This window comes from Gemmatimonadaceae bacterium, from assembly GCA_030647905.1.
In the GTDB taxonomy this organism is placed as follows: domain Bacteria; phylum Gemmatimonadota; class Gemmatimonadetes; order Gemmatimonadales; family Gemmatimonadaceae; genus UBA4720.
On record JAUSJA010000026.1, the window covers coordinates 454544 to 512214 of the forward strand.

Below are 57671 nucleotides of genomic sequence, written 5' to 3' on the forward strand. Positions count from 1 at the left end.
TCAATTTGACGTGTCCGCGCTGATGGGTTACACTGGCGCCGTGTTCCGCCATTTCTTCTCCTACGCGGGTGGCGAAGCGGTCATAGCCATTGCGCTCAGCGCCTGGGTTGCGGTTCCGCTGGGATGGGGGTTCGTGGCGTTCAATCGAAAAGACTTCTGACGACCCGACCGCCGGCATCCGGGTCACGACATCGCCGGCTTTTCACTCTTACTCCGAGGACTCCAATGCACCAGAAGCATATGCGCACTCTTTTGACATCCTTCACCTTCTGTTCGGCGTTGATGGTCGTCGGGTGCAAGGCCGAAAAACAGGAAGAGGGCGAAAAGGCGCCGACGCCTGGGGCGGCCTCCGGCGCACCAGCCGCAACCGGTGCAGCAGCGACCGGCGATACGATTCTCATCGAAACCTGGACGGACGCAACCGGCAACTACTTCAAGCCGAACAAGATCGAAGCGCACCGCGGTGATGTGCTGCGCTACATCAACAAGGTAGGGGTGCACAACGTGCACTTCCTTCCGGACTCGAACACGATCAAGACGGGCCTTCCGCCCGCCAGCGAGATGCTACAGCTGCCCGATCAGACGTATGACCTCGTAGTGTCGCTCGAGCCGGGCAAATACTACTTCCAGTGCGATCCGCACGCGGCGCTCGGAATGAAGGGACATCTCGACGTCGAAAAGGACGAGCACTGACACGATGGACTGGTTCGTCCGCCGGTTCGTGAAGTCGAGCATGGCGTGGCTCGGGGGTGGAGTCACCCTGGGCGTCGCGATGGCCGCGCATCCGGCGTGGATCATCTATCGGCCGGCGCACATGCACATGAGTCTCCTCGGCTTCGTGACGATGATGATCTTCGGGGTGGGATATCATGTCCTGCCCCGATTCGCGGGAAGTCCGCTTCACTGGCGCCAGCTTCCGGGGGTCCACTGGTGGACTGCCAACACGGGACTGGCGCTGATGGTGACTGGATTCATGCTCAGGCCCAGTCTGTCGCAACCCGGACAGATCGCACTGGTCGCGGGTGGTACGCTGAGCGCGATTGGCGCATTCTGCTTCATCGTCAATATCTGGCGAACGCTCGACGATGCGTCGGCGAGAGCCAAGGCAGCTGAGTCAATGAAAGACCGGGGCTTGCCTGTCGCGCGGGCCAACGCCTGAGCGCCTGAGCGCCACTGTCATGTTGCGCGGGAAAACCGTACGCCGATAGGGAGTCTCCCCTGACTGACGCGGCCGGTTGATTCTCCGATCGTTCGTGCGGAGATGATCATGCCCGCGATTCTGATCAGGCCACAAAGGAGCATCCGGTGACAGACAACTCATCCGTGCCGTCGCGCGTCGTCGTCGGGATCGATTTCAGTCCTTCATCCTACGCGGCCGCAAGCTGGGCAGCCAACTGGGTCGGGCCTGATTCCGAGCTCGTTTTCGTGCATGCGCTCGTGATCCCTGAAATAGGGGGATTCCTTGCCGACCGCTTTCCGCTTCCTCAGTCGCTGCTGAGAACCGCGCGTGCAGGAGCGGAAAGCAGACTCAAGGATCTGCGTGCGTCCTTTCCGGACACGCGCATTCGCGTCGAAGTAAGAGAGGGAAGACCCGCGGATGCGGTCGCGGAAACAGCCCGCGATCTTGGCGCGGAGCTCATCGTGGTGGGCAAGCATGGCGAGAACGGACACGTCCGCGGGTATACTGGTCGTACCGCGGACCGGCTCGTGAGATCGTCACATGTGCCGGTACTTCTCGCGAATCCCGCTCCGACTCCCGATCCGGTCAGGATCCTGGTGCCGCTGACATACTCGTCCGTCGTGCCCTTCATCGTGGGGTGGGCTGCCAGAATCGCCAGGCGATTCGACGCAGAAGTGATCGCGCTGCATGTTATCGGCTCGGCGGTTCTCAGTCACGTTCTCTCCATGTCCAGCGTGACTCAGGGGAAGTCCGACCTGACACAGGCGGAGATCGATAGCGTGTTCAGCGAAGAAACCAGTGAGTGGAAGAAGAAGCTCGTGGACGCCGGAGTGCCCGCTGAGAGAGTGAAGTCGCAGGTCGTTTTCGGTGAAGTCTCTCAGGAAGTTCTCGCGGCCGCGGACATGTATGGAGCAAGCATGATCGTGATGGGTAGCCATGCCGGTCCGGTACGGCGCGCACTCCTCGGGAGCGCAGCGGGCGCGGTCTTGCGGAAGGCGGAGATTCCGGTCCTCGTCGTCGTCGAGCCCGTTCCAGCCATCACTTGGCCGAAAACAACGAATCGGGAGACAGTCAATGCGGGGATTACCTGAGTAGTGTGAGCGCCGTTGATTCGGCGGCTCCGACGCAGGTCAGCGATCCGTACGCCGGATCGTCTCCGCCCCGACACATCATGACAAGGGACGTTCTCGCCCGATGGGCGACGCCCATTGGAGTCGTTTTCGTCATCGCGGCAGGGGCTCTCGCCACTCCTTTCGCCGGCGGGGCGGCCTGGCGCCACCGGATCTGGATGGCTGGCTTGGTCGTCACTGCGCTCCCGATCCTCTGGCAGACAGCGCGGGGAATGGTTCGCGGAAGATTCGCCGCGGACCTCGTCGCTTCGCTTGCCGTGATTGCCGCGCTCCTGCTCGTTCAGCCGATCGTCGGTCTCGTCATCGTGCTGATGCAGTCCGGAGGCGAAGCGCTCGAGAAACTCGCGGCAGGACGGGCGAGCGAGGCGCTGCGCGCGCTGGAAGAAGCGGCGCCGCGCACAGTGCATCGCATGAGCGGGGCAGTCGTCGAGGATGTGGACGTGGACGAAGTGCAACGCGGAGAAAGCGTGCTCGTCCGCCCCGGGGAATTGATCCCGTGCGATGGAGAAGTGGTATCGGGGCGTTCTCAGCTCGACACCTCCAGTCTCACAGGGGAGCCGATGCCGGTTCCCGCGACGCGCGGCACCATGGTGATGAGTGGCAGCGTCAATCAGGAAGGTCCTCTCGTCATCCGCGTGCTGGCGCTGGCGCGGGAGAGTCAGTATGCGAAGATCGTCGCGCTCGTGCGCGAGGCGCAGGCGAGCAAGACGCCGCTGCAGCGTATCGCCGATCGCTATGCCGTGATGTTCACGCCGTTGACGCTGGCGCTGTGCGCCGCGGCATACTGGGGCTCGGGAGACTGGGACAGAGTGCTCGCGGTTCTCGCAGTGGCGACACCGTGTCCATTGATCCTCGCCACTCCGGTCGCAGTACTCGGCGGGATGAATCGCTCAGCACGCCGCCAGATCCTCGTGAGGAATGGCGGCGCACTCGAAGCGCTGGGCAGCACCACCGCGGTGGTGTTCGACAAGACCGGCACTCTGACGATCGGCCGTCCACGCGTGGCACATGTGATCGCGCTCGACTCGACAGGCGAAACAGAGCTGCTTCGGCTCGCGGCCGGAGTGGAGCATCTCTCCGGACACCTTCTCGCGCGAACCGTGGTCGAGTATGCCGAAAGCCGAGGTGTGGCTCCGCCACTGGCCGAGAATGTAGTGGAGGATCCCGGGCGCGGTGTGGACGGAATCATCGAGGGAAGGCATGTCGCCGTCGGGTCGAGATCATACATCGTGGAGCGCTTGGCCGGCGCGGCCGAGATGATTCTGCGTCTCGACGCGGCCCGTGGCGACAGCGGATCGTTGCGCGCGTACGTGGCCATCGACGGGGGTCTCGCCGGTCTCATAGACTACGCCGACATGATCAGGCCGAACATGGCGTCGCTCATCACGCGCCTGTCGGATCTGGGTGTGCGGCGCATGGTGCTGCTCTCCGGCGATCGTGCCGAGAATGCGCGGGCGGTGGCGGCGTCGGTGGGAATTCGCGAAGCGCACGGCGACATGCTTCCCGAAGAGAAAGTGAATGTCGTGGAGGAGCTCATCGCCGCGGGAGAGCGCGTGATAATGCTCGGCGACGGTACGAACGACGCCCCCGCCCTGAGCGCGGCGCACGTCGGCGTCGCGCTTGCCGCGCATGGTCGGGGAATCGCGACGGAAGCGGCGGACGTCATTCTGCTGGCCGACGATCCGGCGAGGGTTGCCGATGCTATCGAGATCAGTCGGTGGACGATGCGCATCGCTCGTCAGTCCATCATCGCCGGGCTTGGGATCAGCGCGGTGGGCATGGCGGCTGCCGCTCTGGGAATGATTCCCCCGATCGCTGGAGCGATGCTTCAGGAAGCCGTGGATCTGGCCGTCATAGCCAATGCCCTGCGAGCAAGCTACTCGGGGAAAAGCACGGGAAACCCCGGGAACATGAACGGGCCAGCAGCGGACGGACGGCTGCCCGGATGATCAGGCAGGCCGGCTGCAGCTTGCTCGTCGTCCAGAGCTTTATCCGATAGCGAGCCGGTTGATCACCCCGCGGGATCCGGGCACCGAGTCCAGTGCCCGGATGACGTCCTGCGCATCGGCCGGGGACGCTAGTGTGCCTTCGGCGCGGACCCAGTCGTTGTCAATGACGAGAGTGATTCCTTTGGCCGAAGGTGTTTCGGACCGCAGTGCGGCAACCGCGGTGCGCGCGAGCTCGACTGGCGTTCGATGTGCCTTGGCGGGCCAAAGTGTGTCGAGCTGCTGAACGATCGCCGTGACTCCGCCGATTCCTCCAATGGCTTTCTCGAGCGATCGCTTCTGCGCCGCCGACTCCGCCAAGCCCGTGAGAATCACCACGCCATCGCTGGCGGTGATGTTGACGAGATGCGAATTGGCGCCAAGGATATCGGCCGCCACGGCGGCCACTCGCCGGTGAAGGAGCACATCGGCTTCAGGAGTCGTCGTGTCCACCATATGTTCCGCCGTCGGCTCCTGGATGCTGCCTCCCTCCGGCTCCGCACCGCGGCCCGACATCTTCGAGACGTTGATGCGAAAGGGCTGCGTGCGGAACGGAACTGGATCGCTCTCAGTGAGCGTTCCGGGCGACAGCCGGCGAAGGACACTCATGGCGTGATCGTACGTCGTGTCCAGCTCGTCCTCGCCGCGCTCAAGCAGATAAAAGGAGCCATGCACGACTACGCTCTGCCAGCTGAAGAGTCCGGAATACTCATCCACCTCGAACGCCACGGAGCGATTTCGCAACAGCGTCAGGAGTTTTTCGCCAGGCGACGTGCGGCCGTAGATCCATCCGTCGGAAAAGACAAAGTGCACCGGCACGATCTCCACTCGATCGTGCAGCGCGAATGCAAGCCTTCCGACAACGTGTCTTTTGAGCAGCTTCTCGCACTGCACGCTGTCGAGGGTGTGGAACTGGGGGATCGGCGGATTCTGGCGGGCCATTGGTCTCTTCGTCTCCGATTGAACTGCAGTCGCTGAAATATCTCATGGATCGTGCCTCCGGATAGTCCGGCTTTCCGCTACGCTCCACAGGGAAGCCGCGTACGCCGAAACGGGCAGGCGCCGACTGACTGCGTCGGCCTCATGCGCTACCTTCACAGGCGGCCATGTGTCCTCCATCCATTGAGGAACCTCAAATGTCATTCACCCATCTGCACCTTCTTCTCAACCACTTTCCGGTAATCGGAGCGATCATAGGTGTCGTCCTGCTGGGGATCGCTGTGCTTCGCCGAAGCAGCGAGCTCGGCAAGGTGTCTTTTGGACTGCTCGCTGCGCTGGGAGTGATCTCGATTATCGTGTATTTCACGGGCGAGCCCGCCCAGGATTCCATCGAAAAGCTGCCGGGCTTCTCCAAGTCCATCACCGAGGAGCACGAGGAATTCGCGCTTGTAGCGACGATCGGTCTCGCCGTGATAGGGGCGTTTACGCTTTCCGCGCTTGCTGTATTCCGTCGCAAGCCCTTCCCTCGCTGGCTGACGATCACCGGCCTGGTCCTCGCTATCGGAGCGAGCGGACTGATGGGTTATACGGCGCTGCTTGGCGGGCAGGTCAGGCACACGGAAATTCGCTCAGGCGTGACGCAGCCGTCTGCACCTGATGCTCGTGACAGCGACAACTAGCGACCAGCCTTGTTGCTGCGCCATAAGAAAGGCCGGAGCTCGTTGCTCCGGCCTCTTTGTGCGAGCGTTCCGCTGAAGGAACTACACCGCGTCCGAAAGACTGGCAGTTATCAGGCGATGCTTTCAGCAGGGTGGAGGCGTAGGTTACGGCATTGGGTCGGGTTCGCTAACCAGAGTGGCCATGGCGTTACAGTCAGTTACCGCGAAAATACATAGCTCATCCAGGGAAGAACTGCTGGAAGCAGCCGCGCGACTCCGCACCGAAGTGGCGAAGCGGATCGTCGGTCAGGAGACCGTGATCGAGGAGATTCTCATGGCCTGCCTCGCCGGCGGCCATGCGCTGCTCGTCGGAGTACCCGGTCTCGCGAAGACTCTGATGATCCGCAGCGTGAGCGAAGCGATGGATCTCGCTTTCCGCCGCATCCAGTTCACTCCGGATCTCGTGCCGAGCGACATCACCGGCACGGAGATCATGGAAGAGGACACGGCGACGGGTAGCCGCTCGTTCCGCTTCGTGAAGGGACCGATTTTCGCCAACATCGTTCTCGCCGACGAGATCAATCGCGCGCCGCCGCGGACGCAGGCCGCCCTGCTCGAAGCGATGCAGGAGCACCGCGTCACCGCCGCGGGCGAAACGATGCCGCTGCCCGAGCCGTTCTTCGTGCTCGCGACGCAGAATCCGATCGAGCAGGAGGGAACGTACCCGCTGCCAGAGGCGCAGCTTGACCGCTTTCTGTTCGACGTGCGCGTCGGATATCCGGACGAGGACGCGGAGGTCGGAATTCTTCGCTCGACGACAGGCGCCGACTTCGAGCCGCTACGTCCCGTCATAGACGGACAGGAGACGAGAGCGCTGCAGCGCCTGGTTCGCGACATTCCCGCCTCCGAGCTGGCGCTGAGGTTCGCGGCGCGACTCGCGCGGGCGACGCGTCCGGCGGAGAGCGACGCGTCGGAAATGGTGAAGAAGTACGTGAGATGGGGTGCAGGCCCGCGCGCGGGACAGGCGCTCATACTCGGCGCCAAGGCACATGCACTCCTCGCCGGCAGATTTGCCGTGTCACCCGCAGATATCGTGCGCGTGGCCAGGCCGGTGCTACGGCACAGAGTCCTGCTCAACTTCGCGGCGGAAGCGAAAGGGATCACCGTGGAGCAGCTCATTGACGGACTGCTCGAGGACGTGAAGCCGCCGAAGAGCGACATCAAGCTCTAGGGTACGATGGCTCGCCGGAGGGATGAGGGAGGCGACACCGCGACCGTGCGCAACGCACCGACGGATTTTGCAGCGCTACTCGATTCGGTGCGCGGCATTCACTGGCCGGCGAGATCGGCGGTGCGGGGAGGCATCCCCGGCGCGCACACGTCGCGCATGCGCGGCACATCCGTCGAATTCACCGAATATCGCCCCTACCGCCAGGGTGATGATCTCGGCAGGATCGACTGGAAACTCTTCGCGCGAAGCGACCGCGCATACATCAGACTGTCGAACGATCGCGCGATTCTTCCGACGACGATCGTTCTCGATGCCAGCGCATCAATGACGTTTCCGGTGGAGACTGCAGGCAAGTGGCGGCTTGCCGCGCAAATCGCCGTCGGCCTCGCCGCCGTGGCGCGCAGCTCGGCCGATCCGGTCGGCCTGGTAATCGCGCGCGAGGGCCGCGCAATTCAGCTCCGGCCGCGGACGCGACAGGGAGTGATCCACGAGATGATCCGCGCGATCACCGACATCGAGCCGGGCGGCCGCGAGCCAGTCTCGCCTGCTCTCACGTCAGCGGTGCGCGTGAGCGGGCGCGTGGTGCTCGTCACCGACTTTCTCGGAGATGCAGATGACCTGCTGAGCAATGCTGCACGCGCAATGGTCGGTTCGCGCGAGGTGCACGCGATTCATATCGTGGCGCCTGAAGAGATTGACCCGCCGCGCGAAACGTTGCTGGTCTCGGATCCGGAGGCACCTGAGGTCCGGCGGCCACTCACCGGAGACGCGCGCGATGCGTATCTCGCGGCGTACACGACGTGGCGGGACAGAATCGCGCACGGCTGGAGCGATGCAGGCATCGCGTACACGATGGCTGTCGTGGGCGCCGAGGCGCCCGATCACCTGGTGCGGCGGATAACGGCGCCGCGCGGAGTGGCGGCAGCAGTATGAGCTTTCTCGCGCCCGGATTCTTCCTCGCATCGCTCGTCGTCGTCGCCGCGGTCGTCGCGCTGCACTTCATCGTCACGCGACAGCCGCGCGCCGGAGTGCTCCCGACCGCGCGATTCGTGCCCGACCTTCCGGCGATGGCGACCGCGCGGGCGACGCGTCCGTCGGATATTCCATTGATGCTGCTTCGAGTGCTGCTTATCCTGGCGGCTGGTGCAGGGCTCGCGCGTCCCGTGATCAAGCCGTCGCGCGGCGCGGATGCACGCGTGATCCTGGTGGACATATCGCGCGCTGTGCGCGATGCGTCGGCGATGCGCGACAGCGCGCAGAGCGTGTATCGTGATCGCGATGTGGTGATCGTGTTCGACTCCTCCGCGCGCTCGATGAGTGGAAGCATTGCGGACTCACTCGCCTCGCTCACGTCGTCGCGTCGGAGGGGCAATCTCTCCGGCGCTCTGATAGCTGCCTTGCGTGCGGGCAGCTCGATGCGCGAGCGGGCCGACAGCCTGGAGCTGGTCATCGTCTCGCCGCTCGCTGCCGACGAAATGGATGCCGCTACGGACAGTATCAGGACGCTCTGGCCGGGCGGGGCACGCATTGTTCAGGTGGGCGCGCCTCGTGACAGCGGCTCGGTGTTGCCTCCTCCTGAAATTCGCGCGGTCGCCGGTGACCCGATGCAGGTGACGGTGTCGCTGGTGCGGTCCGTACCCGGGACATCGGCGCTCATCGTTCGCGGTCCCGCGACGGCGCAGAACTCACAGGCCATCGTGAGCGCCGGCCGCGCGTATGTCGAATGGGCCGCGACGACACGGCCGCGTGGTACAGCGCAACGCGCGGCTCGCGACACGGTCGGCGGTGTGCTCGCGGACACAGCGCTCATCGTGGCCGGATTCGAGCGCAGATGGACGTTTGCTACGGACTCCATCCGCGGCGGGCACGTCGTCGCGAGATGGATCGACGGCGAGCCCGCGGCGATGGAGTGGCCGGCGGGCGACGGTTGCATTCGCTCCGTCGCGATACCCGTAGCTTCGGCAGGCGATTTTGCGATCGGACACGACTTCGTGCGATTCGTTGCGGCGCTCTCGGGCCCATGCATCGGTCGGGTCGCGGCTCCGACAATACCCGCGTCAGTCATCATGTCGCTGGCGGGCAGTGGAGGTCTTGCTCCTCGTGAGGCATTTCGCGCATACGACGATGTACGCTCGCCGCTCGCGCCCTGGCTCCTCGGTCTGGCGCTCGCTGCCGCACTTGGCGAGCTGATCGTAAGGCGGAGAGACAACGTGACGACGGTAACTGCGCGATCCGCGGCGGCCCCCATCACATCGGCATCATGACTGCCGCGCAACGAGTCCGGCGAACGCAGCAAATACTCAGCGCCGGCGCGGTCATGTACGCGTTGGCGTGGGGGATCGCCGCCGCTCTTGGAATTCTCGCCGCGATCTCATTCGCGATGCTCGTCGTGCCGGATTTTGGACGCAGAACGGAATGGCATGCCGGGACAGCACTGATTGCCGGCATTGCCGTGACCGCGGTGTTGCTGTGGCGGGTTCGGCAACTCGTTTCTTTCGGTCGCGTCGCTCTCTGGATCGAGGAGCGCGTACCCGCGCTCCAGTACTCTCTGGTCACCGCGATCGAGGGAGATTATCCGGGTTTCTCCGGAAGTCTCGAATCAACTGTCGAGAAACAGGACATCGGTCAGGTCACTTTCGCCGCGCTCCGGCGAACTCTTCTTCCCGCGCTCACCGCGGTCGGGATCGGCGCCCTGCTACTACATGTATCCCCGTCAGCCGTCTTCGGAGGCGGTGGCCTCTTCCACGGACTTGGCGACACCCGGGCCGGAGCTGTGGCTCTCGCCGGGAGCCGGCTCGACAAGCTCGGCGTTCGGGTAACACCTCCCGCCTATACCGGTGAACGGCCGAAGGATCTCGACGATCCATCGTCGGTCACCGCGCTCCCCGGCAGCAGGATTCTGGTGAACGGTGACGGAGCATCGACGGGGATCACTGGATCCATCGGTAACTCGCCGATCACAGTCGCGGGCAGTGAAGCAGGATGGTCGGCGTCGCTGGTCATGCCGGCCATGCCGGCTGCGCTGACGTTCCGAGACAGGAGCTACGACCGAATCATCGTGCTCGACCCGCGTACGGACAATCCGCCGAAGATCGTGCTCACCTCGCCGGTACGAGACACGACACTTCGCGTGGCGCAGCTTGTGGTTCATCTCAACGCCACGGCTACCGACGACATCGGCTTGGGCGCCGGATACTTTGAGTATCTGATCACGACCGGCTCAGGCGAGGTCTTCAACGCGCGCACACTAAGCACTCCAATAGTGCGCTTCGGCGGCTCACGCAGCGGCTCGATGACCGCGACTCTCAATCTCGCGTCGCTGAAGCTTGGTGAGGGTGATGTCGTGTCAATTCGCGCGATCGCAGAGGATGGAAACACACTCAGCGGAGCTGGGCTCGCCACTTCGGACACCCGGACGATCAGGATTGCGCGGGCCAGCGAGTATGATTCCCTGGCGGTCGACGCCGCTGCCCCGCTTCCGATCGACAGCTCGGCGATGAGTCAGCGGATGCTCATCGCCATGACAGAAAAACTTGTCCGCGAGCAAACCGCGATCACGCGTCAAGAGCTCGTAAAGCGCTCCACGGAGATCGGTGACCTGGAAGACCGGATCCGTAAAAGAGTCCACGAGATTCTTTTTGAGACGGAGGACCGCTTTGGTAAGGAGCAACCTGGAGAGCCGCTTCCGAGCATCGAGGAGATGGAGCCTGCCGACGATGTGACCGAGGCCAAGAATCCCGATCTTTCCGACGCCTTCAGCGCCCTCTGGCAGGCAGTCCGCTCGCTGCAGATCGCCGAGCCGGGGCCGGCACTTCCGCCGATGCGCGTGGCGCTCAGGGCGCTCGATCGGGCGCGTCTCGCCAATCGCCTGTATCTGAGGGGAACGCCGCCGAAGGTGATCGTGGATCTCTCTCGCGTGCGGATGACGGGAAAGGAAAAAGGATCGGGCAGCACGAGAGCTCCGCGTCCGGCCACCGACTCGGCACAGCTCCAGCTCGAGCGCCGGTTGAGCGATGCGATCGAGCTCATTCCGCGCCAGCCGGCGAGCGCGATCCGCGCGTTCACGCTGCTGCAGGTAGATGCTCTGTCCGTGTCACCGTCGTTCGCCGCCGCGCTCAGCGAGACGATAGACGCGTTCAGGAAGGGACGCGATGCAACCCTGCCGCTGCTTCGCGCCCGGCGTGCATTGTCGGGAAATACGTCAGGTGTACCGGGGCTTCCATCGTGGTCGGGCGGATGGTGAGCGAGTTCGTCTTCTGCACCGGCAGATATGCATCGGGGGACTGGGACAGCGCACCGACGCTTCCGGCGAATCTCATAGACTCCGTCGCGCGATACACCGAGATCGCGACCGCGCCGACGGGCGTGATCGTGCCGCTGTCATCGGAGCGGATACTCAACTACCCGCTCGTGTACCTCACCGGCCATCTGCCTTTCCGGTTCACTGAAGCGGAGCGTCGCAACGCGCGCCGCCTGGTGGATCGCGGCGGGATGATCTTCGTGGACGACCACAACCACGACATTGGCGGAGTGTTCCACAAGACGGCCATCGAGGAGATCACACGCTCGTTCGGCGTGCCGATCGATCTGCCGAACACGCATCCGCTCTATTCCGCGTTCTTCAAGTTCGACGACGGTCCGCCGGCCACGAGTCACGAGCTCAACGGCTGGGGCGACAATCTCGTCCACAAGAACCTCAAGGCGGTGCTGCGCGGCGACCGCATCGCCGTGCTGTACAGCAACAAGGACTATAGCTCGGAGTGGAACTACCACCCCGACAACAAGCGGTTCTCGGCCGTGGACAACACGCGCTTCGGCGTGAACATCATCGTGTATGCGCTCACGCGCTGAGATCCGAGGAACGTTCGAAGGCATTCTTCGCGCCGCGAGCATCGTGCTGCTCGCATGGATGCTCTGGCTCTCACTTGACCGTGGTCGTTCCGAACGGTTCGTGACGGCGCATTCTGCGAGCCTGGGTGCCGCGCTGCGCGAGTGGTCGTCCGAGGGCAAGGCGCCGGATCGCATCAGGGCGCAGCTTGACAGCACTCCGTCGCCGCGGCAGCGCGACTGGCTTGCCGCGCTCGGCGCAGCGGGAAGCAGGACGACATGGAGCGGTGATCTTCCCGCCATCGGGATCAGCGTACAGCCCGTCGCTTCCCCGCGGGGAGGCGTTATCGTTCTGGCGGCGGCGCCGCGCGGCGCGGCAGTCCGCGTCGCGGATGACGTCGGGCCGATGGATACTATGGAAGCTAGCGGAGGCGGTGCGCGATTCGTCGTGCCGTCAGCGAACGGATCCATCAGTGCAAGAGTGGGGGGGGCGACGGCGCGCGCTTCGCTGCCTGACAACGTCGTGTTGCGAAGGGTGCTGGTGCTCGGGAGCGCTGGCTGGGAATCGAAGTTCGTCGTCGCCGCGCTGGAAGAGGACGGCTGGAAAGTGGACGCAGAGATGCCGGTAGCGCCTGGAGTGAGCGTCAGACAGGGCTCGATCGGACCGATTGACACTGCGCGTTACTCGGCCGTGATCGCGCTCGACGCCGCGGTCGCGCCGTATGCTATGGAGATCGCGCGATACGTGAGCTCCGGCGGCGGTCTGATTCTCTCCGCATCAGCGGCCTCGATGGAAGCGTTCGGTTCGATCCGTGCCGGCGTTCCCGGGAGGGTGGATGCCGGGGCGATCGTCGCTTCGGAGCCGGGTGCGACGACGCTGCGCTCACTCGCGCTGCTTCCCGTCGTCTCGCTCAAGGCCGACGCGATCGCGCTGGATCGCCGAGGCGGTCTGGTTTCCGCCGCGGCGCGAAGGCACGTCGCCGGCCGCGTGCTGCAACAAGGTTACGTAGATACTTGGCGATGGAGAATGGGCGGAGGCGATGCGTCGCTTGCCGAGCACCGCGCGTGGTGGACCAGGTCCGTCGCCAGTGTGGCCTACGCGCCACGGATGCGCGCAGCCGGTCGGGCGGAAGACGACGCTCCAGTAGCCCGGCTCGTCGCGGCGCTCGGTCCCCCGTCTCAGGGCGTGGCGCCCGGTCTGGTTTCGGCGGCGGGGTCGGTCTCATTATCGTTGTTGTTCGTGCTCCTGTCGTTCTGCCTGCTAACCGAGTGGGCGTCGCGCCGGCTGAGAGGATCACGATAGGCAGCGATAATCCCTGTTGTGGAGAGCGCTGATGGACATTTTGTACGGCTACCTGAGCAAGCGGATGCACCTCGCGCGTCCAACAGCAGAACCTTCAAACGAGCTCAACATGAACGTAACGCCAGTCGTCGCCATCGTGGCAGCCATCGCCTTGCTCGCGTGCAACGACGGACGCGATGCCACTCATTCGCGCGAACTCACCGGGTCGGCCGAACAAACCGCATCGGCGCCGCCCGTATCGATGGAGATGTCAAAGCAGGTCGCGGTGATGAATGCCGCCCAGTCAGCTGCCCAACCGGCGGAGGCGCACGCGCCATCGGATCGCGCGACAACTGCGGGTACCGTATCGGAGATCGCGCAGAGCATGCTGATTCGCACCGGCAACGCGTCGATCGAGGTGGGCGAGCTCGATCCCGCGATCATCAAGGTGCGCCAGCTGGCGACACAGCTCGGCGGATACATCGCGAATTCCTCGATCACTGGCGGACGCGATCAGGTGAGAAGCGCGACGCTCGAGCTCAAAATCCCGGCTGCGCGTTACGATCAGGCCGTGAGCGAGCTCGGCGGAATCGGAAAGGTCGAATCGGCGAACACGAATGTCGAGGACGTCGGCGAAGAGTACGTGGACGTGACCGCGCGAGTCACGAACGCGAAGCGTCTCGAGGAGAGACTCGTGAATCTTCTTGCGACGCGTACCGGCAAGCTCGAGGATGTACTGGCGGTGGAACGCGAGCTGGCTCGTGTGCGTGAGGAGATCGAGCGATACGAAGGGCGCCTGCGCTTCCTTCGCACACGTGCGGCGGTGAGCACGCTTTCGGTCACGGTGCACGAGCCCGTGCCGATTCTCGGGCAGAGTCCGGGGCAGAATCCCATTGCCGCTGCTCTCAGACAGGCGTGGAGAAACTTCGTCGGACTCGTCGCGTGGTTCATTGCCTCGCTGGGCGTGCTCGTCCCGCTTGGAGGGATTGGCGTTCTTGGGTGGTACTTCTATCGACGGTTCCGCCGGTGAGGCTCCGGCCGCTCGGGCGCGAGCGATTCACAGACGGCGCGGGGAAGTTCGTTTATTACTTGATAGCGCCCGGCGAGTATCAACTGAACGTCAGGATGCTCGGCTACCTTCCGGTAGATACGGCGGTGAAGGTCCAGGCCGGCGTGCCGGTGAATCTTGTCGTGACGATGGTGCGCATTCCCACTGCGCTCGAAGCGGTGCAAGTGACCGCGCCGCCGCGAAGATGCCTCTATCCCGACGAGATGGGGTATGTGGATGATCCCGAGCTGGCCACTGTCCTCAATGAGGCGCGCAAGAACGCGCAGCGGGAGCAGTTGCTGAGGCGGACGTATCCGTTCGAGTACCGGCTTGCTCAGTCTCACGATACATACGATGTCGCGGACAGCACCCACTCGATGCAGCACGACACCGTCACATACCGCAGCGACGACAACTGGCGGTACCGGAAAGGAAAGGTGGTGAGCCACGACCGGAACCGTTTCTTCGGCGACGTGAGACTGATGCGGCTGCCGACTCTCGGCGACCTTGCCGACCGCAATTTCCTCAGCGCTCACTGCTTCAAGTACGCGGGCGTCGTGGATCAGAACGGCAGCCGCACTCACCGGATCGATTTTTCACCGGACTCGAATCTCGTCGCCCCCGACGTGGAAGGATCCATCTACATGGACAGCGCGACGTATCTGATTCGCCGCGCACAGTTCCGGCTGACCCATGGTGGCACGATCAAGCCGGCGATAATCGGCATGGAGGTCACCACGACCTATCGCGAGATCCTGCCGAACGTCGCGCTTTTCGATGAGATCCATTCCGTTCAGCCCCTTACCGCGGTGCAGCCTGGGGGCCGGAAGGTGGAGTTCCGTGAGGAACAACGGCTGCTCAGCTATCGCTTTCTGTATAGTGGTCCGCCGGGAACACTCGGCCGCAAATGGATCCCGGTGGGCGCTGACTCCGTTGGCCTGTCGGCTCAGGACTCGGCCAGCGCCCGGAAAGCGGCGTCGGATCCCGTGCCGCCCGGCCCGCCTCCCGGCAATCCTCCACCCGACGGTCCTCCTCCCGCAGCGGAATCAAAACGTTTGATGTAAGCAAGTAGCCACTTGCACACATGGATGGCGGGCGATAGCTTCCCCGGCCATGGATACACGAACCACCATTCTCAATGCCGCCGTCGAGGTGTTCTCGCAGCACGGATTCCGCGGCTCGACCACGCGGCGCATCGCCGATGCTGCGTCGGTCAATGAAGTCACGATCTTCCGCTACTTCGGCTCGAAGGAAGCGCTCCTCGATGAAGCGATAAGGGGCTGCGAGGTGACCGCCTTCACCAGCCCTCTGCCGAGCGAGCCGGTCAATCCCGAAAAGGAGCTGTCAGTATGGTGCTCCGGCGTCGTCAAGCACCTGCGCTCGCGGAGCCCGATGATTCGGAAGTGCATGAGCGAGCTGGAAGAAAGGCCCGAGCTCACCGGCCACGCAGTGGAAGCTCCGACCAAGGCGACCAACGAGTTGTGCGGATACTTCCGTCGCTTGAAAGCCCGCGGATTCACGAATGAAGAGTTCGATGGACCCGCCGCGGCGACGATGCTCATCGGATCGCTTTTTCACGACGCGATAGGCCGTGATCTGATGCCGGACATCTTTCCCAAACCGGCCGGCAAAGCACCCGCCCGTTATGCCCAGCTCATCCTCCGAGCCATCGGAGTGCAGTCCGCTCCAGAAACGACGTCCACAACACCCCGGCATTCGTAACTCCGCGCCGTATCCGACCGTAAACGCCTATTATATGAAAGCCTCGACACAGATGTCCCGGGCGAACACCGCCGCGAATCTCCTTGCGGGAGCCATGCTCGCCCTGAGCCCGGCAGTCCTTCACGCGCAATCCGCGCCTCTGCCGACCTCTGCCGCGACTCCGCAAAATACCGCCGCCACGCTGTCGCTCGACGAGGCGATCCGAATGGCCGAAGGCCAGAGCGAAGCGGTGCGCATCGCGCGCGCCGGAGTCCAACGAGCCGAAGGGCAGCAGTTACAGGCACGGAGCCAGCTCCTTCCACAGATATACGGATCGGGCAGTTACACACGCACGCTCAAATCGCAGTACTCAGGGTTCGCCAGCTCCGCCGCATCGGATACCACCAAGCCGGCAGCTCCCGAGCCGCCATGCAACGACTATCTTCGCGACGCCAACGCGACAGTCGCCGAGCGACTCGCGGGTCTCGAGCAGTCTTCGCGCTGTGCGTCAGGCCTCAACCCGTTCGCATCGCTCAGTAGTCTCCCCTTCGGACAGGCCAACCAGTACAGCCTCGGTCTCTCCCTGTCGCAGACGCTCTTCAGCGGTGGACGCGTCGCCGCGCAGAACGAAGCCGCCGCAGCCGGACGGCGGTCGGCCAACATCGAGCTCACCGCACAGCGCGCGCAGATCATACTCGACGTCACGCAGGCGTATTACGATGCCGCGCTCGCCGACCGGCTGGTGGCGATCACCGAGGCGTCGTTCACGCAGACAGAGAACGTGCTGCGGCAGGTGGAGCTCAACAAGAACGTCGGGAACGTCTCCGAGTTCGAGCTGCTCCGCGCCCAGGTCACGCGCGACAACCAGCGTCCGCAGGTGATTCAGCGCCGGAGCGATCGCGAGGTCGCCTACCTCCGCCTCAAGCAGCTGCTCAACATTCCGCTGGAGCAGTCAGTGTCGCTCTCGACGTCCATCGAGGACGTGTCGGGCCTGCCCGAAGGCATCCGGATGGCCGGACTGAACGTCAGCTCGTACGACGCACCCGATACGACCGCGTCCAACCGTTCCGCGGTGCGCCAGGCAGGAGAAGCCGTGCGCGCTCAACAGGAACTCGTGCGCGTCGCTCGAGCACAGCGCATGCCATCGCTGTCGCTCACCTCGCAGTACGGAGCGGTCGCGTACCCGCGCAATAGTCTCCCCGGCTCGAACGATTTCCGCGCCAACTGGACTGTCGGCGTCGCGACGCAGGTTCCGCTCTTCACCGGCGGACGGATACGCGGCGACGAGCTCGTGGCGCAGGCCAACCTCGCCGAATCGCGAGCGCGGCTTCAGCAGGTACGCGAGTTCGCATCGCTCGACTCCCGGGTCGCGCTCAACGCTCTCAAGCAGGCGATGGCGGCGTGGGAAGCGAGCAAAGGCACGTCCGAACAGGCCTCGCGCGCGTACACGATCGCGGAAGTTCGCTATCGCGAGGGAATCTCGACTCAGCTCGAGCTCAACGACTCGCGAATCCTGCTCGAGCAGTCCAACGTCAACCGCGCACTCGCCGCGCGCAATCTCCAGATCGCGCGGATGAAGCTCGCTCTCCTGCCCAATCTTCCGCTGCAAAGCGGGACTTCAGCGCAGGGCGCGTCGCAGGCACAGACCCAACAGCAGTCAACTCAGCAGTCAACTCAGCAGTCCGCGGGCCAGAGTCAGTCAACGCAGCAGCAATCGCAGCAGACAACGATGACGTCACAGCAGATACCACCGGCACTCTAGATCAATGAAACACATAAAGCGTTCATTTCGGGCAAGGGCAATCACGGCGGTACAGCTCATATCGGTTGCCGCGTTGATCGCGGTCGCCGCGTGCAAGGGCGGCAGCGCCGAACAATCAGATTCGGCGATGGTCGAGACGGCGACGATCGGAACCGAGAACATCGCGGTCGTCACTCACGGCGTGCTTCAGAGCGGCCCGACGGTCTCGGGCGCACTCGCTCCGGAGGGCGAAGCATCGGTTCGCGCGCAGGTCGGCGGAAGCGTGCTGCAGACTTACGCGGATCAGGGCCAATCGGTGCGCGCAGGCCAGACACTGGCGCGCATCGAGGCGGGCGGCCTTCAGGACGTGTTTCTCTCGGCACGCGCCGGAGTGACGTCGGCCACCAACAACGCCGACATCGCGGGACGTGAGCTTGCCCGCGCGGAGAAGCTTCTCGCCGCCGGCGCAATCGCCGAGCGCGACATCGAGCAGGCACGGCGCAGCGCCATCGCGGCCAACGCGGCGTTGGCAGACGCGCGAGCGCGTCTCGCGACGGCGCAGAAGCAGGTCGGCAACACCGTGGTCACGTCACCAATATCCGGCATCGTCAGCGACCGTCCAATTTCCGCCGGCGACGTCGTTCAGCCGGGCGCGGCGATGTTCACGGTCGTGGATCCGTCCAGCATGCGGCTCGAAGGATCGGTGCCCGCCGAGGAGCTTGCACAAGTCAGAGTCGGCGCTCCGGTGACGTTCACTGTGAACGGCTATCCGGGACGCACCTTCACCGGACGGGTGACGCGCGTGAATCCCACCGCGGATCCCGCGACACGGCAGGTCCGGGTCTTCATCTCGATACCGAATGCCGAAGGCCGTCTGGTGGGCGGACTGTTCGCGAACGGAAGACTGGCGAGCGAAAGCCACACTGGACTCGTCGTTCCGATGACGGCGGTGGACTCGCGGAGCAACGTGCCCGCTGTATTCCGAATCAAGGGCGGCAAGGTGGAGCGTGTTCCCGTGCAGCTCGGGCTCAAGGATGAAGGCTCGGAGAAGATAGAGATCCGTTCAGGGGTGCAGGCGGGTGACACGCTTCTGCTCGGCGCGGCGCAGGGCATCACCCCGGGAACGATCGTGAAAGTGTCGGCGCCTTCCGACAAGGCGCAAGGCAAACCCCAGGAGTAACTGCAATGGTAATTTCGGATTTCGCAATCAAGCGCCCGATGATCACCATCGTCACGATGGTGGCGCTTGTCGTGTTTGGTCTTTTCGCGCTCTTCCGCCTCCAGACTGACGAGTTCCCCGACGTTCAGCAGCCGGTCGTGCTCGCCGGCATCCCGTATCCCGGTGCGTCGCCGGAAGGTGTGGAGCGCGAAGTTATGAAGCCCGTAGAGGATGCGATCAAGGGAATATCGGGCGTGGACAAGATCTTTGGAACGGCGTCCGACGGCTACGCACAGGTCGTCGTTGTCTTTCTGTTCGAGAAGGACATGTCGCAGGCGACGCAGGATATTCGCGACGCGATTTCCTCGATTCGCGCCGATCTCCCGGTCGAGATGAAGGAGCCGATCCTGCGACGGATGGATCCTTCCGACCGCCCGGTCGTTTCGCTCACGCTCGCGTCGGACACGTATTCGCCGGCACAGCTGACGCGAATGGCCGATCCCGCGATCACGAGCGCCATCAAGGGAATCCCCGGTGTCTCTCAGGTGAGCATCGTCGGCGAAGTGAAGCGCGAGATGACGATTCAACTGAGACCACAGGCGCTGCAGGCAGCGGGGATCAGCGTCGCGCAGGTAGTGCAGGCTCTCCAGGCGCAGAATCTCGCGGCTCCTGTCGGCCGCGTGAACGGCAGTCTCGACGAGCGCACGATCCGCTTGCAGGGGCGCCTCGATGGCCCCGCCGATTTCATGCAGCTCGTTGTGGCCGCGCGTAACGGGCAGATCGTGCGGCTTGGACAGATCGCAGACGCTCTCGACGGCACGCAGGAGCAGAGAACGCTCGCTCTCCACTGGAAGCGCGGAGATGATGCCAACGGACCGCTCAACGGCAGAGAAGCGGTCGGCATAGACATCACCAAGTCCAAGGGCTACAGCACGACCGCGGTGAGCGCGAAGATCCAGGAGACCGTTTCACGCCTGGAGAAAACGCTGCCCCCCGGCGTGAAGATGGATGTCGTCCGTGATTCCGGCGTACGCGTCGCCGCGTCGGTGAGAAACGTCGAGGAAGCGCTGCTCGAAGGCGCGCTCCTCACGGTTCTCGTGGTGTTCATCTTTCTGAACTCGTGGCGATCCACTGTCATCACTGGACTGGCGCTACCGGTCTCGGTTCTTGCGTCGTTCATTGCCGTGTGGGCGTTCGGATTCACTCTCAACACGATGTCCCTGCTCGGCCTATCGCTGGCGATCGGTATCCTGATTGACGACGCGATCGTAGTGCGCGAGAACATCGTGCGACACATCGAGATGGGTAAGGATCACATGACAGCCGCGCACGAGGGGACCGACGAGATCGGACTCGCCGTGGCCGCCACGACGTTCTCCATCGTCGCGGTGTTCGTGCCCGTCGGGTTCATGTATGGAGTCGCGGGCCAGTGGTTCAAGCCCTTTGCGCTGACGATCGCGAGCTCGGTGCTCGTATCGCTATTCGTGTCGTTTTCGCTCGACCCGATGCTCTCCGCCTACTGGGCGGACCCGCAGGTGGAAGCGCACGAGCGCAGGAACCCGATCGCCCGTGCACTCGACCGCTTCAACCAGTGGTTCAACCGGCAGGCCGAGCGCTACAAGAAGCTCATCGGATGGGCACTGGATCACCGGGTCGCGATGGTCGGACTCGCGCTTGCATCGTTCGCCGGCGCGCTGGCGTTGCCGGCGGTCGGTCTCGTCGGAACCGGATTGTTCGGATCCAACGACAGATCGGAGCTCAACATTGGAATCGAGACTCCTCCCGGCTCGAACCTGGATTACACGAGGATCAAGGCGGAAGAAGCGGCACGCATGGCACGCGCACATCCCGAGGTTCTCTACACGTACACGACTCTCGGTGGTGGGACCGGCGCCGTGGACAAGGGGAACATCTACATCCGCCTTGTTCACAAGAACGAGCGACACATTGGTGTCGAGGACTTCGGCCGCAGGCTGCGGACCGAAATCGGGCACATTGGCGGCGTGACGATGACAGTCTTCACCAGCGATTTCCAGGGCGCGCAGAAGCAGATTCAGCTTCAGCTGCGCGGTGGAACGCCGGAGGCGCTCAATCTCGCTGCCGAGCAGGTCAAGGAGCAGGTGAAGCAGGTGCCGGGGGCCGTGGATGTCGGTCTTTCAACCAAGGGACAGAAGCCCGAGCTCGAGGTCGAGCTCAATCGCGGCCTCGCGGGCACGATCGGTGTGACTGTCGGTCAGGTTGCTCAATCGCTGCGCCCCGCGTTCGCCGGGATCAAGGCAGGTGACTGGGTCGATCCGACCGGAGAAATGCGCGAAGTCAACGTACGGCTGGCGCCGGAAGCCCGGCAGCGCGCGAGCGACCTCGAGCGGCTTCCGCTCGTGATCCAGGGACCGTCGGGCTCCGAAACACTTCCGCTCGGCCAGATCGCCAGCGTCAGGCAGGGACTCGGCCCTGCGCAGATAACGCATCTCGATGCCGAGCTCGTCGTGACCGTCGAGGCGAACACCTCCGGACGGTCGCTGGGCGAAGTGATGAAGGATATCAACGCACGTATTGACAATCTCAATCTCCCACCTGGCGTCCACATGACGCAGGGCGGAGAAGTGGACAGCCAGAAGGAAGTGTTCGGACGCATCTTCGCGGCGCTCGGCATCGCGGTGCTGCTCATGTACTTCATTCTCGTGGTGCAGTTCGGATCGTTCCTCGAGCCGCTGGCCATTCTCATCTCGCTGCCGCTGTCGCTCATCGGCGTGATGCTGATGCTGATGATCACTGGCGACACGATCAACATCATGAGCCTCATCGGGGTGATTCTCCTGATGGGCATCGTGGCAAAAAACGCGATCCTGCTGATCGACTTCGCGAAGTGGGCGCGCGAGAGGGACGGTTTGTCGCGCCGCGAGGCGCTGATTCAGGCGGGCGCGATCCGTCTGCGTCCGATCCTGATGACCACGTTGGCGCTGATCGCCGGAATGATTCCGGTTGCGCTCGGCCGTGGCGAGGGCGCGGAGTTCCGCGCGCCGCTCGGACGGGCCGTGATCGGAGGGGTCATCACGTCCACGATGCTCACACTGGTAGTGATCCCGACTTTCTACGAGATCATGGACGAGTGGCGTGAGTGGGTGATGGGCAAGTTCGGCCTCAACCCGAAGGGAACGGGGGACCACCGCATTCCCCCCGGCGTCACGCCGGCTCCGGAAGGGGCGATGAGCTCCGCGCGGTCGTGATCAGCGCAACCGCGGCGATGATCCTACTCCGTGGCAGGTGGCTTACGGTATCGTTTCTTGTCAGAGTGCTTTTTCTTCCCGGTGAGTCGTGCTTCGTTCGCCGCGCGAGGACGCCTGGTCGGCTTGCGTTTCTTGCGCATTACGAGCGCACGGGCGACGGTTTCAGCCAGCCGGCGCTCGGCCGCTTCGCGATTGCGCAGCTGGCTGCGCGTGTCGCTGGCTACTACACGGATCGCACCGTCATCGCTGAGCCGCGATGCGAGACGCGCAACAAGCATCGCGCGCTGCTCGTCGGAGAGAGCGCGCGACGTTGCAATGTTCCATGAAATTTCGACGCGCGACGATGTCTTGTTGACATGCTGTCCTCCCGCGCCCGATGAGCGCGACATGCGCATGACGAGCTCCGAGTGTGGGATCGTCAGGGAGGGGGCGACCTCGAGGCCGCTCGGTGGCGGAGAACCGTCTTCGGACGTGCCGCGTGTCACGATTGCTCTATCTGCTTTGCGGCCTCGAGAATCATGTCAACCAGCGCGAGAGTGGTCGCGCGCGTTTCTCCGCGCCGCGTGAGGAGACTCATCCCCCAGGGGATGTGGAACCCTTCGATGGGAACCGCGATGAGCCCGGGAGGCGGAGATTTCCTGTGCGAGCCGAACGCCAGCGACCAGCCCTTTCCCTCTGAGGCGAGAGACCAGAGTGTCTGCAACCCTTCCTGCATCGGACCGAGAACAGGCCGATAACCGAGACGGCGGAAAGTCTCGAACACGAAATCGTGAAATGCAGGATGGAAGTCGCGCCGGAAGAACATGAACGGCATCGAGCCGAGGTCTTCGAACCGGATGGATGACCTCGAGGCGAGCGGATGGCTCGTCGGGAGCAGCGCCCCTTCGCGCAGCACCGTGCTCAGAACGTCGCGGATATGTGCCGATGGGACCGCAGCGATTGTGCACCTCCCGGTGGCCGCTCTCCGCGCGCGCTCAAGCTCGGCCGGCAACCGTGCGACCTCATGCAGGATACTGCGTGCGGCAAAGTAAAGCGCCTGGCCCGCCGGGGTCGGCACGATGCCACGTGTCTCCCTTTCCACGAGCGAGAATCCGAGATCCCGTTCGAGGTCGCGGATCTGCCTCGACAGACCCGGCTGCGTCAGATGGAGGCGCTGCGCGGCCCTTACGAAAGTCTTCTCTTCACTCACCGCCACGAGAGATCTCAGCTGCCTGAGCTCCACGGGCTACTCCGGAATTCTGATCAGGAGGGCAAAGGTAGGAAGGATATCCGGTTAACGAAAGACTTATTCACTTCAGGCATGGCATGGGTTGCAACCCGGTATTGGCGCGCAATCACGTGCCTCCGTATCATCCATGCTCGGTAACCGAACATGCTTCTGTGCCGGCCGCTGATCACACACGGCCCTTCTGACAACACGAATTGACAGCATTCGAGGCGCTGCTTCGCTGGAACCATCCGTCGAAGGGACTTCAGGCCCCAGCGGAGTTTCTGCAGACGCTGAAGGACAGCGGGCTCCCTGTCGCTCGTTCGCGATCGCGGCGTACGCATCGTCGTCGACGATTTCGGATCAGGTTACTCGTCGCTCGATTTCGTGGGGCGGCTTCCGATTGATGCGATCAAGATGGATGCGTCCTTCGCCGACAGGATCGCTCACTATGCGGATGACCGCCCGGTGATGCGCAACATCGTGGATCTGGCTCATGCGCTCGGCCTCGACGTTTACGCCGAGGGACTCGATCGGCCCGGCCAGCTCGACGATGCCGTCAGACTCGGCTGCGAAGGAATGCAGGGCTTGCTGATCTCCGGCCCGGTTGAGGCGAAATTCGCGGAGAGAATGCTCGAGGCCGAATGGACAGCCATGCTCGATGGTGTGCCCGAAGGCGCTGCCTTAACGCCAGCGAAATAGCTTCAGCGCAGCGACAAAACTGATCACGAGCCACCCCACGATCACCGCCATCTCGCTGCCGAGGGCGGTGATCGTCGTTCCTTCCAGCATGTTCGCGCGAAGCGCATCGTTCACCGCAGTGAGCGGGAGCAGCTTGATCAGCGGCTGAACGATGCCTGGGAAGTTACTCGATGAGAAGAACACTCCCGAGAAAATCCACATCGGGAGCATTACGAAGTTCATCAGCCCCGACACTCCCTCCACGGTCTTCGCGCGTGACGCGATCAACAGTCCGATCCCGCCGAAGGCAAGCGCCGACACGAGGCAGATGAGGGACAACTCGGCGATCGAGCCGCGCAGCGGCACGCCGAACGCGAGCGCACCGAATCCGAGGAGCGTCACGACCTCGAGAATGAGAAAGAACAATCTCGAGAAAAGGAACGACATCAGGTATTCGGAGCGCGACATTGGCGTCGCCATGAATCGCTTGAGCAGCCGCTTGCCGCGCGAGTCCACGATGGCGAATCCGATTCCCCAGATTCCGCTCCCCATGAGGTTCATGCCGAGGAGTCCGGGAATAACGAAGTCTATATAGCGCGACCCGCGCTCCGTGACCTTGCGCTCCGTGACCTTCACGGGGTCGGCGCGGCCGGCTCCGACCTGAATCGCACGATCGGCGATGAGGCGCGCATTCGCGGACTCGCTGCGCAGCGGGTCGTACACGTACCGCACACTCCCGTCCGCTTCGGGCACGACGAGCAGCGCGATCTTCGCCGTGCGAAGCGCACGCGCTCCTGCACTGTCGTCCATCTCCTGAACGATGAGAGCCGAATCATGCGTGAGCGATGCGACGATCGTCGCGGCGCCCTCGTGTGACGCGACGACTCCGATGCGCGGACGCTCGGGCGCCCTCGATCTGAATGCCAGGCCCAGGCCCACCGCGAGCAGGACCGGGAACACGAAAGTCCAGAACACGGCCTCCGGTTGCCGGATGAACTCGCGGAATCGAACGAGTGTGAGCTGAACGATCGACCGGTCAATGAAGCCACGCTTCGTCTCACTCATCGCGCAGCGTCCTCCCGGTGAGCGCCACGAACACGTCCTCGAGCGTTGCCGAGCTGGCGCGCGGAAGCGGAGGTGGGTGCGTCGCCGCGACGGATTCGATGAGCTCGTGCGGCGTTCCGAGGGCGATGATGTGACCGTGGTCCACGATCGCAACGCGGTCGCACAGTTTCTCCGCCTCATCCATGTAGTGCGTGGTGAGGAGGATCGTCCGGCCCGTCGCGCGAAACTCCTCGATCAGCGTCCACAGCTGGCGCCGCGACTGCGGATCGAGTCCCGTTGTCGGCTCGTCGAGAAATAGCAGCTCGGGATTACCGACGAGGGCGCACGCGATTGCGAGGCGCTGCTTTTGTCCGCCCGAGAGCGTGCCAACGCGCGCGTCACTCTTCTCGCCGAGCTGGACGACAGCGATCACGTCATCCACATCACGACCCGCTTTATAGAAGCTTCGGAACATCTTGAGCGTCTCGGTGACGGTGAGCTTCTCCGAGAGCTGGGTGTCCTGGAGCTGGATACCCAGCCGCTCGCGAAGGCGATCGGCGTCGTGCTCCCAGGTCATGCCCAGCAGTTCGAGGTCGCCCGAGTCGCGCTCGAGAAGACCCTCGCAGATCTCGATGGTCGTGGTTTTTCCCGCGCCATTGGGACCGAGCAACCCGAAGCATTCGCCGGACCGGACCTCGAGGTCGAGCCCGTCAACGGCGCGCACATCGCCGTAGGACTTTCGAAGGTCGCGTAGAACCAGAGCGTGAGAAGCTGTCACCATTGCTGGACAGATTGTGTCATATGGTTGGGTCAGTCGCCCCCGTGCGAGTCGGGCTGAAACTCGATTAAAGCTTTGCCGTATCGTGAGATAGGGGAGGCGAACCGTCCCGGCACGTCGAGTGCCTTCGGCTCGCGCAGTGACTGCTACGGAGAAGTTATGCGATTCGTACGTTCGGGGATACTCATGGCGCTCGTCGCGGTATCGCTTGTTTCTGCATCAGCCGGCGCTCAGCGGCGGGGTCCGCGTCGCTGGGAAAGAGAGCCGTCGAGATTCACGCTCATCGGCGACCTGCTGGTCGCACAGCCCAAGGGCGAGTTCGCGACGCAGATTGACACCAACGGCTTCGGCGCCAATATCGGGGCTCTCTTCCGACTCGACCGCGAGGGAATCTTCAGCGTTCGCGGCGACCTTGGTGGAATGCAGTATGGGAGCGAGACACTCCACGTTCCATATCTTCCGATCACAGGCCGCGTGTCGCTCGATGTCGAGACCACCAACAATGTCTTCTGGGGAAGCATCGGTCCGCAGATCACGGTGCCGGTTGGACCGGTGCAGCCGTACATGAACGCCGCTATCGGATTCATGGATTTCCAGACCAGCACGTCGGTGCGCGGATCCGACAGCGAGTACGAGTACGCGCGGAGCACCAACGCCGACGACGCGACGTCAGCGTGGATCTTCGGCGGCGGGGTGTACGTGCCGCTCGGAGATCAGAAATCGTGGAAGCTCCACGTCGGCGGACGGTATTTCTACGGCGGCGAAGTGAGATACCTGACGGAAGGCGATATCCGCGACAACCCGGACGGATCGGTCACGCTATTCCCGCGGTTCAGCGAGACGAATCAGGTGACGTGGCAGGTCGGAGTGTCGTACACATTTCCGCGGACGTTGAGACGGGTAACAGGTAACAGGTAACAGGTAACAGGTAACAGGTAACAGGTAACGGGTAATGGGTAAATGTTCGCACTACTAACCGCGCTGGTCTTCGCACAGACCACCGTCAACATAAGAATCGGCGACAAGCCGAAGCAGACCGACAGTGCCACGGCGGTGCGCGAGCGCAGGGCGGATTCGCTGCGATTGCGTCGCGAAGAGCGCATGGATTCCATCATGACCGCACGCGCTAACCGCGATTCGGCGAGCATCGAGCGGCGACGTGCGCGGCAGATCGCGCTCACGCCAGCGCTCGCGGCGAGCGCGTTTCGCGACAACCGCGCGAAAGTCCTGCTCGCCGACGCACGCGACGCGCGGCTCCAGCAGGATTCGACGCTCACCGGTTACGATGCGACGACGTACGAGCGGATGTCGGTGGGAATGGGCTTCAAGCGCATCGGGCGCGACCGTCTCTTCATGCGATCGGAGCGCGCGGCGCGCGTGCTCTGGTCAAAGGGTGGTCCGGCGTACGTCGAGATACTCGGAAAGCGCGAGGTAATGCCGATGCTCGAGGGTGCAGGCGACGCCGACATTGGCTCGGACGACGTGCCGATTCCGTACTACCCGGGGCGCGAGTCGCTGTGGGTGGGCTCGGGGCTCGCCAAGGCCGACATAGATGAGAGCGAGATCATCCACCCGCTCGCGCGCGGCGCGGAAGCCTACTACATGTACGCAACGGGTGATTCCGTTTCGTTCCGGCTCCCCGGCGGCAAGCGGATCGAGCTCGTCGAACTCGTAATCAGGCCGCGCGCGCCGAAGTGGAACGTCGCGCTTGGCTCGCTATGGTTCGACGTCGCGAGCGCACGACTCGTGCGCGCGGTGTATCGTCTCGCCGAACCGATGGACATCTGGGCGATCGCGGACGAGAACACCGACGATCCTGACGACCGGCCGCCGCGCTGGGTGAAGGGAATGATCTCGCCGCTCAGGGCACAGGTCAATGCCGTGACCGTCGAGTACGGTCTGCACGAAGGAAGATTCTGGATGCCGCGGCTCCAGGCGCTCGAAGGGAGTGCGCAGGCCGGATTCCTTCGTGTCCCGTTCAAGATCGAGCAGAGCTTCAAGTACGCGAGCGTGAACGGATTGCTGCCGATGGCGATTCCACAAATTGCCGTCGGCGACACCGCGCGCGATTCGGTGTCGCGCGCCGCGCGCATTGCGACCCGAAGCATGGAGTGCAAAGACGGCGGCGAGCGCACGCGAACCATCAGGCGAAATGAAGGCGGCTTGCCGGTGATCGTGCGGACGCCGTGCGACACCGCGGCACTCGCAAGATCGCCGGAGCTTCCGAAGTCCATATACGATGAAGGCGAAGAGTTGTTCGGCACGAGCGAGCGCGATGCCCTCATTTCCGAGGCGCTCACACTCAACGCGCAGCCGGGCTGGATCCCGCAGAAGCCCGTGATCACCTACGGGCTCGGGCTCACGCGATACAACAAGATCGAAGGGCTGTCCAGCGGAATCGCTATCAGGCAGAGCCTCGGACAGGGTTACACCGCGCGCGCGTCGGCACGTATGGGCATCGCCGACTGGCAACCGAACGCGGAGCTTGGCATGTCGCGCAGCAACGGGCGCAGCACGCTCGTGCTTGGCGCGTACCGGAGACTGCAGTCGGCGAACGACTGGACGGATCCGTTCAGCTTCGGCGCTTCACTGTCAGCGCTGCTCTTCGGCCGAGACGAGGGCTTTTACTATAGAACCATCGGTGTCGAGCTGGCGGGAACGCCGGACGATTCCGCCACTACATCGTGGCGTCTGTTCACCGAGCATCAGAGTGACGCGAGGAAGAAGACCAACTTCTCGCTTGCGAGATCCTTTGGTGCGGATGGGTTCAGCGACAACGTGGATGCCGACAACGGGAATCTGTTTGGCGTGTCGGCAGAGCGGCATGGGACGTACGGACTCGATCCGCATGGGCTTAGAATGTTCGGTGCTGTGCGCGCCGAGGCGGCAACCGGGTTCACGGATTATGCGCGCGGGATGATGGATCTCACCGTGTCGCACGGGTTGACCCGGCGACTCGACGGCGCGCTAACGGTTGGAGCTGGCACGTCGGGTGGAACCGTACCGGTGCAGCGGCTGTGGTACCTCGGCGGAAGCCAGACTGTGCGCGGGCAGCAGGCGGGGGCGGCGCTCGGCGATGCGTTCTGGATGGGGCGCGTCGAGCTCGGCTCGAGCTTCGTTGGTGCGCGGCCGGTCGTTTTCTATGACGTCGGCTGGGCGGGGAGCCGCCACGATTTCAGCGATCAAGGGCGGCCAATCAGCGGGGCCGGCGTGGGTGCGTCGTTCATGGACGGGCTCGTAAGGTTCGATCTTGCCAGGGGGATATACCCGGAGAAGAAGATCCGGGCGAACCTCTACGTCGAAGCGAGATTCTAAGTTCCGTAGTTCAGAGTATCGTCATGAACTGCTGATGTGTGCAGCGTCAGATTGATGCCGCTCTGGCCAATGCGCCGAGGCACCTTGGCCGATGGCCACTTGCGTCCGCGTTCGCCGAGGATTCAGACTATGGGTATGGCGCTGCCGGTTCAGCACTTTACGATCGACATGCTCGACGATTTCCCGGACGACGGAACGCGCTACGAGCTGCTCGAGGGAACGCTGCTCGTGACCCCGGTTCCCTCAACCGAGCACCAGGTCATCGCGGCGCGTGTCGTCCACCTGCTGATGAATGCGCTGGATGGTGACCGCGCGGTGCACGTCGTGGCGGTGGGCGCGATTCAGCGCGGAGAGAACACGCAGCTCCAGCCGGACATACTTGTCTTTCCGGCGTCCTATCCACAGACGACCCACTGGCGGAATATTCGTGACTGGTGGCTCGCCGTCGAGGTGATGAGTCCCTCGTCCAGGATCTACGACCGCGAGGTGAAGCGTGCCGCGTATCTCGCGCTTGGCGTGGAGGAATACTGGCTGGTGGACATCCGCAACCGGTCGGTCGAGATATGGAAGCGCGGCGAAACGGACAGCACGCTCGCAGTCGGGACATTGACGTGGCGGCCGACCGCACTCGGGTCGGATATCGTCCTGGATCTGCAGGAAGTGTTTGGCGACATCGATTCCGCTGGGGACTGACCAGGTGCCGCCCACAAAAAAACAACTACGGAACCTAGAACTACCCGGCGACCGGCTGATGGCTCGAGACTGCGCGGTGGGCTGTGGGCTCGGCTGTGAGCTCGGCTGTGCGCTTGGCTGTGCGCTCGGCCCAAAGCCCCAAGCGCCTCACAAGCCCACCACTGGCAGCCGGGTAGTTCTAAGTTCCGTAGTACTGCCGTTCTAGGCCCGAGCCGACCCCCGTCGCACCAGCCGGATAACGAACAGCAGCACCACCGCCCCAATGAAAGCGACGAGTATTGTCCCGGCCAGGCCGCCGAGCGGCACCGCGACTCCCATTGTTCGAAAAAGCCACCCGCCAATGAATGCCCCGGCGATCCCGATGACGATGTCGCCGATGATCCCGTAGCCCGTGCCTCCCATGACGAGTGAGGCGAGGACTCCGGCGACGAGTCCGACGATACACCAGGTGAGAAGATCCATGACGTCTCCAGAAGAGGATGAGACTGGCTGTTCGGACAGCCGGCACCTGCATCGCAACGCAGATTGAGTGCCGCTATCTTAACCCGCCTGTCGGCAATCATCCAGAATCCCACGGAGCGGCCCCTTGCCCGGAAGACCGTACGTTCTCGAAGAGACCACCTGGAAAGTCGTACGCGACTTCGGGTATTCGGTGGTGGTGCTGCCGTGGGGCGCGACCGAGGCGCACAACTACCATCTGCCGTACGGGACCGACAACTACGAGTCATCGTACGTGGCAATCGAGTCGGCGCGGCGCGCGTGGGAGTCGGGCGCGAAAGTGATAGTGCTGCCGACCGTACCGTTCGGCGTGAACACCGGCCAGCTCGACATCGAGCTCTGTCTGAATCTGAATCCGAGTACGCAGGCGCTGGTGTTGGGCGATATCGTGCGGTCACTGGAGGTGCAGGGCATCAGGAAGCTGGTGATCGTGAACAGTCACGGCGGCAACGATTTCAGGCAGATGATCCGCGAGCTTCAGCCGAAGTGCGAAGTGTTCATCTCGACCATCAACTGGTGGAACTGCGTCAATCCGAAGCCGTTGTTCGACGAGCCGGGCGATCACGCCGGCGAGCTGGAGACGAGCGTGATGATGGAGATTGCGCCCGATGTGGTGCTTCCGCTGAGCGAGGCCGGGGATGGGAAGGCGCGGCGGTTTCGCGTAACGGGTCTGCGCGATGGGCTTGCCTGGGCGCCGCGGCAGTGGACCATGGTGAGCGACGACACCGGGACCGGTAATCCGTCCCGGGGGACGAGAGAGAAGGGGGTCAGGTTCCTCGACGCCGTGACCGAGCGAATCTCTTCGTTTCTGGTGGAGCTGGATAGCGCCGACCTCGACGACATGTACGAGTAGCTCCGGGCGTTGGCAATCGCAGGGCTCATCGTCGCGTCCTGGGCTTGATTCGGCGTTTTCCAGGCGCAGGGATCAGTCGAAATCCGGCAATCTCGAAATGATGATCGAGTGAGAGTGCCTCGCTGATTTTTTCCGCGCGCATGATCTCGAAGCTCACGGCATCCGTGAGACTGAATCGCTGATCGCTGAATCGGCGCAGCCATCGATCTGTGGCGAGAGATTCCAGGTCCCGTGTAACGCTAATGACGCGGTAAAGGGGATCGACGTAGATCGCATCGAGCAGTGCGCATCCGGCTTCGGCTCCCCGCTCTCTCACCGTAAGCGCGTGCATCTCCGCCACAACGAGGCTGCTGGTAACGAGGGGCGTTCTGCGCGCGATCAGGTCGTCATAGGCAGTTGCAGCTTCCGAATGACTGCTGTCGCGCGGACTTGCGGCGGCGAGCCACCCAGATGTGTCCACGAAGACTGCACGGCTCACTTGTCGTGTTTGTCGAGGTAGGCCTTGGCGAGGTGCTCGTCGTGATTCTTCGCGATGTCGGCGGGCCACGACTTCCTTCGGAACGACCTGAGGAGCTCCTGCATCGGACCCCCTTCTACGGCACGATCGGCTGCAAATCGTCGAAGGCCCTGTCGCAGGATCTCGGCGCGGGAGAGGCCGGTTTGACTGGCGAGCTGATCGAGAAGCCGTCGCTCGTCTTGCGCCATGTAGACCTGGATCGGCTCACGAACAGGGGGAGGACGCTTTGTCATTAAACAAAGTTAATTAATTATCTCGCCAGCTTCAATGTATATCCTCCCTCTCGCGCGCCGCCAGGTGCGCAGGACCCAGATGATGATCGCCAGCGCAAAGACCGTCGCGGTGAGGCTATTGTAGATCCAAAACCATGTGATCGGCGTCCACATGATCGTCACGTAGGCACCAACCAGAACAGGGACGGCTTCCCATCTGCCGATCGCGACGAGCCTGTACGCAATCCCTCCGACGAGGCCGAGCAAGGCGAGAATCGTGAGGGCTCCGGGGATCGTGAAATCCTGGATGAGAGGCCGGAAGCCGGTGAAGATGTTGCTCGTCTCCCCGGCGATGAGATCCACGACGGTTCCGAACACTCCCGGCACGCGCTGCTGGATCCCGAGCAGCTCGCGCGGACCGGCGAATGTGAATTCGCCGAGTGTGGGGTTGAATGGGGCGTTCCAGTAATCGCCGAGCCACTGCGAGAATACGCTCATGTGTCCGAACGCTGCGGTTACGAGCTTAACGCGCACGACGTCGAGTAGCGCGACGTCGGTGGATGCGAGGCGCGCGAGCCCGACCGCGAAGAAGAAAACGGTCGCGATTCCGCCGAGCACGAATCCAACGGAAAGGTGCGCGCGCGTGAAGAGGCCGATCTTGCCGAGCCGGAGCCGCGTAGCGAGATAGCTCGCGAACCAGAGGCTAAATGAAAAGAGAACCGCGGCCTTGGTCGTCTGGAGGACAGTGACGGTGATTGCCGGAAGCATGGATGCGACGGCGATCATCTTCCAACGCCACTTCCGGTGGATGACGAAGAGCGCTCCACCGACCGCTGGCGCGAGGTAGACGAAAGGAAGGAGTGCCTGGCTAAACCGCGGCGGGGCCACGGCGACTGCGTCAGGTTCGGCGTATCTCGCAACGTAGAGCTGATTCGATACGACGACGAGTCGCTGAATGTCGAGGAAGTCGCGGAGACCGATGCCTGATCCGAGAGCGAATGCGACGCTCGAAGCGAGGCCGAGAAGGATCGCGACAACGACGATCAGGGAGAGCATCTGCTGCTCCATCTTCGTCGCGGGTGGCCGCCAAAGTCTGAGGCGCGTTTTGAATCCGATATTGCCGACGACTGCGCCCAGGCTGACAGCTATTGCAGCGGCGATGACCCATGCCATTGCGCCAGCGCTCACGGGATCGTACGGCGCGAAGATCAAGGGCAGAATGCCGGCGAAGCACCACCACATCGGGAAGAGGGCGGCGGGGTGCAGCCAGCTTCCGCAGACCGCGCGCATGAAGGCCGCCCACGCGACCAATACGATGGAGAGAACCAGCGCGGTGAAAGTGAGCCAGCCGATCAAATGAACTCTGTGGAGAGCTGTGAGCGAACGAAAACACCGTTTGCGTATCGCTGAAACTGTGCCACTGGGCGTGAAGAGCCAATGGGCCGTGTGCTCAGCGGCGCGCGTCCACCACTGGCGTACCGGGATGTGTTCTCAGCCCAGCAGCGCCTCGAGCTCCCGCTGCCTGAGATTAAATGTGTAACCCGTTCCGACAATGCCAACGCGAAGCGAGCTCAGCGTGAGCTGCCGTCCCTTCGTGACCTCATCAGCGTTGTCGAACTTCACCGTGCGCCCATCCACGAACGTCACACCGCCCTTTCCGGCGACCGTGCCGACCTCGCCGCGGACGATCATAGCGGTATCCTCATCAATGCCGAGTCCCATGATGTCGGGATAGTCGGCAATCGCGACGAACAAGCGATACAGCCGGCGGCGCTGTGAGAAATGCGTATCTATCAGAGTCTTGAACGAGAGAAGCCCGAGCCCCGGTCCGATGTACTGCTCGACGACGTTTCCCTCCTCGTCCATTTCATTTCCCGCGAGCGTCAGTTCCGTAAGCGCAGCCGCGCCCGCGCTCGTACCACATACGATGCCGCCGCTCACGTAATTATCCCAGATGGCGTCGCCAACGGCAGTCCCGCTCAACGTAGTGATCAGCTTGACCTGATCGCCGCCGCCAAAAAAAATGCCGCGGGCCTTCGCCACGATCTTCGCGATGTCGCGCTTCTGAGCGTCATCACGCGTCTCGATGATCGGAATCACCACATCGCCCGCGCCCGCCGCCGCGAGATCGGCCTCCCAGTGCTTCGCGCTGCCCGTGACATTGCGCGACGCCGAGGTAATCCCGACAATCGGACCACCTTCCGCGGCAGCGGCAAGCCTGATGAAGGCGCCGAGTGCTTCACCGTCGGGGGTGCATGCTCCGCCGATCAGCACGAGAGTCCCGGCGCGGATCACGGGAACAGCATTGATGGTGTCGCCGGAGTCGAACGCAGACCTGATGGGCGGCAGATCAGCGGCGGGATGCTTTCTGGAAATGGTCAGGCCTGCGATCGGATGGCTGCCGCAGCCGCGATCTGCGGCTGAAGCTCGTTGAGCGTGAACGCTGCGAGCGCACCCGCGACCTGCGATGAGACCGGAGCGTCGGCGCGGACAGGGCCATGGTCCGAGCGCTGGCCGCGCCACTCGATCACGATCCGGCCGTCATTCACCAGCGCAACCGCCCGCGCCACCTTCCTGTCACGGCGCGTGACGTCGTCGCCAGTCGCGAAGATCGCGACGCGACATCCCGTCTCGCGCACCTTGTCCTGCACCTCCCATTCCCTGGCCGGCACGATCACGATCCCCCCGCGATCCACCGCGTCGGCGACCGTCGCCATCAGTCGCCGCGCCCGCTCTTCCTCGCGATACCGCTCCGGAACGTCGGTGAGATTGGTATCCATCACGATCGCGATGTCGGATTTCGAATAGGGAAGCCCGGCCCGGAGCAGAAATACGGGAGACACATCCACGATGAGCTCCTGGCTGCCGAATCCCCGGCGCACGACCTCATCCCTTGTCGTCGCCCGGTCGGAGCCGCCGGTGATTCCGCAGAGCACGTGGTGCTTGAGCGGTGGCACGTCCGGGGTCTCGGCCAGAGCTCTCAACTGCGTCACCGCGTGATCCACTCCGTGCAGAGTTCCGGCGAAGGCCTGCTGCACTGTCTCGATCGCGAGCGCGGCGGCACGCAGGCCGACGCTTTCATGCAGGTGCTCGAACACGAGCGTGTACTCGCCTTCGTTGTCCCCGCCGCGGGTCCTGCCATAACCCACGTCGTGCCCGATCATTGTCTGCAGCTCGAGCGCGATATGCTCGACGATGTGCGGCGCGTAAGTGCCGTTGTGCAGACGTGTGATGAACCCGCCACGCTCACCGATGCTGCAACGGTGCTCCTCGAGACCCGGCATCGCCGACACGAGCGCCTCGGTGAAGCCAGGCACGTCGGCGGACGAGATGTCCTCGTACGCGCCGATGACGAGATCCATCCGCATCACCGGACGCGTGGACCAGAAGTTCGCTCCACGTGTCGCGTGCAGCGTGGTCATCCGGATCTCGACCGCCGGATCCGGTCTCGTTGCGCTTGCGGTCATGGGCTCAGTGCACCTGCCCGCTCGACAGCTGCCGCATCTGCTCGAGCACGGCAGGAACATCGTCGGCGAGCACGAACACGAGATCGTTGTCCTTCATCTCGTGCAGGGCCTTGGCAAGCGCCTCCTGCTCGTCGTACACGACTTCTATCTGCTCCTCGCGCATGCCGGCCTCGACGAGTCCCTCCTTTATCAGCCGCGCGGTGTCGCCGACTGCGCGGCCCCGGCGATAGTTGTTCTCGCGCACAATGACGCGATCGAGCCCGGCCGTAAGACGGCCGACAGTTCGCAGGTCCTCGTCACGCCGGTCGCCGGGCGCGGTGATGATTCCGATGCGGTGATTGGCATCGAGCCCATGAACGAATTCCATCAGGCCGGCGATTGCCGCCGGGTTGTGCGCGTAATCCACCAGCACGCGACCGTTGCCGAAGCGGAGAAGGTTGAGGCGGCCCGGCGTGAGCGATGGCGAGGGGAAGAACGACAGCAGCCCCGCGCGGATGTCGTCGTAGCGCATCCCCTGCACGTACGCGGCGAGTATCGCCGCGAGAACGTTCTCGCGCTGGAACTTCGCCGCGCCGCCCATCATCAGCGGCACATCGTGCACCGGCGCAATCGGAATCCGCAGCTTGCCTCGCCGGATGACGAACGTCTCCTTCTCGACCCGCGCGCCAATACCATTGCGCGACAGATGCCGCTCGAACTCCGCGCTCTCGCCCTCGGGCTTCGTCGAGAACAGGACCACGTCTCCCGGCGTGCGGTCGCGCATGGCGTACACGAGCGGATCGTCGGCGTTGAGAATGGCGTGGCCTTCGCGCTTCACCACCGCGGCGATTACGCTCTTCACGTCGGCGAGCTGCTCTACCGTATTGATGCCGCGCAGCCCGAGGTGGTCCGCGGTGACGTTGAGCACCACGCCGACATCCACTTCGTCGAACCCCAGTCCGGCGCGCAGAATGCCGCCGCGCGCGGTTTCCAGAACCGCAATGTCCACCGTGGGATTGGACAGGATGATGTTGGCGGAGAACGGGCCCGTCATGTCGCCCTCGATGACGAGACGGTTCCCGAGGTATGTGCCGTCAGTAGTCGTGAATCCGACGACGTTCTCGCTCACGCGGAAGAGATGCGCGATGAGTCGCGTCGTGGTCGTCTTTCCGTTGGTGCCGGTCACGGCGATCACCGGTATCGTCGGTTCGCTTCCCGGCGGATACAGCATGTCCAGTATAGGCGCGCCGACGTTCCTCGGCTCACCTTCCGCCGGATGCGTGTGCATGCGAATGCCGGGACCGGCGTTCACCTCGATGATGACGCTCCGATTCTCGCGGAATGGAACGGAGATATCAGGCGTGAGCACATCGATGCCGGCGATGTCGAGTCCGATCACGCCGGCCGCCATCTCGCATGCGGTGACATTGTCCGGGTGCATCTCGTCGGTACGGTCTATCGAAGTGCCGCCGGTCGAGAGGTTGGCGGTCGCGCGCAGTCCGACGAATTCACTTTTTGCCGGAATGGTATCCATCGTCCTGCCGCTCAGCGCGAGATGATCCTCAGTAGTCTTGTCGGCCGGCAACCGCGTGAGACTTTTCGTATGCCCGACTCCGCGGCACGGATCGCGATTTCCTTTCTCGATCAACTCGCGCACAGTCGTCCTTCCGTCACCGATCACGTGTGCCGGAACGCGCTCGGCCGCCGCAACGACTTTCCCGTTCACCACCAGCACCCTGTGATCGCGTCCCTCGGCGAATTGTTCGACGACGATCCTGCCGTACACGGAGGAACGATCCCACGCTGCGCGGAGCTGATCGGCGTCGTCAATGCGCCCGGAGATTCCGCGTCCGTGATTCGCTGCGAGCGGTTTGAGAATCACCGGATAGCCGATATCGTCGGCGATCTCGAGCGCGCCGCCAACGGTTCGCGCGACGTCTCCCTTGGGAACGGGAAGGCCTATGTTCTCCAGCACGCGTTTGGTGTCGTCCTTGTTCTGGGCAATCTCGACACCGATGGCGCTAGTCATGTCGGTGAGCGTCGCCTGGATGCGATGGAGATTCCGGCCGAGTCCCAGCTGCACGAGCGAATAGTTGTTGAGCCGCCGCACGGGAATGCCGCGCCGCCGCGCTTCCTCGACGATCGCGCCAGTAGAAGGCCCGAGCCGCGACGACTCGTACAACGAGAGCAGGTCGTCAATGATGGCGTCCATTTCGAACTGCTCGCCGGCGATGAGCGCGCGGATGATCCTGACCGCGTCCTTCATCGCGCGGAGGCCGACCTGCTCCTCCTGGTACTCGACGATGACCCACCACACGCCCTCGTCGCCCGACGGCACGACCCGCCCGAACGCGACCTCGTTACCGATGATGGACTGAAGCTCGAGTGCGAGGTGCTCGAGGATGTGGGGAATGTGAGTGCCTTCGATCAGCCGCTCGACGAACCCGCCCGGGTTTCCGCGTGTGCACTTGTGGAGCTGAAGACTGGGGATCAGCTCGACCAGCCGGTCGTTGAGTCCCGGGATCTCCGCGGACGTGATCTTTTCGAGTGCGCCGAGGCGCACGTCGCACGCAATGACCGGGGCGAGCCGCCAGTGGTTGGGGCCGCGCAGGGCGCGTATGCGCGTGACCTCCAACTCCGCCGGGTCGAGCCTCTTTTCTGAGTCTGTTAGTGGAGAAGCCAAGGTCGTCGCTGGTCTGGTCGCTGGTGTTTGTCTCGCTGGTGTTTGTCCCGAGCCGGAAAATCGCACTGCCGGAAACTTAAGGGGAGGGTGGGGGCCAACGGCGCGCGTTGGGCCTGACAGCTACGCTTCTGGTACCCGGTACCTATCGTTTGTCAGTTGATCGTCACCTCACCCCTTGCCGACGCGCTGCCCGCCTTGCTCATCGAAGAAATGTGCTTTCGCCAGATCGAATGCCAGGGTTACCGGCTCGCCGGGAAGCGGCAATGGTTGCGGCGACACGCGCGCCGTGATGCCGAACGGGCCGACGGTGGCGTAAACGAAAACCTCGTTCCCGAGAGCTTCGACGATATCGAGCCGAGCCGGCGCAAGCAGGGGCGGATCCACGATCGTCGATTCTCCCGCAAAAAGCGCGGGCCCCGAAGCGGGGGCTACCGAGACATCCTCCGGGCGTATGCCCATGGTCACGACCTGTCCCTTGAGGTCCTGAACGCGTTCGGCCAGGCTCGGCGGAATCTTTAGGGTGAAAGCTCCGTCCCCGGCCACGAACTCGAGAGGCGCAGCTGCGGTGATCGCTCCGGTGACAAAGTTCATCGCGGGACTGCCGATGAAGCCGGCCACGAACCTGTTCGCCGGATGATCATAGAGTCGCATCGGTGTGTCGATCTGCTGCACATGACCCTTGTTCATGACGACGATCCTGTCGCCGAGTGTCATCGCTTCGACCTGGTCGTGAGTCACGTAGATCATCGTGGCCCCGAGCTCCTGGTGGAGGCGGGCGATCTCGCGCCTCATCTGCACCCGTAGCTGCGCATCGAGGTTGGACAGCGGCTCGTCGAACAGAAAAACCTTCGGCTGTCTCACGATGGCGCGGCCGAGCGCCACGCGCTGGCGCTGCCCGCCGGAGAGCTGGCGCGGAGTACGATCGAGAAACCCCTCGATTCCCAATGTTGTCGCGGCCTGCTTCACGCGCTCCTCGATCTCTGCCTTCGGAGTGCCGCGAAGCTTCAGGGCGAAAGCCAGGTTCTCGCGAACCGTCATGTGGGGATACAGCGCGTAGCTCTGGAACACCATCGCGATGTCACGGTCCTTCGGCGGAACGTCGTTGACCTCGCGCTCATCGATGAAGATCTTCCCGGCGCTGATTGACTCGAGTCCGGCAATCATGCGGAGCGTCGTACTCTTGCCGCAGCCCGACGGACCGACAAGCACGACGAACTCGCCATCGCTGACGTCGAGATCCACCCCGTGGACGGCCACGGTACCGGTCTGGTCGGGGTAGATTTTCCGGATGCCCTCCAGTCTTACGCGCGCCATCGTTCCTCGGCTGCAGAATGAGTGATTCGTACGGATTTCCCGACGGTTTTCTCTGGGGTGCGGCCACGTCGGCCTACCAGATCGAGGGATCGCCGCTGGCAGATGGTGCGGGAGCGAGCACCTGGCACCGCTTCTCGCACACACCAGGGATGACGACGAACGGAGAGACGGGCGACGTCGCGTGCGACCACTATCGCCGGTACCGGTCGGACGTCGGCCTGATGACGGAGCTGGGGCTCAAAGCCTACAGATTCAGCATTTCCTGGAGTCGCGTGTTGCCCGAAGGCACCGGTCGCGTGAATGAGGCCGGACTCGATTTCTACTCGCGACTGGTGGACGCGCTGCTCGAGCATGGAATCACGCCGAATGCGACGCTTTATCACTGGGACCTTCCCGCCGCGCTCGAGGACCGCGGCGGCTGGCTCAATCGAGACATCGCGGAATGGTTTGCTGACTACGCGACGATCATGTTCGACAGGCTCGGCGATCGCGTACCGATGTGGGCGACGATCAACGAGCCGTGGGTGATAATGGATGGCGGCTACATGCACGGAAAACTCGCGCCTGGCCATCGCAACATGTACGAAGCGCCGATCGTTTCGCACAACGTGCTTCGCGCTCACGGGCAAGCGGTGCAGGCGTTTCGCGCCAGTCAGAGCTCGGGGAAGGGTCAGATAGGAATCGTGGTGAATCTTGAGCCCAAGTACGCCGGGTCGGATTCTGCGGAGGATCTTGCCGCCACGGCACGGGCCGACGCCTACATGAATCGCCAGTATCTCGATCCCCTCGTGCTCGGCAAGTATCCGGACGAGATGGCGGAGATATTCGGCGATGCCTGGCAGGAATGGTCGCCGGGCGACATGCGGCTGATCAGGGAGAAGATCGATTTTCTCGGAATCAACTACTACACCCGCAGCGTGACCCGCCACGATGAGCACTGGCTTCCCGTTCGCGCGAGCGGCATCGCTCAGCCGCGCCACGTTCACACAGAAACCGGATGGGAAGTGTACCCCGAGGCGCTCACGCGTGTCCTGCTCTGGGTCAAGGAGCGGTACGGCGACATGCCGCTCTACATAACGGAGAATGGGGCCGCCTTCTACGATGCTCCGGCGCCGATTGACGGCGTGGTCGACGATCCGTTGCGCGTCGCTTATTTGCGGGGACACCTGCGTGCAGCGCGAGAGGCGATGCGGCAGGGGGTGTCGCTGCACGGATACTACGCCTGGTCTCTCCTCGACAACTTCGAGTGGAGTCACGGAACTTCGAGGCGCTTCGGGATCGTCCACGTTGACTACGCGACGCAGCAGCGCACGATCAAGTCGAGCGGGGCTTACTACTCGAGCGTGATCCGGACGAACGGGGCGGCGCTGGACGAATAATCGAGCGGTGCTCTTCACTCGCTCAGTACCGGAACGTGATGACAGCGGGAAGGCTGCGCACGACGACTTCGCCCGCGCCCGGGGTCACGCCGGCTCCGTTCACCAGCACCTGTCGCAATGGGCGATCCGACGGTGAGCGAACGACTAGTCCTCCGGAGGGAATCCGAATACCGGTTTCAATCCTGATTTCCAGCTCTTCGCCGGCCGCGCGCATGTCGTAACTCAGGGGGCCGTAGTGCGTGGAAAGTCCGTGGAGGCTCACACCGTTTTCCTCGCGCACCCATTTCTCCGGTATGCCGGCCCCGATCACGAGCGAGGAGTCGGACTCGCGCTCGTATGCGAACATGTCGAGAGTGGACCGGATGAAGTCAGATCCCACCCACGTGTGCGGCATGTCGCCGATGAAATTCGGAGTGAGCGAATCGCGCCAGACCACTTCGGCCCACTGATGCCATGCCTTTGGTCGCTGGTACTGGAAAAGGAAATCCGCGATCTCGTGGGGTTCGCTCCTATATCCCATCCGAAGAAACGTGCCGACGACCCGCCACTCGTAGGGCGTGTAGATCTCCCACGAATTGGCGTCATCACGCCGAGTCAAGAAGTTCTCGTAGTACTTCAAAAACGTGCGGGTGAGAGCTGGCTGGGGAAGATAGGCCAGCTCGTCCGCCGGATTCACCGCGATGGTCGTGGACGTGGCGTCGAAGTCTCCCAGCTCAGCCGCACCGGGGATGTAGTCGATCCTGTGCTGAACCATCGAAAGCCGAATCGACGCATAGAAGTCCTTGCGGAAATCGTCGCGCACGGCTGCATAGCGAGTTGCCTCGGGCTTGCCGAGCGTCTTCGCTATCTCCGCGGCGTCCTTGAATCCTCGCAAGGCGAAGAAATCGTCCCAGTAGGAATGCATCGGCTTCGCCGAATAGCCTTCGTGACTGATGGACTGCGGCATGAGACCGAAGAACACCCGCTTGTCGCCGGAGCGGTATTCCCCGGTCGTTAGCGAAAGGCGGAGGGAATCCATGAACGCGAACGCGCGGGACACGTTCGGCCACGTTCTCTCCAGCAGCTGCCGGTCTCCGGTATGCCGAAAATATTCGGCGATCAAATAGATGAATTCGCCGTGGCTGTCGTTCTCGGGGACGGGATCGGCGCCGCGCGCATCCACGCAGCAGGGAATCTTGCCGTTCTCGAACTGGAAGCGGGCATACCAGTCTATGAAATCCCGTACTTCCCCATATTGACCGAGCCGCAGTAGCGCGGCTGAGGTGAGCGCGCCATCGCGGATCCACGAGCGCTCGTATGATCGCGATCCCGGTTGAATCGCGGGTCCGTCACGGTTGATGAGGATGTAGGCGAGATTTGCCCGAATTGTACTGGTGAATCGCGATGCCGAAGAAGGGAGTCGGATGTCTACGCGGCCGAGCTTCTCCCGCCATCCCGATTCGACCGCCTCGAGCTGGCTGCGCACCCAGTTGCGTCCGCACTGCTCGAACGATGAGCCGCGTAAACAGGAAGGTCCAGCGGCGTGCAGCGGAATCGCGACATCAATCGTGGAGTCGGAATTGGGCCGAAGCCGGACGTCCCAGGCGAGCGCGCCGGAGACCCGTCCGAGCTGATCCTGAACACTGGTTGCGGATGGCAGCCGCGACAGCCGAAGCATGTCAACGATATTTCCCTCGTCGAACGACATCGCTCCGAAGCGGGATGCGGGCGTAAGAGGGATCACGGTGCGATCGGCGTTGACCTGAACGCGGCGCCCGTCGTACGAGATGCTGTCAATGGTCGCCACGCCACCCTGCGTGTTCAGGAACTGCCATGGCGGATTCACCTGGAATGGCCTGATCGCCAGATATAGCGTCGCGCGCTGAGGCAGAAACGCCGGATTGCGAATGCGATAGCGAGCATAAAGAACCGACGAGTCGGGTGCTCCGGCAGCGAAGGCCGTGACGGTCATCTCGAGTCGAGGTGTTTTCCACGTGACATAAGGGATGGGCAGGTCATTGCCCACCGATCCGGCGATTCTCGACGCGTCGTTCCAGGTGATCAGTCGTCCGTCGGTGAAAAGGAACGGCTCGACGGAGAACTGTCCCTTGCCCGATTCGAGCGTGCCTTGCTCGTCAATGAGCGCTTCGCGGGTGTCTCCACTCACTCCGATCACCGTCCAGTACGACTGCTTTCCGGAGAAATACCTCGGATAACTCCCGGACGGGGCGTCGCGCGCAACGGCCGAGAAGAAGTCGTTCTTCGTCGCGGACCAGGCGAGCGGCTTGACCGAGATTTCCTTCAGACCGATGACGTAGGGGGCCGATGTCTTGAACTTTGGCTGGGGTGAAAAAGCAAGACGGATGTAGCGTGCGTCGGACTCGGGGAGATAGAGGTAATCCCGCGATGCCATGCTGCGTCCGACGGTGTAGACCTTCGAGAACGCCGTCCCGTTGACTGATGTGCTGACCGCGTATGACGCCGGGCGGAGATTCTTTTCCCAGTCGATGACCAGTCCGCCGAACTCCCTCCGCTTGAGGAAGTCGATATCCAGACGCTTATTACCGGACTCTCCTCCCAGGGTCATCCTCGGCTGAAGATTGTAGACGCCCTGAGGCTCGAGTGGCGTCAGCTCGAGGTCGTCGATCCAGACCGTACCCTTGCCTCCGGTACCGGCGGTGATCGCGATCTCGATGCCCGCGACCTCCTTCATGTCTCCGCCGCCGAGCGGTCCCCACGCGAAGGTGATGTGCCGCTTCTTCCGTGTGATCTTTCGCCACTCGGCCGGGAAGAAAAATTCCGGCTGATTGGACCACCACACATTGTCGCCGCTCGGATCGATCAGCTTGAACTCGAGCGTGTTCACCGGAGCCTCGCCGCGAATCGAGAACGAGAACTCATAGTTGGCGGGCAGCGCCAGCTTCACGTCGCGGTGAATGACGGCGTATCCGCCGTGTCCATGAAAATCGAAGTCGAGCCGCATGGACTTGCCGCGCGCGCCCATGTCCTGTCCGATGCTCAGCGAGACATCATCGGAAGGAACCGCTTTCCATCCGGCGACGGACTCGAAGTCGTCGATGACGATTTCGGGCTGAAGCAGCAGCATCGCGGCGAGAGCGGAGAAAAGCGCGATCATCCTTTCACGCTGCCCGCCATGACGCCCTGGATGTAGTACCGCTGAAGGAAGAGAAAGACGAGCATGACCGGAACGACCGTTATCACGGAGCCGGCCATCATCAGCTCCGTGTCCTGCACGTGCTCGCCGGCGAGATTCGCGAGCGCCACGGGAAGCGTGTAGCGGGACTCGTCGCTCAAGACGATGAGAGGCCACATGAAGTCGTTCCAGGTTGCGAGGAAGGTCCAGATGGCCAGAGTCGCGAGGATCGGAACGATTCCCGGAACCACTATCGACCAGAAGATCCGGAACTCGGATGCGCCATCTACGCGAGCGGCGTCGAGCATCTCGTCGGGGATGGCGAGCGCGTACTGGCGAACGAGGAATATTCCGAAGATGCTCGCCAGCCCGGGGATGATCACGCCCCAGTACGTATTGATCAGCCCGAGGTTCTTGAGGAGGAGAAACAGCGGAAGCATGGCGACCTGAACGGGAAGGACAAGGCCTGTGGACAGCGCACGGAACAGCCGGTCGCGTCCTCTGAAGCGCAGCTTCGCGAACGCATAGCCGGCCAGCGAATTGATGGCGAGCGAGCTCAGCGTCACCACGAATGCAACGAACGCGCTGTTCAGCAGGTACCGCCCAAGGTTCAGGCGCGTGAACAGATCGACGTAGTGATCGAAGGTCACCCGGCTCGGAAAGAACCGCGGAGGAAATGAGCTCGCCTCGCCCGATGGCATCAGCGAGGCGGATACCATCCAGACCATCGGGAGGAGAGCCATGACCGCGCCGATCAGCAGGAGCGCGTAGAGGAGAACGCGCGCGAACCGTTCGCGCTGGCGCGCGGATGACATCGGGTCGCGGTGCAGGGTGGCGGTCATGCGCGCTCTTTCTGGAGGCGGAACTGCACCAGCGTCGCCAGCAGTATGACGATGAAGAGCACGAACGCTATGGCCGCGGCGTATCCCATCCTCCACCAGCGGAATCCTTCCTCATACATCAGAAGCACGACGCTCGTCGTGCTGCGAAGCGGACCCCCCTGCGTCATCACGTACGGCTCGGCGAACAACTGGAAGTAGCCGATCATCGTGATGACCGTCACGAAGACCAGGGTCGGCGACAGCATCGGCAAGGTGATGTTGAAGAAGCGGCGGAAGGGGCCGGCTCCGTCGATCGCGGCCGCGTCATACAGCTCTTCGGGAATCGCCTGAAGCCCGGCGATGAAGATGAGCATGTTGTATCCGAAGCTCTTCCAGACCGCCATGAGGATTATCGCCGGCATGGCCCAGTGCGGATCTCCGAGCCAGTCGATCGGGGCGATGCCGATTGCGCCGAGGAGGTAGTTGAAGAGGCCGTAGCGCGTGTGGTAGAGATAGCGCCAGACGATCGCGACGGCGACGAGGGTCGTCACGAAGGGAGTGAAATAGATTGTGCGGAACAGTCCCTTGAACCGCACGAGCTTCGAGCTCAACAGGAGAGCCGCTCCGAGCGAGACGGCGATGGTGAGCGGACCGCCGACAAACGCGAAATAGAAAGTGTTCCTGAGAGCTACCCAGAAGTCGTGGGTTCGAAGAAGGCGTGAGTAGTTCGCCAGTCCGACGAACCGCGTGTTCCCGGGATCTGCTATTCCGTACAGATCGAAATCGGTGACACTGAGGAGGAGAGAGGCGGCGACGGGTAAGAAGAAGAACACCCCGATGAGCGCGAGAGCCGGCGCGAGAAAAAACCAGGCGGCGGTATTCGCCTCTGAGGGGATTCGAAGCCGCGAAGTCTTCACCTTGCCGCGACCGACCGACGCGACAAAAGCCATCGCCGTTTCTCGAGAAGATTGTCGACGTCGCGATCCAGTGCCGTCATCGCCTGCTTTGGAGTCTGCCGGCCACGCACGGCCCGCTCTCCATGCTCGAAGATTTTCGTGGCGATCTGCTCCCACTCGGGCACTTGTGGTGTGGGAACGACGCGCTCGAGCTGCTCACGGAACGCTGCGGCGTAGCGATTTCCGGCAAGAGACGAATCCATCCATGCGGTGCGGCGGGCCGGGAGATCGCCGGTCAGATGATGAAATTCCACCTGTACATCCGTACGGGAGAGATACTCCATCAGAGCCCAAGCTTCGCGCTTGTGCTGGCTTCGCCGGAACAGCGACAGAGTTGCGCCGCCGGCGAGGGAGACGCCGGGCCCGTCCACACCCGGAAGTGGAGCGGTCATCCATTTGTCCTGCATGTTCTTCGGCAGGCGGCTGCTGAACTCTCCGATCTGCCATGGACCGCTGATGTACATCGCGATGTTTCCGCGCTCGAACTCCTGGTAGAGATTCGATATCTCGGTGCCGCTCAGAGCTGGAGCGAGGCCGTCGCGAAAAAGGCTCACGTAGAAATCGAAGCCCTTGAGGAACTGCGGCTGACTGAACGCGCCGAACCGTCCCGCGTCCCGCAGCAGCGGTGATCCCGCCTGAAGTCCGAGAATCACCACCGGCGGCCACTCAGTGATGGGTATCAGCAGGGGATACTGATGGGCTCCCATACGTGACTTGATCCGGCGCATCGCTTCCTGCCAATCGGCCCAGGTCGACGGCATCCGTTCGTAGCCCGCATTGGCAAGCAGGTCCGTTCGATAGAAGATGACGCGGGTGTCTACGTACCAGGGAATGCCGTAGGTAGTGCCGTCCACTACGTTGGTGCTCCAGATTCCGGGGAAATAGTCGCTACGTACGACGTCGCGTGAAGCCGCGACTCTCTGGTCGAGCGGCTCGAGCGCGTCCAGGGCAACGAATTCCGGGACCCAGGTATTGCCGAGCATCGCAATGTCAGGCGTTGCGTCTCCTACAAAGGCAGTGAGCAGCTTCTCATGCGCGGCTGACCATGGGATCTGCTGCACATCCACCTTGATTCCGGGGTGCTCACGCTCGAACGCTGGAACGAGCTGCGATACGACTTCGCCTTCGCGACCCATCGCCCACAGTCGCAGTGTGGTCTGCTGATCGGTCGACGCGGGTGAGCAGGCTATACCCGCGGAGAGGACAGCGAACATGACGGAGGCCTGGATGAATGCCGCCCGTCTGCAGCACGCCAGGAGCAATCTCCGGCTACTGATCGAGCCACCCACCGGTGAAACCGGCCCGCTTCAGTCCGCGCACGATGTGCGGGTTCTTGCGCATGGTCCGCCAAATCAGGTCGGAGCGATAGTTCTCGATCATGGCGATGATCGGTCCCTGATCGATGCCCAGGTAATCCGTGTCGAACCAGCCGATTCCGCGAACCACCCGCCCGTGTTGCGGCTTGATGTCGAGGTCGAAAGTGGGGTTGAACGAGTCCACGAACCCGTATGTCGAGAACAGATCGTCGCCGTACCTCTCGCGCATCGCAACCAATGCAGGTATTGCAATCTCGGGTGCGAACGCCACCGAGCCTCCGGCAGCGGTCGGAGCGAGCGTGCCATCATCACGTATCTCTCCCGCCGCCGCGCCGCGCGCCGAATACGTCCAGAACAGTCGCCGGCGTCCGCCAATATCGAGCGTCGTATCGAGCGGCCCGTCAGCCGCGGTGAGTCCCCAGATGTCCGGTCCGTAGTCCTTCCACGCGCCGGGATTGGCGATTGCGTACGCGCGCTGCGAGTAAGTCGCTCTCCTCGAGTTCTCGAAGTAGTCGATTCCTTTCCCCCGCATGTACTCGTCGCGGATTCCGCGGAAATCGATCCAGATGTGAGAGTACTGGTGTCCGAACAGCGGCGCGAAGTTCAGGTGCGAGTACCCCTGAAATTCGCCCCACCTGTAGGTCGAGGTGAACCCGCTCCACGCGGAAGGATCGATCGGGTAGGTGGGAGAGCCTAGCGCGAGAACGTAGAGGATCATTCCCTCGTTGAACCCCCGCCAATCGGATTCGACGAACCCCCGCTCCGGCCGCCAGCCCATGTTCACAAGCGGCGCATTGGGGCGGATCCATTGCCAGTCTACGCGGAAGTAGAGCGAATCGGCGTACGCGCGGATTGCCGTCTCGGTGGGATCGGGGCCGGTGAAATACGACTGACTGAACAGCGCACCTGCGAGAAGAAGAGATGTATCTATTGTAGAGAGCTCCACCTGCTCGAACCGCTTTCCTGTCTCCATGTTGAGGAAGTGGTAGAAGAAACCCTTGTATCCGCTGACGTTCGTTGCCTCCGGTCCCTGCGGTGCCCGGTACATGAAACGCAGCGTGTTCAGCGTCCGCTCGGCCGCTTGTTCGCGCGTGACATATTTGTGCTCGACGCCGACGGGATAGGCGGTCAGCGCGAATCCGATGGCGGCGACGCTGGAGAAGCTCTTGGTGGGCCAGCGATCGGGACTCAGACCTGTCGTGTGATCGCTCCGTTCCCAGAACCAGGCGAACGTGCGCTGCTGGAGCGTATCGAGGAACGCCTGCTGGCGTGGGGTAATCTGCGCCGACGGTTGTGTCGGCGGCGGAGCGACGGGACCGACCTGCGTCGCCGTGCAGCCAGCGGCGACGAGCAGCAGAGTGAGCGGCAGCCGCTCGAATGCCTTACGAAAACGACTCATGTGGCGATCTCCATCTGGCCGCGGTCGCAAAAATCAGAGGAGCGGCCGCAGGGCACCGTAATCGGTACCCTGCGGCAAAGAAGCTAGAAGTTCAATTCTGCACCCAGCTGGTACCTCCGTGCGTCGGTGACAATGCAGTCGGGACTGCCGAAGTCCTTATCGCTTCTATTGCCGGTCTTGTAGCAACCGAAGTTGTCGCGGTTCAACGCGTTGAAAAGGTCGAGCGTTATGCCAAATGCCGTCGTCGTTCGCCCGAAGCTTGGGAAGTCCTTCCGGAACCGCAGATCGAGGTTCCGATAAGGGAACGTGCCCGGCACAGTGAAGCCTCCGCGTTCCCACTGATTGCCTGTAGTTCCCTCTCCACAGAACCGTTTCGGACATCCGATGTCCATCTTGTACTTGCCGCCGAGCGTCAACAGCCCGGAGAACTGAATCCCGAAGGCGTACGGTAGATCCGTGATCCAGTTGGCAACGACGCGCTGTTTCTCATCGTTGGACGGGTGCTTCGGAATGCTCAAGGCGTTGGGGAAAGCGAAGTCATCGTTGAGACCGTCGACACCCTGCACCGAGCGATTGGCGTAGGTGTACGCCAAGCCGACGCCCCAACCGATCGAGCTCTCGGAAACGCGCTGGTACGGCCGATCCACCTGGACCTGGATGGCATCGTACCATGTCTTCTTGTCGTTGGTCGAATAGATGAAGTTGCTGAAGCCGTGTGCGCCGATGTTGAAGTCGCGGCAGCACCGTCCGTCCGGATTGACGCCGACGTTCGCCCAGTTAAGCACCATCTGGTCCTCGCCCTCCACATTCGCGTACGTGGCGGAGATCGCGAAATCGCCAAGAAGCTGACGGATACCCACGTTCATCTGCGTCGAGTACGGCACCTTCGCCTCGCTGTCGATCAGCCAGGCCTCCGGCCGGCCCGAAGAGTGGACCAGCGCATCCAGAGTTGCCTTGTCGGCACTGAGATAGGTATCGCTCCACGCCACCTGCCCCGCGCCAGGCGCTACCCCCTTGGGCGCGAACCGCACCGTGAACTCGGGATGGCTCAGCTTCAGCTTCTCGTCTACCGCATAGAGATCGAACGGTATGCGATCGTAGTAAATGCCCCAGCCGCCGAAGACCGTCGTTCTGCTGTTCTTATCGACCGCGTAGGAGAAGCCGAGACGCGGTTGAACGGCGCCATAGAAGGGCTTGCGATTGCTTCCCGTGCTGATGTAGCGGCTCAGATCGAGTGGAGTGATGAGTTGACTGTTGTAGCGGGTAAGCGTGTCCACGACCATCTGTGGTGTCACGTAATCGCGGTTCAGCATGTGGGACTCATAGTCCCATCGTACGCCTACATTGAACGTCAGCCGCGGGACCGGGCTCCAATCGTCCTGCAGGTAGACGCCGAGCTGATTGTTGCTCGTATTCAAATTTCCGTCGCCTGTGCCGTACACCAGCTGAAACGGCGACCGGAAGCCGTAGTTCACCCCGTTTTCGATATTGCTGTACACGAACTCGGGCGTGTTCCGGTTGCCTTTGAAGATGTCGTACTTCACGAAGTCGAGGCTCATACCACCCTTGACGATGTGCTCTCCGGCCATCTGGAATCCGGAGTAGGTGACGTCGTCACGCAGGCCAAGCCGCTTCTGTATGAAGTCCTGAGTGCTGAGGTTGCTGCCGATTCGTGCTTCACCATTCGGGTAGAAGATCAGGCGCGAAGGCATTCCCGGAGTATTGGGTGCCGGATTACGGCGGAAGCGCGAGTAGTCGACCTTCGCTTCGTTGAGCAGTGGTCCGGAGAAGTAATTGTACTTCAGCTGCCCGATGGAAACGTTCTGTCGGAAGTCCACCGCGGACTGGAATCCGACGTTTCCGCCGAAGTCCCGCACATCCGTCTCGTTACGATGGCTGAAGCTGAGCTCGGCCGAGGACTTGTCACTGATGGCGTCGGTCAGCTTGCCGAAAAGCAGCGTCTCACGGAAAGGTGACGTGAAGTTGCCGTTGTACTGTGTGAGATTGACCGAGTCCAGCGCCGCGATCCCGGTCGGGGGAGTGGCGAAGCTCACGCGGTTTGCGCGGTCCTGGTAATTCCCCTCGTACGAACCGAAGACGTGAATCTTGTCCTTGATAATGGGACCGCCCCCACTCAGGGCGGCGAGAGTTCGCTTGTAGTCAGGCTTCTTGAACGCCGGATTATTGTTCTTGTCGCGGCGCTGGAAGCTGTCGAGCCCTACCATGCCTTTGTTCTGGAAGCCGAACAACGCATTGCCAGTCCAGGTGTTGCCTCCCGACTTCGTCGTCGCCGTAATGATGGCGCTGGAGGCTTTCTGGTATTCGGCTTTGAAATTCTGACTGATGACCCGGTACTCCTGGATCGCGTTGCGCGGGAATGGATTACCGCGGCTTGCGTCCTGGCCGGCGACGCCACCGGCAGTCAGATCGTTCTTGAGGCTGGTGCCGTCAACGAAGAGGTTGACCGAGTTCGCCGACTGACCGCCAGCCGAGAAAGTTCTGAACTGTCCGTTGACTCGATCTTCCGTGACCGTGATGCCAGGGGTAAGCGCGGCGAGGTCGAGAAAGTTGCGACTCGGAGTCGGCAGCTTTTCGATCTGCGCCTGCGTCACGTTGGTGGCCACCTCGGAGGTGCGGGTCTCGACGGTGGGCGCCGCCTGAATGAGCACCGTCTCAAGCTGCGCCGCCTGCTCCGAGAGGGAGAAGTCCTGGATCTGTGTCGCACCGATCTGAACGACCACGACCCGCGTTTGCGGCGCACTGCCTATCCGGCGAATGGTCATTTCGTACGTCGCCGGGGCAAGGCCGGCCAGAGTGTAGGAGCCGTCGTCTCGGGTCATGGTGCCCCGCTGCACTCCGGTCGCGGGGTTTCTCAGCTGGATCTGCGCGCTGCTCACGGCGGTTCCGCCGGAGGTCACTGATCCTCGAATGGTGCCGGTAGTGGTCTGCGCAAAGGCACTGGCCGCCGTCAGGGTGACGAGAGCAATGACCGCGAGTGCGACCGCTCGACAAAATCGCTGCAGCTTGAACTTGTCCGTAATCATTTACGTATCTCCGGTTGTTGTGGTGTTGCAACGAGCCATCTGCGTTCACGAGCGAGGGACTTCAGCGCGGTTTTCCGACGTGACGAATCGGGGGCGGTCGCTCGGCGTATGGCGCGCCGGTTGATCGGCGGACGACGAGCTCGGTGGGCACGCGCACGTGCTGGCGTGCGTGCTCGTTCTTGTGTGTGATCGCATGGAGCAGGATCTCGACAGCCCGCGCTCCAAGATCCGAGATGGGGACCCTGACCGACGAGAGCGGGGGATCCATGTAGCGCGCGAGCGGGATGTCGTCGAATCCTGCGACAGCCATGTCCTCTGGGACGCGCACGCCCGACTCCCGAAGCGCACTCAGCGCCCCTATCGCCATCGAGTCGTTCGCTGCGAAGATCGCGGTGGGGCGGGGCTTCGCCGCAAGGAGCTCCAGAGTGGCGGCGTATCCGCCGGCTTCGGTAAAGTCTCCGTCGAGCTCGAGCGATCGCTCCGGCGCAATGCCCGCCTCACGCAGCGCAGTGCGATATCCTCGCAGTCTCTCGGCAGCGTCGTAGTTCCCGGGCGCACCCTTGATGATCGCGATTCGCCGGTGGCCAAGTGAGATCAGGTGTCTGACCATCTCGCGGGCGCCGCGAGAATTCTGGATGATGACGGAATCGGCGTCATGGCCTATTGACGCGGAGCAGAGGAGGACGACGGGCAGGCTGGCGGGAACGTTGAGGAGCGAATCGGCGTTGATGTCAGGTGACATCAGCAGTACGCCGTCAACGCGCCCGCGCATGGCGCGCATGGCTTCCTCGGTCTCGGTGCGGCCCTCCCAGGAGCGTGAGACGAGAATGTGATAGCCGCTGCGGCGGGCAGTGAGATCGATCCCGTGGATCAGCTCGGAGAAGAACTCGCCAAAGAGGTCAGGGAGCAGCACGCCGAGCGTGTTTGTCCGGTTGGTGATCAGGCTGCGTGCTCCGCCGTGGGGTGCGTAGCGAAGAGCGGTGGCGACGTCCCTTATCCGGCGGGCGGTCTCCGCGCGCACGACTGCCGCGTCGTTGAAGACGCGGGACACGGTCGCTACGGATACGGAGGCCTCTCGTGCAACGTCCTTTATTGTTGCCATCGCCCCACGGGTTGACGGACAGGCCAGAATGTAATCGTTTACATCCGGACGCGTAAGAAGTTTTTTTTCAACCCTCTCTGCCCGGGCTATCAGAAGACCATCCTCGTCAACGCGCTCCCTTGACGGGGACCCCGCGGTCCGGATGCTGGACACGGCCAATACGCCGCTGCCGAGGATCGCGGTCCTCGGCCAGGTTCCTTATACCACCATCGTGAGCGGTGCCGGGAGTGGGGTGAGCCGACACGGCGACATCGCGGTTAATCGGTGGAGAAACGACAGCACACGCGACGCCTACGGACAGTGGTGCTATCTGAGGGACGTGCGGACGGGGAGAATCTGGTCCGCGGGTCATCAGCCGGTCTGCGCGGACTCTTCCTGGTACCGCGTGGCGCTGGCGAATGACCGTGTGACGTTTCACCGCCGCGATGGGAGCTTCGAGACTCTTACCGAGATAGTCGTCGTTCCCGGCGCGCCCGCCGAAGCGCGGCGGGTCGTCGTCTCGAACCTGTCGGACGCCGAGACGGAGATCGAGCTCACGAGCTATCAGGAGATCGTGCTGGCACCGCCTGTCTCCGACCGGGGACACCGCGCGTTCGGCAACCTGTTCGTGCAGACGGAGTGGCTGCCCGGGAGCGGATCCATTCTCGCCATGCGGCGGCCGCGCTCGGCGAAGGACAAGCCGGCGTGGTGCGGTCACACCATCGCGGCGGGCAGCGTCGGCAGCAGCTCGATCAGCTGCGAGACCGATCGTGCGCGTTTCATCGGGCGCGGACGCTCGTCGCGGAATCCAGTCGCGATGGACAATCCCGGCGAACTGTCGGGTACTGTCGGCGCGGTGCTCGATCCGGTTGTCGCATTGAGGACGAGGCTGCTCATTCCCGCTGGCGAGTCGGCGCGAGTCATCTTCACGACCTTCGTCGCCGAGAAGCGCGATGAGGCGGTGCGGCTCGCCGGTTTCTATCATGTCATGGGCGATGCGGAGAGAGCATTCGATCTCTCTGCTGCGGAGGGAGAGCGGGAGCTTGGCGAGCTGGGTATCACTGCCGTCGCTGCGGCCGCGTATCAGGATATGGCTGGCGTGCTGCTCTACGGATCGCCTCCAGCGGGCGCGCTCGCGGCAGGACGCGGGGACGACGAACCGGGACGGGCTGAGCTCCTCGCGATGGGGATCACCGGGGAGTGGCCGATCCTCCTTGCAACCGTACAGACACTGGACGGCGTAGCTCGCGTGACGGAGCTCCTCACGTTGCATCGGTACTGGCGGTGCAAGGGAATCGCCTGCGATCTCGTCATTCTCTGCGGGGTGGCTCAGAGCGATCAGCAGCTGAAGGATGAGGTCGTCTCGATCGTGATCGCGTCCGGTGAAAGCGACCTGCTCGATCAGCCGCGGGGCGTGTTCGTCCGCCGAAGCGACGCGCTCCGGCCGAAGGACGTCGAGCTGCTGGGGTCGAGCGCGCGGATTCGAGTGGACTGCAGCGGACCGACAATGATCGAGATCGCCGATGGCTGATCGGGAGGATGCGAGCTTGCCCGGTCTGGCGTGCTTCAACGGGCTGGGCGGATTCAATGCTCGAGGGGAATATGAGATCAGGCTGAGCGGCGAGCAGCTTCCTCCCGCTCCGTGGACGAACGTGATCGCCAATCCCTCGGGCGGCTTTCTCGCGAGCGAAAGCGGAGCCGGCCCGACCTGGGCGGTCAACAGCAGCTTTTTCCGCCTCACTCCGTGGGAAAATGATCCGGTTTCGGATCCTCCGGGGGAATGCATATATCTGCGCGACGACGACAGCGGCGACATATGGACGGCCACGCCGGCGCCGATTCGCGAGACGACGCGCTACACGACGCGTCACGGCGCCGGCTACTCGGTCTTCGAGCACACTCACGACGGAATCGTGACGAATCTCCGCGTGGGGATGCCGGAAGCCGACACCGTGAAAATCCAGGTGCTGTCCCTCACGAATTCGGGACCGCATTCCCGGAGAATCACGATCACCAGCTACGTCGAGTGGGTGCTGGGCATAGACCGCGAGAGGACGCAGGGCCACGTGCGGATCGAGATGCTGCCCGACAGGAGTATCATGCTTGCATCGAACACTTTCGAGGCGGAGCTGGCGAGTCAGGTGGCATTCTCGGTCCTGGGTGAACGGTTGTCGGCATTCTCCGCCGATCGCAGGAGCTTCATCGGGCGCAACGGAGCGCTCTCATCTCCAGCAGCGCTTCGGCGTGACGGCCTCGACGGAAGCGTCGACGGTGTTGCCGACCCGTGTGCCGCGCTGCAAACGCGTCTCGAGCTCGTGCCCGGCGAGACGCGCGAGGTAACCATTTTGCTGGGCTCCGGGAATGGCCGAGAAGAGGCGCTCACGCTGGCGGAGCGATACAGGGCGCCGTGCGATGCGAATGCCGCTCTCGATCGGTCGGCGGCGGGATGGCGTACCCGACTGGGCACGATCCGGGTGACGACGCCGGAGCCGACGTTCGATCTCATCCTGAATGAGTGGTCGTTGTATCAGGCATTGTCCTGCAGGATGTGGGGCAGAATCGCGTTGTACCAGTCGAGCGGGGCGTTCGGATTCAGGGACCAGCTCCAGGACGTGATGGCGTTCGTTTACGCGGAGCCGCGCCTCGCCCGCGATCATATCGTCCACGCTTCGTCCAGGCAGTTCGAGGAAGGCGACGTTCAGCACTGGTGGCATCCACACAGCGGAAGGGGCGTACGGACGCGTTTCGCGGATGACCTGATCTGGCTGCCCTACGTGGTCAATCATTACATGCGAGTCGTTGGTGATACTTCGATCCTGGACGAGAGAACCCCGTACCTGAAATCGAGGCTCCTTCAATCGGACGAAGACGAGCTGTACGAGGTGCCCGATGTCTCGGAGTGCGTCGAATCGGTCTACGATCACTGCGTGAGGGCGCTTAGGCGCGCGTGCACCGTGGGCGCGCACGGGCTTCCGCTGATCGGTGGCGGCGACTGGAATGATGGGATGAACCGGGTGGGCAAAGAGGGGAAGGGCGAGAGCGTATGGCTCGCCTGGTTTCTCTGCATGACGCTGCGAGAATTCGCCGGCCACTCGAGGGCGCGAGGCGATCACGTGGCCGCGGATGAATTCACGGCGCTGGCAAATTCGTACAACGAGGCGGTGGAAAGGACGTCGTGGGATGGAGCCTGGTACCGGCGTGCCTATTACGACGACGGTGCACCTCTGGGCTCGCGTGACAACGCGGAATGCAGGATTGACTCGATCGCGCAGAGCTGGAGCGTTATCTCGGGGGCAGGCGAACCCGATCGCGCCGTTATGGCCATGCAATCGTTCGACGAACATCTCGTGCGTGACGACGCGCGCCTGCTGATGCTGCTGACGCCTCCTTTCGACCGGGGGGCGCACGACCCGGGGTACATCCAGGGGTACCTTCCCGGCGTACGCGAGAATGGAGCCCAGTATACTCACGCGGCATTGTGGGCAGTGCTTGCCACCGCGATGCTCGGCAAGGGAGACCGGGCGTTCGAGCTCTACCAGATGATCAATCCGGTGACCCACGCGTTGAGCCCGGAGGCGGTTTCCATCTACAAGGTAGAGCCCTACGTCGTCGCCGCCGATGTGTACACGGCCGAGGGACATCTTGGGCGCGGAGGGTGGACCTGGTACACGGGCTCTGCCAGCTGGCTTTATCGCGTGGGACTCGAGGCAATCCTCGGGTTCACCAAACGCGGAGGCACATTGAGCGTGGATCCGTGCATTCCCTCAGTCTGGCGGGAGTTTGCGCTCGAGTACCGGCATGGAGGGACATCATACTCGATCACCGTCAGGAATCCGGACGGGGTGCAGCGCGGTGTGGCTTCGACGACTGTCGGCGGCGTCCGGATCGAAGGCCCGATCGAACTGGTGGACGATGGCCGCCGTCGCGAGGTGGTCGTAACACTCGGGCGGTGAAACGGCCGGCCCGTCTCGCTGAAGGTCAGTCGATTTCCATCACTCTTCGGCCATGAACGGGTACCTGTAATCCGTCGGCGGAGAAAAGGTCTCCTTGATGTTCCGCGCGCTCACCCAGCGGGTGAGGTTGAGCTTCGATCCCGCCTTGTCGTTCGTCCCCGATCCGCGGGCGCCGCCGAAAGGTTGCTGGCCCACCACTGCGCCAGTGGGTTTGTCGTTCACGTAGAAGTTTCCGGCAGCATTGCGCAAAGCCACCGAAGCAGTGCGCACCGCGGCGCGATCGCGCGAGAACACCGCGCCGGTGAGCGCGTACGGCGACGTCCGGTCAACCGTCTCCAGCGTCTCCTCCCACTTGGCATCGGGATAGACATGCGCAGTAACGACGGGCCCGAAGATCTCCTCGCAGAGAAGCTTGTACGCCGGATCGCGCGTCTCGATGAGAGTCGGTTCGATGAAGTATCCATCGTCGCCGTGCGCTCCGCCGCCGGCGATGATCCTTGCGTTGGCGCGGCCGTGCGTTATGTACTCGCCGATCTTGTCGAACGCTTTCCTGTCGATCACCGCACCCATGAAGTTGCGGAAATCGGCGGGGTCGCCCATCCTGATCTCCTCCATGATCGCGACGGTGCGGTCGCGCACTTCGGGCCAGATTGACTCCGGCACGTAGATACGGCTCGCCGCCGAGCATTTCTGGCCCTGGTACTCGAATCCGCCTCTGGCTATCGCGACTGAGAGAGCGATGGGATCGGCCGAAGGGTGCGCGACGATGAAGTCCTTGCCGCCTGTCTCGCCGACGATGCGCGGATACGACCGATAATTTGACATGCTCGCCCCGATCGTCTTCCACATGCTGTTGAAGACACCGGTGCTTCCGGTGAAATGCACCCCGGCGAGATCGCGGTGTGCGAGCAGCTTGTCGGAGATCATCGCCGCGTCGCCGGGGACGAAGTTGATCACACCCGGCGGAAGTCCCGCTTCCTCGAGCAGCTTCATCAGGTAGTACGCGCTGAGCGTGGCGCTCGACGCGGGCTTCCAGATCACCGTGTTCCCCATCAGCGCCGGCGCGGTGGGGAGATTCCCCGCGATGGAGGTGAAGTTGAACGGCGTCACCGCGTAGACGAATCCTTCGAGACCGCGGTAGTCGAGCTGGTTCCACATGCTGTGATCGGACAGCGGCTGCTCGTCGTAGAGCTGCTGCGCGTAGTACGGATTGAACCGCCAGAAGTCTATCAGCTCGCA

The 57671-nt window shown here is 63.1% G+C and carries 47 protein-coding genes (2 of these 47 running past the window's edge); 26 read left to right on the forward strand and 21 right to left on the reverse strand.

The annotated features are described in order from the left end of the window. From Q7S20_08330 to Q7S20_08350, 5 genes are all read left to right on the forward strand, one after another. Positions 1 to 160 carry the 3' portion of an ABC transporter permease subunit gene (locus Q7S20_08330; protein MDO8501837.1) on the forward strand. Its footprint begins 665 nt before the window's first position, so only the last 160 of its 825 coding nucleotides appear in the window; the start codon falls outside the window, past its left edge; its stop codon occupies positions 158 to 160. Between the two features lie 65 nt (positions 161 to 225). Beyond that, positions 226 to 693 carry a plastocyanin/azurin family copper-binding protein gene (locus tag Q7S20_08335; GenBank protein MDO8501838.1) on the forward strand — a complete coding sequence of 156 codons (468 nt, stop codon included), beginning with the start codon at positions 226 to 228 and terminating at the stop codon, positions 691 to 693. A gap of 4 nt (positions 694 to 697) precedes the next feature. Continuing rightward, positions 698 to 1159 (forward strand): hypothetical protein, encoded by a 462-nt coding sequence (locus Q7S20_08340; GenBank protein MDO8501839.1) that lies wholly within the window; start codon positions 698 to 700, stop codon positions 1157 to 1159. Positions 1160 to 1305: 146 nt separating this feature from the next. Then, positions 1306 to 2271, forward strand: a complete 966-nt coding sequence (locus Q7S20_08345; GenBank protein MDO8501840.1) for a universal stress protein — start codon at positions 1306 to 1308, stop codon at positions 2269 to 2271. A gap of 5 nt (positions 2272 to 2276) precedes the next feature. After that, positions 2277 to 4259: a heavy metal translocating P-type ATPase gene (locus Q7S20_08350; GenBank protein ID MDO8501841.1), complete on the forward strand. Its 1983-nt coding sequence runs from the start codon at positions 2277 to 2279 to the stop codon at positions 4257 to 4259. A 39-nt stretch (positions 4260 to 4298) separates the two neighbouring features. On the opposite strand, the gene Q7S20_08355 is transcribed toward Q7S20_08350, so the two are convergent. After that, complete coding sequence (locus Q7S20_08355; protein ID MDO8501842.1) at positions 4299 to 5237, reverse strand: pyridoxamine 5'-phosphate oxidase family protein; 939 nt, start codon at positions 5235 to 5237, stop codon at positions 4299 to 4301. 194 nt (positions 5238 to 5431) lie between these two features. Between Q7S20_08355 and Q7S20_08360 the strand changes: the two genes are divergently transcribed. The 13 genes from Q7S20_08360 (at position 5432) to Q7S20_08420 (ending at position 22109) form a co-directional block, all read left to right on the forward strand. Continuing rightward, on the forward strand, positions 5432 to 5914 hold the full coding sequence (locus Q7S20_08360; GenBank protein ID MDO8501843.1) for a hypothetical protein: 483 nt from the start codon (positions 5432 to 5434) through the stop codon (positions 5912 to 5914). A gap of 181 nt (positions 5915 to 6095) precedes the next feature. Then, the gene (locus tag Q7S20_08365) at positions 6096 to 7124 is read left to right on the forward strand and encodes a MoxR family ATPase (GenBank protein MDO8501844.1); all 1029 of its coding nucleotides are present in this window, start codon (positions 6096 to 6098) and stop codon (positions 7122 to 7124) included. 6 nt (positions 7125 to 7130) lie between these two features. Further along, entirely contained in the window at positions 7131 to 8057 is a 927-nt protein-coding gene (locus Q7S20_08370; GenBank protein MDO8501845.1) for a DUF58 domain-containing protein, read from the forward strand. After that, a complete protein-coding gene (locus Q7S20_08375; GenBank protein MDO8501846.1) occupies positions 8054 to 9388 on the forward strand; it encodes a BatA domain-containing protein in 1335 nt (444 codons plus the stop codon). The genes Q7S20_08370 and Q7S20_08375 overlap by 4 nt, the downstream gene beginning before the upstream one ends. Next, positions 9385 to 11367: a hypothetical protein gene (locus Q7S20_08380; protein MDO8501847.1), complete on the forward strand. Its 1983-nt coding sequence runs from the start codon at positions 9385 to 9387 to the stop codon at positions 11365 to 11367. Before Q7S20_08375 ends, Q7S20_08380 begins: the two co-directional genes overlap by 4 nt. Then, the gene (locus tag Q7S20_08385; protein ID MDO8501848.1) at positions 11349 to 11975 is read left to right on the forward strand and encodes a DUF4159 domain-containing protein; all 627 of its coding nucleotides are present in this window, start codon (positions 11349 to 11351) and stop codon (positions 11973 to 11975) included. The genes Q7S20_08380 and Q7S20_08385 overlap by 19 nt, the downstream gene beginning before the upstream one ends. Then, complete coding sequence (locus Q7S20_08390; GenBank protein MDO8501849.1) at positions 11959 to 13254, forward strand: hypothetical protein; 1296 nt, start codon at positions 11959 to 11961, stop codon at positions 13252 to 13254. Before Q7S20_08385 ends, Q7S20_08390 begins: the two co-directional genes overlap by 17 nt. A 31-nt stretch (positions 13255 to 13285) precedes the next feature. After that, positions 13286 to 14263, forward strand: a complete 978-nt coding sequence (locus Q7S20_08395; GenBank protein MDO8501850.1) for a DUF4349 domain-containing protein — start codon at positions 13286 to 13288, stop codon at positions 14261 to 14263. Continuing rightward, positions 14260 to 15345, forward strand: coding sequence for a hypothetical protein (locus Q7S20_08400; protein ID MDO8501851.1), 1086 nt, complete (start codon positions 14260 to 14262; stop codon positions 15343 to 15345). Before Q7S20_08395 ends, Q7S20_08400 begins: the two co-directional genes overlap by 4 nt. A 49-nt stretch (positions 15346 to 15394) precedes the next feature. Further along, entirely contained in the window at positions 15395 to 16003 is a 609-nt protein-coding gene (locus tag Q7S20_08405) for a helix-turn-helix domain-containing protein (GenBank protein ID MDO8501852.1), read from the forward strand. Positions 16004 to 16037: 34 nt separating this feature from the next. After that, positions 16038 to 17744 (forward strand): TolC family protein, encoded by a 1707-nt coding sequence (locus Q7S20_08410; GenBank protein MDO8501853.1) that lies wholly within the window; start codon positions 16038 to 16040, stop codon positions 17742 to 17744. 4 nt (positions 17745 to 17748) lie between these two features. Further along, entirely contained in the window at positions 17749 to 18903 is a 1155-nt protein-coding gene (locus Q7S20_08415; GenBank protein MDO8501854.1) for an efflux RND transporter periplasmic adaptor subunit, read from the forward strand. Between the two features lie 5 nt (positions 18904 to 18908). After that, positions 18909 to 22109, forward strand: coding sequence for an efflux RND transporter permease subunit (locus Q7S20_08420; protein MDO8501855.1), 3201 nt, complete (start codon positions 18909 to 18911; stop codon positions 22107 to 22109). Positions 22110 to 22132: 23 nt separating this feature from the next. On the opposite strand, the gene arfB is transcribed toward Q7S20_08420, so the two are convergent. Both arfB and Q7S20_08430 read right to left on the reverse strand, forming a co-directional pair. After that, the gene (arfB, locus tag Q7S20_08425) at positions 22133 to 22594 is read right to left on the reverse strand and encodes an alternative ribosome rescue aminoacyl-tRNA hydrolase ArfB (GenBank protein ID MDO8501856.1); all 462 of its coding nucleotides are present in this window, start codon (positions 22592 to 22594) and stop codon (positions 22133 to 22135) included. Then, positions 22591 to 23331, reverse strand: a complete 741-nt coding sequence (locus tag Q7S20_08430; protein ID MDO8501857.1) for a LysR family transcriptional regulator — start codon at positions 23329 to 23331, stop codon at positions 22591 to 22593. Before Q7S20_08430 ends, arfB begins: the two co-directional genes overlap by 4 nt. Before the next feature lie 297 nt (positions 23332 to 23628). On the opposite strand from Q7S20_08430, the gene Q7S20_08435 reads away from it, so the two are divergent. Beyond that, a complete protein-coding gene (locus tag Q7S20_08435) occupies positions 23629 to 24018 on the forward strand; it encodes an EAL domain-containing protein (protein ID MDO8501858.1) in 390 nt (129 codons plus the stop codon). On the opposite strand, the gene Q7S20_08440 is transcribed toward Q7S20_08435, so the two are convergent. Both Q7S20_08440 and Q7S20_08445 read right to left on the reverse strand, forming a co-directional pair. Then, positions 24001 to 25062 carry an ABC transporter permease gene (locus tag Q7S20_08440; protein MDO8501859.1) on the reverse strand — a complete coding sequence of 354 codons (1062 nt, stop codon included), beginning with the start codon at positions 25060 to 25062 and terminating at the stop codon, positions 24001 to 24003. The two genes, Q7S20_08435 and Q7S20_08440, sit on opposite strands and share 18 nt — an antisense overlap. Further along, positions 25055 to 25822, reverse strand: a complete 768-nt coding sequence (locus tag Q7S20_08445; GenBank protein ID MDO8501860.1) for an ABC transporter ATP-binding protein — start codon at positions 25820 to 25822, stop codon at positions 25055 to 25057. Before Q7S20_08445 ends, Q7S20_08440 begins: the two co-directional genes overlap by 8 nt. A 156-nt stretch (positions 25823 to 25978) precedes the next feature. Here Q7S20_08445 and Q7S20_08450 point away from each other — a divergent pair, with 156 nt between their 5' ends. The 3 genes from Q7S20_08450 (at position 25979) to Q7S20_08460 (ending at position 29827) form a co-directional block, all read left to right on the forward strand. Further along, a complete protein-coding gene (locus Q7S20_08450) occupies positions 25979 to 26737 on the forward strand; it encodes an outer membrane beta-barrel protein (protein ID MDO8501861.1) in 759 nt (252 codons plus the stop codon). Positions 26738 to 26779: 42 nt separating this feature from the next. Beyond that, the gene (locus tag Q7S20_08455) at positions 26780 to 29134 is read left to right on the forward strand and encodes a ShlB/FhaC/HecB family hemolysin secretion/activation protein (protein MDO8501862.1); all 2355 of its coding nucleotides are present in this window, start codon (positions 26780 to 26782) and stop codon (positions 29132 to 29134) included. Between the two features lie 129 nt (positions 29135 to 29263). Then, positions 29264 to 29827: a Uma2 family endonuclease gene (locus tag Q7S20_08460; protein ID MDO8501863.1), complete on the forward strand. Its 564-nt coding sequence runs from the start codon at positions 29264 to 29266 to the stop codon at positions 29825 to 29827. Positions 29828 to 30028: 201 nt separating this feature from the next. On the opposite strand, the gene Q7S20_08465 is transcribed toward Q7S20_08460, so the two are convergent. Beyond that, entirely contained in the window at positions 30029 to 30289 is a 261-nt protein-coding gene (locus Q7S20_08465; GenBank protein ID MDO8501864.1) for a GlsB/YeaQ/YmgE family stress response membrane protein, read from the reverse strand. A gap of 124 nt (positions 30290 to 30413) precedes the next feature. Here Q7S20_08465 and Q7S20_08470 point away from each other — a divergent pair, with 124 nt between their 5' ends. Then, a complete protein-coding gene (locus Q7S20_08470) occupies positions 30414 to 31178 on the forward strand; it encodes a creatininase family protein (GenBank protein ID MDO8501865.1) in 765 nt (254 codons plus the stop codon). Between the two features lie 25 nt (positions 31179 to 31203). Here the strand turns inward: Q7S20_08470 and Q7S20_08475 are convergent, their stop codons facing one another. The 7 genes from Q7S20_08475 to ugpC form a co-directional block, all read right to left on the reverse strand. Further along, positions 31204 to 31656, reverse strand: coding sequence for a PIN domain-containing protein (locus Q7S20_08475; protein MDO8501866.1), 453 nt, complete (start codon positions 31654 to 31656; stop codon positions 31204 to 31206). After that, complete coding sequence (locus tag Q7S20_08480) at positions 31653 to 31928, reverse strand: CopG family transcriptional regulator (GenBank protein MDO8501867.1); 276 nt, start codon at positions 31926 to 31928, stop codon at positions 31653 to 31655. Before Q7S20_08480 ends, Q7S20_08475 begins: the two co-directional genes overlap by 4 nt. A gap of 9 nt (positions 31929 to 31937) precedes the next feature. Continuing rightward, on the reverse strand, positions 31938 to 33263 hold the full coding sequence (locus Q7S20_08485) for an oligosaccharide repeat unit polymerase (protein ID MDO8501868.1): 1326 nt from the start codon (positions 33261 to 33263) through the stop codon (positions 31938 to 31940). A gap of 135 nt (positions 33264 to 33398) precedes the next feature. Then, positions 33399 to 34202 carry a cyanophycinase gene (locus Q7S20_08490; protein ID MDO8501869.1) on the reverse strand — a complete coding sequence of 268 codons (804 nt, stop codon included), beginning with the start codon at positions 34200 to 34202 and terminating at the stop codon, positions 33399 to 33401. 83 nt (positions 34203 to 34285) lie between these two features. Then, positions 34286 to 35374 (reverse strand): hypothetical protein, encoded by a 1089-nt coding sequence (locus Q7S20_08495; GenBank protein ID MDO8501870.1) that lies wholly within the window; start codon positions 35372 to 35374, stop codon positions 34286 to 34288. A 4-nt stretch (positions 35375 to 35378) separates the two neighbouring features. Then, entirely contained in the window at positions 35379 to 38036 is a 2658-nt protein-coding gene (cphA, locus tag Q7S20_08500) for a cyanophycin synthetase (protein MDO8501871.1), read from the reverse strand. A 168-nt stretch (positions 38037 to 38204) separates the two neighbouring features. Beyond that, positions 38205 to 39350, reverse strand: a complete 1146-nt coding sequence (gene ugpC, locus Q7S20_08505; protein MDO8501872.1) for a sn-glycerol-3-phosphate ABC transporter ATP-binding protein UgpC — start codon at positions 39348 to 39350, stop codon at positions 38205 to 38207. A 17-nt stretch (positions 39351 to 39367) separates the two neighbouring features. Between ugpC and Q7S20_08510 the strand changes: the two genes are divergently transcribed. Beyond that, on the forward strand, positions 39368 to 40729 hold the full coding sequence (locus tag Q7S20_08510) for a GH1 family beta-glucosidase (protein ID MDO8501873.1): 1362 nt from the start codon (positions 39368 to 39370) through the stop codon (positions 40727 to 40729). 22 nt (positions 40730 to 40751) lie between these two features. Here Q7S20_08510 and Q7S20_08515 read toward each other — a convergent pair whose 3' ends face one another. The 7 genes from Q7S20_08515 to Q7S20_08545 form a co-directional block, all read right to left on the reverse strand. Beyond that, on the reverse strand, positions 40752 to 43844 hold the full coding sequence (locus Q7S20_08515; protein MDO8501874.1) for a hypothetical protein: 3093 nt from the start codon (positions 43842 to 43844) through the stop codon (positions 40752 to 40754). Beyond that, positions 43841 to 44704 (reverse strand): carbohydrate ABC transporter permease, encoded by an 864-nt coding sequence (locus Q7S20_08520; GenBank protein ID MDO8501875.1) that lies wholly within the window; start codon positions 44702 to 44704, stop codon positions 43841 to 43843. The genes Q7S20_08515 and Q7S20_08520 overlap by 4 nt, the downstream gene beginning before the upstream one ends. Continuing rightward, positions 44701 to 45633 carry a sugar ABC transporter permease gene (locus tag Q7S20_08525; GenBank protein MDO8501876.1) on the reverse strand — a complete coding sequence of 311 codons (933 nt, stop codon included), beginning with the start codon at positions 45631 to 45633 and terminating at the stop codon, positions 44701 to 44703. The genes Q7S20_08520 and Q7S20_08525 overlap by 4 nt, the downstream gene beginning before the upstream one ends. Then, on the reverse strand, positions 45597 to 46853 hold the full coding sequence (locus Q7S20_08530) for a sugar ABC transporter substrate-binding protein (protein ID MDO8501877.1): 1257 nt from the start codon (positions 46851 to 46853) through the stop codon (positions 45597 to 45599). The genes Q7S20_08525 and Q7S20_08530 overlap by 37 nt, the downstream gene beginning before the upstream one ends. A 55-nt stretch (positions 46854 to 46908) precedes the next feature. Further along, positions 46909 to 48354 carry a glucoamylase family protein gene (locus Q7S20_08535; protein MDO8501878.1) on the reverse strand — a complete coding sequence of 482 codons (1446 nt, stop codon included), beginning with the start codon at positions 48352 to 48354 and terminating at the stop codon, positions 46909 to 46911. Between the two features lie 83 nt (positions 48355 to 48437). Continuing rightward, positions 48438 to 51398, reverse strand: a complete 2961-nt coding sequence (locus Q7S20_08540) for a TonB-dependent receptor (protein ID MDO8501879.1) — start codon at positions 51396 to 51398, stop codon at positions 48438 to 48440. A gap of 61 nt (positions 51399 to 51459) precedes the next feature. After that, positions 51460 to 52500 carry a LacI family DNA-binding transcriptional regulator gene (locus tag Q7S20_08545; GenBank protein MDO8501880.1) on the reverse strand — a complete coding sequence of 347 codons (1041 nt, stop codon included), beginning with the start codon at positions 52498 to 52500 and terminating at the stop codon, positions 51460 to 51462. Between the two features lie 142 nt (positions 52501 to 52642). On the opposite strand from Q7S20_08545, the gene Q7S20_08550 reads away from it, so the two are divergent. Both Q7S20_08550 and Q7S20_08555 read left to right on the forward strand, forming a co-directional pair. After that, positions 52643 to 54010, forward strand: a complete 1368-nt coding sequence (locus Q7S20_08550; GenBank protein ID MDO8501881.1) for a hypothetical protein — start codon at positions 52643 to 52645, stop codon at positions 54008 to 54010. Further along, positions 54003 to 56432, forward strand: coding sequence for a hypothetical protein (locus Q7S20_08555; GenBank protein MDO8501882.1), 2430 nt, complete (start codon positions 54003 to 54005; stop codon positions 56430 to 56432). Before Q7S20_08550 ends, Q7S20_08555 begins: the two co-directional genes overlap by 8 nt. 39 nt (positions 56433 to 56471) lie before the next feature. Here Q7S20_08555 and pruA read toward each other — a convergent pair whose 3' ends face one another. Next, on the reverse strand, positions 56472 to 57671 hold the 3' portion of the coding sequence (gene pruA, locus Q7S20_08560) for an L-glutamate gamma-semialdehyde dehydrogenase (protein MDO8501883.1). 468 nt of this gene lie beyond the right edge of the window; 1200 of the gene's 1668 nt are visible here — the last part of the coding sequence; the start codon falls outside the window, past its right edge; its stop codon occupies positions 56472 to 56474.

Excerpts from the sequence above, each read along its gene's own strand:
- Q7S20_08335 (MDO8501838.1), top strand. The coding sequence starts at position 226 with ATGCACCAGAAGCATATGCGCACTCTTTTGACATCCTTCACCTTCTGT.
- Q7S20_08340 (MDO8501839.1), top strand. The coding sequence starts at position 698 with ATGGACTGGTTCGTCCGCCGGTTCGTGAAGTCGAGCATGGCGTGGCTC.
- Q7S20_08355 (MDO8501842.1), bottom strand. The coding sequence starts at position 5,237 with ATGGCCCGCCAGAATCCGCCGATCCCCCAGTTCCACACCCTCGACAGC.
- Q7S20_08360 (MDO8501843.1), top strand. The coding sequence starts at position 5,432 with ATGTCATTCACCCATCTGCACCTTCTTCTCAACCACTTTCCGGTAATC.
- Q7S20_08365 (MDO8501844.1), top strand. The coding sequence starts at position 6,096 with ATGGCGTTACAGTCAGTTACCGCGAAAATACATAGCTCATCCAGGGAA.
- Q7S20_08370 (MDO8501845.1), top strand. The coding sequence starts at position 7,131 with ATGGCTCGCCGGAGGGATGAGGGAGGCGACACCGCGACCGTGCGCAAC.
- Q7S20_08375 (MDO8501846.1), top strand. The coding sequence starts at position 8,054 with ATGAGCTTTCTCGCGCCCGGATTCTTCCTCGCATCGCTCGTCGTCGTC.
- Q7S20_08380 (MDO8501847.1), top strand. The coding sequence starts at position 9,385 with ATGACTGCCGCGCAACGAGTCCGGCGAACGCAGCAAATACTCAGCGCC.
- Q7S20_08390 (MDO8501849.1), top strand. The coding sequence starts at position 11,959 with ATGCGCTCACGCGCTGAGATCCGAGGAACGTTCGAAGGCATTCTTCGC.
- Q7S20_08395 (MDO8501850.1), top strand. The coding sequence starts at position 13,286 with ATGGACATTTTGTACGGCTACCTGAGCAAGCGGATGCACCTCGCGCGT.
- Q7S20_08405 (MDO8501852.1), top strand. The coding sequence starts at position 15,395 with ATGGATACACGAACCACCATTCTCAATGCCGCCGTCGAGGTGTTCTCG.
- Q7S20_08410 (MDO8501853.1), top strand. The coding sequence starts at position 16,038 with ATGAAAGCCTCGACACAGATGTCCCGGGCGAACACCGCCGCGAATCTC.
- Q7S20_08415 (MDO8501854.1), top strand. The coding sequence starts at position 17,749 with ATGAAACACATAAAGCGTTCATTTCGGGCAAGGGCAATCACGGCGGTA.
- Q7S20_08420 (MDO8501855.1), top strand. The coding sequence starts at position 18,909 with ATGGTAATTTCGGATTTCGCAATCAAGCGCCCGATGATCACCATCGTC.
- Q7S20_08440 (MDO8501859.1), bottom strand. The coding sequence starts at position 25,062 with ATGAGTGAGACGAAGCGTGGCTTCATTGACCGGTCGATCGTTCAGCTC.
- Q7S20_08445 (MDO8501860.1), bottom strand. The coding sequence starts at position 25,822 with ATGGTGACAGCTTCTCACGCTCTGGTTCTACGCGACCTTCGAAAGTCC.
- Q7S20_08450 (MDO8501861.1), top strand. The coding sequence starts at position 25,979 with ATGCGATTCGTACGTTCGGGGATACTCATGGCGCTCGTCGCGGTATCG.
- Q7S20_08455 (MDO8501862.1), top strand. The coding sequence starts at position 26,780 with ATGTTCGCACTACTAACCGCGCTGGTCTTCGCACAGACCACCGTCAAC.
- Q7S20_08460 (MDO8501863.1), top strand. The coding sequence starts at position 29,264 with ATGGGTATGGCGCTGCCGGTTCAGCACTTTACGATCGACATGCTCGAC.
- Q7S20_08465 (MDO8501864.1), bottom strand. The coding sequence starts at position 30,289 with ATGGATCTTCTCACCTGGTGTATCGTCGGACTCGTCGCCGGAGTCCTC.
- Q7S20_08480 (MDO8501867.1), bottom strand. The coding sequence starts at position 31,928 with ATGACAAAGCGTCCTCCCCCTGTTCGTGAGCCGATCCAGGTCTACATG.
- Q7S20_08495 (MDO8501870.1), bottom strand. The coding sequence starts at position 35,374 with ATGACCGCAAGCGCAACGAGACCGGATCCGGCGGTCGAGATCCGGATG.
- ugpC (MDO8501872.1), bottom strand. The coding sequence starts at position 39,350 with ATGGCGCGCGTAAGACTGGAGGGCATCCGGAAAATCTACCCCGACCAG.
- Q7S20_08510 (MDO8501873.1), top strand. The coding sequence starts at position 39,368 with ATGAGTGATTCGTACGGATTTCCCGACGGTTTTCTCTGGGGTGCGGCC.
- Q7S20_08515 (MDO8501874.1), bottom strand. The coding sequence starts at position 43,844 with ATGATCGCGCTTTTCTCCGCTCTCGCCGCGATGCTGCTGCTTCAGCCC.
- Q7S20_08520 (MDO8501875.1), bottom strand. The coding sequence starts at position 44,704 with ATGACCGCCACCCTGCACCGCGACCCGATGTCATCCGCGCGCCAGCGC.
- Q7S20_08525 (MDO8501876.1), bottom strand. The coding sequence starts at position 45,633 with ATGGCTTTTGTCGCGTCGGTCGGTCGCGGCAAGGTGAAGACTTCGCGG.
- Q7S20_08530 (MDO8501877.1), bottom strand. The coding sequence starts at position 46,853 with ATGTTCGCTGTCCTCTCCGCGGGTATAGCCTGCTCACCCGCGTCGACC.
- Q7S20_08535 (MDO8501878.1), bottom strand. The coding sequence starts at position 48,354 with ATGAGTCGTTTTCGTAAGGCATTCGAGCGGCTGCCGCTCACTCTGCTG.
- Q7S20_08540 (MDO8501879.1), bottom strand. The coding sequence starts at position 51,398 with ATGATTACGGACAAGTTCAAGCTGCAGCGATTTTGTCGAGCGGTCGCA.
- Q7S20_08545 (MDO8501880.1), bottom strand. The coding sequence starts at position 52,500 with ATGGCAACAATAAAGGACGTTGCACGAGAGGCCTCCGTATCCGTAGCG.
- Q7S20_08550 (MDO8501881.1), top strand. The coding sequence starts at position 52,643 with ATGCTGGACACGGCCAATACGCCGCTGCCGAGGATCGCGGTCCTCGGC.
- Q7S20_08555 (MDO8501882.1), top strand. The coding sequence starts at position 54,003 with ATGGCTGATCGGGAGGATGCGAGCTTGCCCGGTCTGGCGTGCTTCAAC.